Below are 55,129 nucleotides of genomic sequence, written 5' to 3' on the forward strand. Positions count from 1 at the left end.
CTCTGCCTGCGGGTAGAGGTGGGAGGCGAGCTCGGCGGTGGTGGGGTCCAGCTCGACGCCGGTCATGCGGGCGCCGGCGGGGGCGAGGCCGATGAAGGTGCCCATGCCAGAACCGGGCTCGAGGACGCGTCCGTCGGTGAATCCGAGGTTCTCGAGGGCGTGCCACATGGGGGCGGCGATCGCTGGGTCGGTGAAGTGGGCGTTGATGGTGGTGAGGCGTGCTGCCTCGTAGCCGGTCTCGCCCAGGGCCTCGCGTAGTTCGATGCGGTGCTCGTGCCAGTCGTGGCGGCGGTTGTCGAACACCTCGGGGACCGCCCCCCAGGACCCGTAGCGGGCGATCACGGCCTGCTGGGCGGCGGTGGCCGGCTCGCCACTCTCGCGGAGGTCGGCGAGGGTGCGCAGGGCGGCCATGTTCGCGGCGAACCGGGCGTGGGCTCCGGAGGGGGCGAGGTCGTCCTGCGTGTTGGGGTGGAACGAGGGGGCGCTCAGTCCTCCCAGGCTGCTGGGTCGTTCCCCGCTCCCAGGCCGATCATCCTGCTGGTCCGGCGTGCTTCGAGGTCGGTCAGCATCTCCTGCTGATGCTCCCCCGCCGGGACGTTCGCCCTGATCCAGGTCTCCTGGTCGTCGTGGCTCATCTCGTCCCAGTCCTCCGGCTCGTCCGGCTCCGGACTGTCGCTCGGGGGCTGGTACTGCGCCAGGACGGTCTCCTCGGCGGTCGCTCGGGCTGCCTGCAGGCGTGCGACCTTCTGCAGGTACGTCTCCCCCGCGGGGTCCGTCCCCTCCATCGTCGGAAGCAACTCGAGCACTTCCGCTTCGACCTGTGCTCCCATCGTCGAGAAGTGCTCCGTCGGATCGCTCAGGCTCTCGACCAGCTGTGGGCTCGCGATCTCCCACTGGCGCCGCAACATCTGCCCGTACTTGTTCATCGGTGTCCTCCTCGAGACGGCTGGACTCGGGTTCGGCCCAGAGGGCGTCGAAGTCGAGCGCGAGCTGGTTGTCGCTCGGCTGGCGAGTGCGGCGTGCCACGTGGATCCCCCTGGCCGGTTACAGAGACGCTCGTCACTGTACCGAGGTGCTCGGAGCGGCCGCGTGCTCGTGGGGCGACGTGGGATGCGTGCGTGACGGTCCATGAGACTCCTCCTCGAGATTGCCAGCGTGCTGGCGTGCTGGCGAGCTGTCAACGCGAGATGCCAACCCCTCCCCTGCCGGTGCCGGCACGGGGCGGGGGCGATCCTTCGCTCGGAGGCTGGCACGCTGGCGTGCCAGCATGTTGGGGAGCTGGGTTGCCTACTTGCGGGCGAGCTTCTGGGTGATGGCGTCCTGGATCCAGTCCTGGACGCTCACGTCGTCGCGGAGGGCGGCGGCCTTGACGTCCTTGTGCATGGACTTCAGGAGGCGGATGGTCAGCTTGCTCATCTCGTCGGCTGGGGCCGGCTCGATGAAGGCGTCCTTCGCGCTGCCGGTCGAGGGGGTGTTGGGTCGGGGGCGCGGCGCGTAGCGCTCGGAGGGCTTGGTGGCCATGGTCAGAGCACCTCCAGGAGCTCGGTCGTGACGTTGTCGTAGCCCCACTTGTGGGGCTTGGGGACGGTTCCGCGGATGCGGCCGATGGGGAGGCTGGCGGGGATGATCGTCTCGAAGCGGGCGACTCCGCGGGCGTCGAGCTGGCTAATGAAGTTCTCGGCGTCCTTGCTGCGCCTGTCGAAGCGGGCGAGGAGGACGTAGGTGGGGACGAGTGATGCCGTCACGTTGATCGTGTCCCAGGTGCGGTCGATGTCCATGTCGCCGGGAGGGGCGGGGATGACGACGACGTCGGCGACCTTCACCGCCACGTCGACGGCGCCCGGGTCGGTGGGGGGCGTGTCGATGAGTGTGAAGTCGGTGCCCTCCTTGTAGCTGCGGAGGGTGACGTGGTTGGCGGGTCGGACCTCGAAGGGGAGCGGCGTGCCGTCCTCCTCGGCGATTCGGGCCCAGTCGCTCGCGGATCCCTGGCTATCCATGTCCAGGAGCGTCACGGTGTGGCCCAGCAAGGTCAGTTGCGTGGCGATGAGCATGGAGGCGGTCGTCTTGCCGGCGCCGCCCTTGAGGTTCACTACGGCGATAGTGGTCATGTCGGCCAGCATACGGGCATGCTGGCGTGCTGGCAAAGTGTCACGCTGGCGCGCTGGCATTCTGTATTGCTGGGTCGCGGGCTTGCTGTGGTCCCGCATCGATGACAGGTGATGTGGGTTTCCTGCCAGTGAGCCCGGCGTCCATCGTGATTGTCGTCGACTCTGGGGGGTGAACTAGCTGCGACTGCCTAGCAACGTGGCCGTGTCGGCTTCACGCGCCGTAGTGCTCCCGGATCTGCGCCGCGGCTTCATCGGCGGTGATCTCACCGCGAGCGACCTTCGCGTTCAGGGCACGAACGGCGGGATCGGTGACCTCGTGGCCGGCTGCGCCGAGGGCTCCGTCGGCGAAGGCAATGAACTCGTCGGGAGTGTGTGGGGGATTCCGAGGCTGGTTGGGGCTGGCCATGGTGGCACCTCCTTCGGTCTCCATTTTACGAGGCGAAAGCCGGTTCTCGCATGCCAGCATGTCGGCATGCGGGCATGCTGGGGGGTTAGGTGTCGGTTGCTGTTGCGGATGGCGCTGGTCGAGGTCGTCGAGGCTCATCTGCGCTTCGTGGCTTCGAGGTCGGGGGCGGCGGCCGCGATCTGTCGCGGGGTGCTCTGTCCCGCTACGGTGGCGGCATCATCTGTGACGACGATGGAGTGATGGTGGAGAGTGCAGAGTTGCGGGAGTTGTTCAGGGTGGCGGCCGCGACGGGGCGGTTCGAGCGCCATCAGTTGAGGAACACCTTGGACTACTCCGATGCGGGGGTACATCCGCAGTTCGACCTTATGGAGGTCTGTCCGGGGGCAGATGATTACGACCCTGGCTACACCGAGAACCCATACCGCGGGGAGCACCTCACGATTCCGTGTGTCGCGGAGGACGGTGAGCTGTTCACGATCGAAGTGTCGTTTCACAAGGGGACGACCTTCGTGGACCTGGTGCGAGTGGTTGGTGCGCAGCCTGGAGCTGTGGCAGCCGTAGGAGACGCGCTCTGGCCGAGGGAGGAGAGCGAGACGGCTCCCGACGAGGGCCTCGAACTCGAGGCCGTGGAGCCGTCTCCGCCTCGGATCGAGAAGAGCATGGGGGTCGAGGACCACGTCGCGGTGGACCCTGCCCTGTGGCCGGAGGAGCAGTCGGTCGATGAGGTCCTCGAGCTCGCCGCGAAGCTGCAGCGCTATGCCGGGGCCGTTCGGAGCTCGCTCGGCGGGGTGCGTCCACGGCTGCAGTTGAGCAGCATGTATCACGACCTGCGGAGGATCGAGGATGGGCTGGGGGAAATCGTTGGACAGCTCGGTGTGGTCGCTGATCTGATCGCGCACGACCCGCCGCTGGCTGCGTCGTTCCCTGACGGACGGCCGGCGGACGGGGTGCTGAGCCCGAAGCAGCTCGCATATCTCGAGTCCCTGGCCCCCGTGGCGGAGCGGACTGTCCGTTACTCGGAGCTGCTTGCGGCGACGTCAGAGTTGCCGAAGCAGGAGCAGTACGTTCTGGATCATCGCGCGCTCGAGGATTCCGTGGCGCAGGCGATGCAGTCGACGTGTCCTCGCTGTGGGAGTGGCCCGGGGGAGTTCTGCCGGACGCTCGGGGGGAAGAACCCTGGGCGTGAGACCTCGATGCATTCCGCCCGGGGCGCGTAGTCATCTGCTGGAGCGGCGGCTCGGTCTAGGCGGCTGTCTGGGGCCGTGAGCGAACGGGGTTGTGCTCGATCACGTGGAGGCGCCCCTGCGTGCTCTGTTGGCGATGTTCCAGGAGCTGCTTGCGGGCTCGGCGGTAGTCGGCGCGGCCGTCAGCTCGCCGGGGGTGGGCGCCGTAGCTCGTGGTCTCGCTGCTGGGGATGAGTGCGAGCTGGCCGTGGCCGGCTCGACGTTGCGCGGGAGTGCGCCGGGGGGCACGCATCCAGGCTTCCTCGGCGCACCACCAGGTCCACAGGTCGCGCTCGAGGCTATACGTGCGTGCGCGTTCTGCGAGGCGGCCGCGCGTCCCGTGGCGGGTGGCCGCGGGGGGTCGGTGGTCGCGGGAGGGGCGGCGCCAGCCGTCGCGAGTGGCGAGAAGGATGCCTTCCTCTGTCAGACGGTCGAGGGTGCGGAGGGTGCGCGTGGCGGACCCTCCGGTGCGGGCGGCGAGCTCGAGGAGCCCGTGGGTGTGCTGGCTGGTGCGGGCGTAGACGTTGCCTGCGTGGTGTCCGAGGGCTCCGGGGGTGAAGGCATCGTGGGCAGCGTCCGTGAGGCGGGTGCGAAGGGTGGCGAGCAGGGTGGTCCGGTGGGCGGCGCCGGTGGGCGGCTGGGGGGCGCGTGTATCCACTTGTGACCGGGTATCGGGAGGATCAATGTGGATGGCGGTGGTGGGCGCAATCGTCCAGCTCGCGGCGCGCACGCCCTCGGCGGGGGAATGCTGAGTGATCCATCCGTCCTGTGCGAGGCGCAGGAGGCCCGTGCGCGCGGTTTCGCGGCCGATGCCGGCCAGGAGGCCCAAGCGTCGGATATCGGCCTCCACAGAGGGCGTGAGGGCCTGGAGAGCGAGCAGACAGAGGGCGTCGAGGACGCGGCGGTCCGTGGGGCCGGCGGGAGTGGTCCAGCGTCCGGCGGCGACGTCGGCGCGCTGCTGGACCTCGCGGACATGGGCGGCGATCGCGCCTGCACGCGGGTCGAAGGTCGGGTCGTCCTCGCCCTCGCGGCGGGGGTTCTCCGAGACCCACCGCACGGCACGGTTCCAGTGGTGAGTCAGTCGCTCCGTGGATTGCTCGGGCGTGCGGGGCACTCGGATGCCTCCCTGCCGCTCGGTGAGCACGTGAGCCATTCCGGGACGGTCGACGAGGACGGCGACGTCTTCGTAGCGCCACCGAGCAGAGGCGGCGCCGACGAGGATCCGCCAGAGCACGGCGGAGGCGTCGCCCATGGCGGCGTCTTCGTCGAGGGCGTCCGCGCTGGCTCGGGGAAGGGGCTGGCGTGGGCCGGGGAGGTAGCGGTGGCGGTGGGCGTCCACGGGCAGGGGACGGCGGGCGTCGGGCACGTGTGACGGCTCGGCGGTCTCGATCCGCTGCGCGACGTCCTCGAGCACGGCGCGGACCTGGGCGGTGGTGCCCGTGGGACGGATGAGGGCAGTGACGCTGCCGGCGATCACCTCGGAGGCCCCGCCGGCGCGGTGCGGGGCGCCGGGGGGGCGCACGCAACCGGCGGCGGCGTTGGTGAGGGGGGAGAGGTCGAGGGTGGGGCAGAGGTGCTTGGTGAGCCGGGCGAGCATGGCAACGGTCTCGGCGTCGACGGGCTCGGCCAGGGCGGCCCAGACATGGCGGCCGCCGCCGGGGCCGGACGCGCACACCACGGGCTCGAGGCCGGCGCGGGAGAGGAGCCCGGCGGTGACCTCGGCGTCACGGGCCGCGGCAGCGGCCGCACCCTCGGTCTTGGCGTCGTGGTCGAAGCAGAGGAAGCGGAAGCGCCGGTCGGGGCCGGTGAGGTTGATGGCCCACGGGGTCTCGGGAGGAGTGGGGCCAACGCGCTGCGTGCTCGAGTACTGGTTCAGGGTCTCGCCGTAGGCATCGACGCTGGCCACGCGCACGGTGGGGCGCGGGCTGATGGTCTGGGTGAGGAGCCACGGGTCCGGCTGCTGAGGGGTCGTCGGCGTGTGGGTAGACACGCCGGGCTCACCGCACTTGCTTGCGGCGAAGCGACCCCCGTATCCTGGGGGCAACAATCTACGGAACCTCCTCTCAAGGTTCGCCCTCGGGGCTAGCGCTAACTGGCTCCCGAAGACTCTTAAATCGCCCTCGACCTGCGCTAACAGGTCGGGGGCGAAGTCTTTTTATCCAGCCTTCGCGTCGGTTTCGACGTCCAGGCGGTTGTGTCCGAGCTGGACCGCTTCTGCGTCCAGCTCGTCGATGTGCCGGATGATCTGCGCGACGAGGACGTCGTTGTAGGACTGATCCGTGGCGTCGGCGTAAGCGATGACACGATCTGCGTACTCACGCGGGATGCGCACCGCGAAGGGATGGCGGTCCCCCTTGCCGGGGCGGCCGCCGCCTGTGCCTCGCTGACGTCTGGTCGACATGTGCCCTACCCTACAGGGGAGTGAAACAGAAACGAACGCTCCCGCGGCGTGTCGGGGGTTCATCGGCTTTCTCCGAGCGTGAGGCCGTGGGCGATGGCGGCGGTGGCTTCCTGGTAGGCGGCGCGGGTTGCAGGCTGGAGGGCCTCGAAGCTGATCTCGTCGCCGCTGTCGAGGGCGGGGTCGAAGGGGATCGGGATGATGGCGCGGACGCGCTGTTCGAACTTGGCGGCGATGCCGGTGGCGTTGCCGCGGCGGGTCGCCGAGTCGTTGAGGAGGACGACCGCGTTCTTCACGAGGTCGTGGTAGCCGAGGCTCTCGAAGGTGTCGAGCATGGTCTCGGCCGCGTGCGCCCCATCGGCGCCCGCGCTGACGGGGATCACGAGCTGGTCGGCTGCGGCGAGGGCCGCACGGAAGTGGGAAACGCGGTGGTTGTTGCCGGTGTCCACGAGGATCAGGGAGTAGAAGCGTCCGAGGATCTCGTTGACCTTCTCGAATGCGTCGGCGTCGACGAGGTCCTGGTTCTCAGGGTTCTCGTCGGAAGCGAGGACGGAGAAGAGGTTGTCGCCCTGCGAGCGGGTGAACTTGGCGAGGGTGGACCGCTTGGAGCCCTCCACGGTGGTGAAGTCCTCGACGGCGTCCTCGAGGAGGTCGACGACGCTGCGGGATGTCGTGGCCTTGCGGGAGCGGAAGCCCAAATTCCCCCGGGTCTCGTTGGCGTCCCACGCGATCACGTCGCCTCCCCGGATTCGGCCGGCGGTCGCGGCGATGCAGTAGGTGCCGCTGGTCTTCCCCTGGCCGCCCTTGTCGTTCGCGATCAGGACGTGCTTGGGCTCCTCGAGCGGCGTCTGGATGATCATCCGCTCGGCTCGGTCCTTCTCCGCGGCCTCACGTTCGCGGGCGGCGCGGCGGGTCTCCTGCGCCGCTTCTTCCTGGGCGCGCTGCTCGTCGACGATGCGGGCCTGCTCTTCGCGGGCGATCTCCTGGCGAAGGGCCTCGCGACGCTCGGCGAGCTCGTCGTCGGCGGGGGAGAGCTTGAGACCCATTCCGTTGAGCGTGCCGCGGAATCCCTGCGTGGCGGGCTGCTGGGAGATGTCGGCCCATCGTGGGTCGTTCTCGATGGGGTCGGGCGTGCTCGCCATGGGTGCGGCCGAGACCGGCTCCGGGGTGGGCTGACTCACGGGCGCCGAGGTCGCCTCGGAGGGGGCGGTCGGCGCCGGCTGCGGGGTCCACGTCGGCTCGGCGTGCGAGGGGGCACCCTTGGGCGCGGGTGCCAGCGTGCTGTCGTGTTGGCGGGGACTGGAGTCTTCGATGACGGGAGCCTGGGTGGCAGGGACCTCGGTGATGGTCGGCTCGGTGGAGGGCTGCTCCCACGCGGCGGGCTCGGGCGCGGGCTGGGTGGTGATGGTCCCGTCGGGCTGGATCGCGAGGTGGAACGTGCCGGTGGGGTCGTTGGCGGTGACGTTGACGGCGCGCCCGGTCGTGCGCGCGTGAGTCTTCGCGCGGCCCATGGCTTGGTCACGGGTGGCGGCGACGGTCGACGCCTGCAGGGCGTGGGGAGTGCCGTCGATGGTGATGCTGCCGGTGGCGTCGTTCTGGACGGTGATGATGATGTCGCTCATGGGTGTTCCCCCTCGTCGTGGCTACTTCTTCGTGGTCTCGTTGGACAGGCCAGGCACCCTGCGCACGCCGACGAATCCCTTGCCGTCTTCGATCTTGGCGTCGATCTCCTGGACGCCCGGCTCGGGGCCGCCGTTGTAGCGCGTGGACTCGATCATCCTTCCTTCGCCCGCGTACATGGCGACGTGGGAGATCGCGTTGGGACTGCCGACCTTGCCTGTGCGCCCCTTCGCATAGAAGATCAGGTCGCCTGGTTGGATCTGAGCGGGGTCGACGTCCTGTCCGGAGAGGGCGTCGAACTGCTGTTGGGCGGTGCGGGGAAGGTTCGCGTCCGGGAGCATGTACTGGATGAACCCGGAGCAGTCGATGCCGGTGCGTCCGGGGCCGGCGGTGCCTCCACCGCCGAACTCATAGAGGGTGCCTAGGAGGCCGCGGCCGCGTTCGATAGCGGCCTTGGCGTCGCCGCTCGCTGCGACGTCGGACCCCGTTCCGGTGCAGTTGGCGCTGCTGGTGTCGATGTTGACGTCGGTTCCGGACAGAGCGCTCATGAGGCGCTGGGCGTCCTCGACGTGGTTGGCGTAGGCGTCGGGCTCGCCGGAGCGCTGCACGGCCTGGGCTGCGTCTCCGGGTTCCATGTCCTCCCAGTCTTCGATGTCGATGAGGCCGGGGATGTGCCCGTACCCCGCTCCGCCACCTGCAGAACCGTAGTCACCGGGATACTTCGCGGTGACGCCTTGGAAGAACGCCTGCGCGGCGTACTCGACGTTCATCACAGAGTCCATCGACCCGTACCAGCCTTCGACGGTCCGCTGCTGGAACGTGCCGGCGTCGCCCACGCCGGTGGGCTGGGTGTTAAGGCCCAGGGTGGATTCTTGCTGGGCGGTGATGAGGCCGATGAGCTGGGCTTTGGAGTCGAGGCCGTCGGTTTCGGCGGTCTTCATGATCAGGGCGGCGACGGTGACCTGCTCGGGGGTGTAGCCGTCGACCATGGGCAGGTCCCCGTCGACGACGGTGACGGCCTGGCCGTTGTTGGGGCCTGTGCAACTGCTTTGGTCCTCGTCGGCGCCGGCGATGAGGGCCACGCCGACGGGGGCGATACCCAGGGGAAGCACGATGGCGCAGGCGATGCCGATGATGAGGCCCTTGCCGCCGCCTCCGGTGGGGGACTCGCTCACTGGTCAGCTCCTTCCTGGAGGTCGGTCGTGAGGTTGCTGGTCTTCCAGGTTCCGTCGTCGGTGCGGACCACGGTGACTTCGTAGGTGGTGTAGTCCGTGGTCACGTGGAGGACGGCGGTCGCGGCATTCGCGCGGATGATGGTGGGGTTGCCCACGACCTCGCGGTCCTTGATGGTGTAGCCCCAGCGGCGTTGAGCGACGTCTTGCCCGTTGGGGGTGAGGGTCGCGTTGAGCTTCTTGCGCCAGGACTGTTCGTCGAGTGAGGAACCCTGCACCCAGATCTGCATGGTCGCCAGCGCGGCCTCGCGTGCAGCGTCCTCGGTGTCCTCGTTGGCGGTCGTGGGCATGGGCTCGTCCTCGCCACCGCCGTCGGACTGGATCGGCACCCCGTCAAGAGCTGTCGGTGAGGGCGGGGTGGGTGTCGTGCTGCTCGAGGCTGGGTCGGGCTGCGTGGAGCCATCTGTGCAGGAAGCCAGCGTGATCGCAGGTGCGAGGAGTAGGAGGGCGCGGCGGCTGACAGGGGTCATGACGCTGTGCTCCTGATGACGTAGGCGGTGGTCGTGTCGAGCTTCTCGGTGACGATCACGGCGTGCTCGTCCTCGGCGATCGACGGTGCGATCGTGTCGTCTGGCAGGGGAGTTGCCTCCCCGGTGCTGGCGTGAATGAGCACGGGACCGTCCTGACCGTCGGCGTACACACCGAGGGACGTGACGGCGTTGATCCTGGCGTCGTCCAGGGCGTGCAGGGAGTCGTGTGTGGCGACCAGCCCGTCTAGTGCCCAGGTCGTGCGGTCCGGCGCGCTCAGGAGTGCGTCGGGCTGGGGCATGCTGCCGCTCGCGGCGTCGTCGACGGTCACTAGAGCGTTGGAGCCGTCCGTGGCGTAGAGACCCCAGGTGTTCTTGTCCGGCCCGGTGATGCGCACGAGCAGGCGGTCCTCGCCGAGCATGAATCCTCCCTCGATCGTGTGCTTCTTCGAGGGCAGCAGTAACTCAGTCGGGTTCTTCACGCTCTTCTGGCCGGGCTCGAGGAACGCCCAATCGCGAGCACCGAGGATGACGGCCCTACCGTCCGCGGTGCCACTGATCGCCTGATAGCCGACGGGTACGTCGAGTTCGACGCCGTCGGGACCGTTGAAGATGTAGGCGGTCTGGGTGGGCAGGGAGACGGCGGGGCCAGGCCCGCTGGTGTAGAGCAGACCGTCGCGCGCCGGGAGTGGGAGGGCGCTCGCGGCGATCGTCGTCTCCTGATCCAAGGGCCAGAGCTTCAGGCCCGCGCTGGCATCCAGTGCAAGCAAGAAGGGCCGGCTGTCGAGGGTGACCTCGTGGACCTTCAGCGAGCTCGTGTTGCCTGTGCCGGTCCATTCCACGGTGCCCGTGGTGGCGTTGTGGAGCCGCAGGTTGTTGCTGTCGCTGGCGATGGTGAGGATGCGTCCGTCTGTCGTCCCGTGCGCCCGGGTGTTGCGTGCGACAACCGTGGTCCATTGGGCCGTGGGCTCGTAGCCGTCCGGCACTGCCACGGGCACTAGGTCGCCGTTCCCGGGAGGGGGCGGGGGCGCGCTCGGGGTGGGGTCTTCGTTGCCGCGCAAGAACAGGGCCGTGGCGATGCCGCCGCCGCCAAGGATCGCGGCGCCGGCGAGAACGCCACCGGCGATGAAAGCGCGTCGCGAGAGTGGCGACTGCTTGGTCTCGTGCTGCGGGGCATCCTGGACGTCCTCGATCTCGACGACGTCCCCGTCAGCGGTCACGCCCATCGGCCACGTGGTGGCACTGGCCTCCTCGGTGGCGATCACGCGGATGATGGGCTGGTCGCCGCCTCGCTGGCGAGCGTGCTGCGCGCAGGCCAACAGCGCGGCGATGCGCGGATCCGAGCCCTCCTCGATCTTCAGGGGCGTGTCGTCCAGCGTGATCGTTCCGTCGGCGCGCCAGATCAGCCGCAGGACGGGAAACCGCGGAATCTCAGCGGCAGAGATGTCGGTACGGATGTCACCAGTCATGGTGACCCCCGCGCATCAGTCCTCGGTGTCCTCGAGGGTTGAGGGGGTGAGGAGGTATTCCCGCAGGTCGTCCCGCGCAACCCGCCACTGACGAGAGAGCCTCACCGCGGGGAGTGCACCGGTATCCACGAGACGCCGAATCGTGGGTGTCGAGGACGACAGCAGCTCGCTCACCTGGGCGAGGTTCAGCATGCGGGGCTGGCCCTCTAGCAGTGCGTCGACGGCACTCTCCGACGGCGGCAGTGCGACGCGTCGGCGCACAGGACGATCGTCTGAATCCGTAGGGGCCATTGAGCCATCGTAGTGGCCACTCCACGGTAATTAGGCGCATGCACGCACGATAGCGAGCACCGAAGATCATGACCGCTCCTCGGTCGAGTTGGAGCGGGCTGTCAGGTAGTAGAGCAGGTCATCACGGAAGACGCGCCACTCCCTTCCGACCTTGACCCCCTGCAGATCAGTCGACACCAGCAGTCGGCGCACGACGTGCTCGGAGACCGCGAGGGTCTCGGCCACCTGACGCACCGTCATCGAGGCAGGAGCATCGGCGAGCAGCGCCTCCAGATGTGTGCTGAGAGGAGAGGGTGACGTCATGGCGCACAACCGTACACGTGACGCGCAAAGAACGCCAGAAGGCACAGTAGACACGTTACGCCCACTACGTGCTACCGTGAGGTTCATCGACACCGCTCACACACAGATAGTCTGCGTGTGATGGCAGACACTCGGAGGGGGATCCGACCGTGACAGAGAGCCCGCGCAATCCGTTCCTGCCGCCTCCCTCGGCGCCGGAGGTGGTCGAGGCCCTGGAGGCCGATGCGGTGCTCGGCAACGAGGTCGAGGTGCGGGGCCCGTCCTCGCCCGTGCATGCTCCCCGGCCCGACGCCGAGATGCCAGAAGCGGCGCGGGAGACTGTGCACGCCGTGCGAACGGGTGCAGTAGCCCTCGTGGGTCTGCACGGAGGGGCGGGCGTCACCACACTCGTGGGCCTGATCGGTGAGGGAGTGACTGACGGCGGCGTGGGCGTGCCCGCGGCGAACCCATACCTCCCGACACCGCACGTGATCCTGGTGGCGCGCACACATGCGCACGGACTTCGGATGGCCGAGGAGATCACGACGGCGTGGTCCCACCACGAGCTGGACGGCGTGGACGTGACCGGTCTGGTTCTCGTCGACGACGCACCGAAGCTGTCCAGCCAGACCCGGCAGAGCGCTTCGCGACTGCTGCGCATGACTCCCCGCGGGTGGCACATCCCGTGGGTGGAAGCGTGGAGGACGACGACCTCCCCTTCCCTCTCCGGTGTGCGGCTCCCGCGCACCATCAAGTCGATCCGGCGGGCAGTGGGTGCGCCGGACTCCTCGAAAGGAATCCCCTCATGATCGAGTCCCTTCTCGGCCTGACCACCATGGCTCCCCACCTGGCGGGGGGCCTGACGCACGGAGCGACGCTCCTCGCTGATGGCATCCCGCAGCCGACGCCGGAGGCCCCGCCGGGGTCCGATGGCTTCCTGCGGGTGCTGAACTGGATCTTCTGGATCGTGCTCCTGGCGGCGGTCGCCGGGTTCTTGATCCAGATCGGCATGCTGATCTACAACGCGATCCGCGGCAACGCGATCCAGGGGTTCGTGGGAATTCTGATCTGCATCGTCGCCGCGATCCTCGCCGGGTCCGCCGTCGCGATCCTCAACATGTTCGTCTGACCATCCCCATCCCCGCCTGAGAGGTGCACACCATGATCCGCTCAACCAGTCGACTGACCGCCCTGCTGGCTGTCGGAGTGCTCGCTCTGGCGGGCTGCACGGGGGGTGGCGACGATCCGTCGCCGTCCCCCACGGACCAGGCCGCGAATCAGCCCGCCTCCGACGGTGGGGCGGGCTCGACGTACCCGACCTCCGGATCGGACGCCGGCGGCTCCGAGATCGAGCCGGAGGACTGCAAGATCGACAACAGCGACCAGTCCATCCCGAAGGAGGCACCGGAAGCCGACGCATGGCCGAACGTGAACGGCATCGGTGTTCCGGTGTCCGACAAGTACGGGCCAACGCAGCGGGACGGCGAGGTGTGGTCTTGCTTTGCTCACAATCCCACCGGTGCCCTGTTCGCTGCGGCTTACCTGCAGGCAGGCATCACGAGCGCCGCGGTCCGAGAGGCCTACATCACGGATGATCCCGGAGTCGAGGACGGCGACGGAGAGGCGTCGACGGACACGGTGATGAGGGGCTACCGCATCACCTCGTACGACGACGATGAGGTGACCGTTGACCTCGTCTACGACACCTCGAGCAACGGGCAGTCTGGTCTGGTCGCGATGCCCGTCACGCTCCACTGGACCGACGGCGAGTGGACGTCGACGCAGAGCGATTTCGCTGCCGCGTCACCCCACTCGATCACGGGTCTTACGGGCTACACGCAGTGGAGCGTCGGGTCATGACGGGCGTACTGCTCGCAGAGGGCTGTGAAGACATAGCCTGGAATGCTGGCGTGGGCGAGCGTGCCGGGTGCGCGGTGTCCGGGGCTGCGCAGAGCACCCTGGAGACACTGTTCAACTGGCTCGTGGGGGGTTCGACGTGGGCGGTGAAGTGGACGGGGACGGCGTGGCTGTCATTCCCGGAGCCGACGATCGGAACAGCTGATGGCACGCCGTCGGAGAACATCGCGCAGCTCTGGTCGCTGGGCTCCTTCTACATCATGGGCATCGCGATCATTGGGTTTCTGATCGGGGTGGCACGCCTGGTGTTCAGCCCGACGATGCAGACAGGTGCTGCGTTCGTGCGTGGAATCGTGGCGATCATCGCTGTGCAGACCGTGGGAGTCGGTGCGTCGGTGCTCCTCCTCGATGCGGGCGACCAGTTCTCGACCTGGGTGGTGGAGGAAGCCTCCGGCAAGGACTTCTCGACAGCGTTGGCGGACTTCTCAGGTCTCGGCGGCGTCACGAAGTCGCTCATGGCCGCGGAAGCGCTCAACTCCATCTCGTCGATCGCCGCGTTCGCCGTCCTCGGCTTCCTGCTTCTGCTGATTGCTGCGTTCGCTCAGGTGTGTCTGCTGATCGTGCGGTCGGCGCTGCTGGTGATCTTGTTGGCGTTCCTGCCGTTCCTTGCGGCAGCGTCGTTCACGGACGGGGGATACAAGGCGCTGAGCAGAGGCGTGGGCTGGATCTTCGCGCTGATCCTCTACAAGCCGGTCGCGGGCATCATCTATGCGGTCGGGGTGCTGACGCTGAAGAATGCGGCGGCGGATCCGAAGCCCGAGGAACAGATGTTGAACCTGCTGATCGGGGTGGTTATCGTCGCCGCGGCCGCTCTAGCGCTCCCCGCGCTCGTAAAGTTCGTAGCCCCCCAGGCGGCGGCGGGAGCGTCCATGGCGTTCAGCGGCGGCGCGGTAGCGGCAGGCGCGATCGGCACCGGTGCGGCGATCGTCGCGGTCGGTGCGACGGTGGGCACGGGGGGTGCCGCGGCGGCGCCGGCTGGGGCCGCCGCCGAAACAGGTACTGCTGGGGCAGGTACTGCTGGGGCAGAGACCGTAGGTGCCGATGAGGCCGCTGGGAGTTCGAAGGTTGCGGACGACGCGGCGGGCGGGGGAAGCACCGGTAGTGAGTCCTCGGGCTCGGGGTCGGGCTCGGATGGTTCGGGTACTGGCGAGTCCGGCTCGACCGTGGGTGGAACCACAGATGCCGGGGGCACGTCCGAGTCCGGCGCCTCCACGGAGGGTGTGACGGGGACAGACGGGAGCTCCGGGACGGGCACGGCAGGGACCACGTCGGCGGGATCCTCGACGACGACCGATGGGGAGCCGGCTCCCGCTGAGGGTGGCTCAGAGGGTTCCGAGAGCGCTTCTGCGGGTTCCGGGACGGGAACTGCTGACGGCAGCACGCCGAGTGGCTCCGGCTCGGGGACCTCCAACCACAGCTCGGAGCAGGGCGCGAGCCCGTCCGGCGATTCCTCGTCGGATGCAGACGAGACGAATGCTGATGGGGCGGAGAGCACCACCGGTGCACCGCCGGCCCAGCCGTCTGGTTCGAGTGGACGAGGGCCATCTGCTGAAAAGGTGGCCGGCGCGGTTCGCGACACCGCACGGAACACCAAGTCCGGCGCAGAGGACGTGGACTTCAACGAAGGCCAGGGACAGGGGAGTGTGTGATGGCTGAGGCCGAGCCGCAGAGCCAAGAGCGCACCTACGGAGGCTTCATGCCCGTGGGCCGACGCGGCCTGTTCGGGCTGAATCTGTGGGCGTTCTTCGGGCTCGTCCTGGCGATGCTGCCGGTGATCATCATCTGGATCACCCTGGGCGTGAAGTGGGGCATCGTCTCCCTGATCCTGTTGGTCCTGGTGGCGATCCCGATGCTCCTGCCGAAGCGGGACGGTCGCGGGGTCTACCAGCGGTGGTCGGCGGCCATCGAGAATCGCATCGCCAAGGCGATGGGGAGCCGGGATCTGGTGAACGGCCCCGCGGGCAATGCCCCCGACGGGTCGTTCCGACTGCCGGGTCTGGCCGCTGACTCCACCATCTCCACCCAGCACGACGAGTACGGCCACGAGTACGCGCTGATCTCCTACCCGCGACAGAACCATCACGTCGTGGTGTTCGAGTGCTACCCCACGGGCAACGCGTTGGTGGATCAGCCGAGCATCAACAAGGCCGTCGCTCACTGGGGCGCGTGGCTGGCCCACCTGGGCACGGAACGGCGCGTGGTCGGCGCACAGGTCAGCATCGAGACCACGACCGACACGGGCCTGCGCCTGCGTCGCGCGGTCACCTCGCGGATCGCGGACATCGCACCGGGGTTCGCCCGCGCCGTCGCGGCACAGATCCTGGACCGGTTCAACGCTGCCGCACCGGCGATCAACTCGAAGGTCAGTGTCACGCTCTCGGGGGCCGCCCGCAGCGCCGACGACGAGACGATCGACCAGGAGGAGGCCGTCGCCGAGCTCTCCACGATCGTGCCGACGCTCCGCGACGGGCTGAGGATGACCGGCGCGGGGGCGACCGTGCGCTCGTGCACGAAAGGCGACCTGGTGGACTACGTGCGCGTCGCCTACGACCCGACGTGCAGCCCCGACGTGGAGCAGCTGCGGACGATGGGCAAGGGGACCGGCCTGACCTGGGAAGAGGCGGGACCGAGCGTGCACCGGGTGGCCCCGGACTACTACATGCATGACGGGGTGGTCTCGGCGTCCTGGACGATGGCTCGAGGACCGAAGGAGATCATCTACGACACGTCACTGGCCAACCTCCTGCGGCCCGAGCCTCGTGTGCTGCGCAAGCGCGTGACGATCGTGTACCGGCCGGAGCCTACTGAGCAGACTGGCGCGATCGTCGACCAGGTCGAGGCGAACTCCCGCTTCGCGTCCTCGATGAACCAGAGCAAGGCCCGCAACAGCATGGCGCAGGCCCAGGCCCACCAGATGGCTCGCGAGGAAGCTCGGGGTGCCGGTCTCGTCCGCCAGGGCCTGATCGTGACGTGCACAGTGCCCTCGGTGCGGGATGTACGGGTCGCTCGCCAGATCGTTCAGACGCAGGCGGCGTCGACGAAGATGAAGATTCGCTCGGCTCGTGGCACCCAGGACACCGCGTTCCAGGCGGGCCTCCCGATCGGCATCTGCCTGCCCTACCACTCCATGATTCCGGTCGATGTGAAGGATGCGATGTGAGCACGAGGAGCATGCCCGACAGCATTGCGAAGCGAGCACTGCGCGAGCTCGAGCAGACGACGGAGACCGACGCCTACGGCGTCGAGTACGGCCTGCTGTCGAACGCGGAGCGCTCGGTGGTGCTCGTCTCGATCCGTCCCGTGGACGGTGCCGCCCCGACAACTCGCATGACCGCGGCGCTGGCCGCGTGGTCCAAGTGGGCGGAGACCCTGGGCCTGGATGATCGCGTGTGCGGGGCGACGATCAGCATCCAGACCTGGCAGGACGGTTCCTCGAATGCTGTCGTGGCTCTGTCCTTCAGCGGGAAGCCGCGGGTGACGGGGGAGCGGCGCGCTCTGAGGCGTCATGAGCTGGTCGAGCACATCTCGACGCACCTAGCCCGCGTGCTCGACGGCCTGCGGGTCGCAAGCGCGGGGCTGCGCGTGAACGTCTGCACAGCCCAAGACATCACCGATCTCCTGCGGGCGGCGTTCGACAGCAGCATCGCGGCGGACGTCAAGGCCGCACGTGCGCAGCCCGAGGGCACCGGCCTGACGTGGGCGGAGGCACCACCGCGTCCTGAGAGCACGGGGGAGATGTACTACAGCCACGACCGAGTCGTGTCGACCTCGTGGGCCATGGCCACGCGTGAGGACGAAGACCTGCCGCCGCTGGACTTCGCAACGGCCCTGGCTCCCGCGCCGAGCATCCTGTGCAAGCGCGCGACGTTGATCTTCCGGGTCGCGCCGCGCCTCGAGGCGACGCTGGCCCCCCGGGGCCTGGTGCTCACCGCTGACGTCGGGTCGATGGAGGATCTGGCAACCGCACGGGAGCTCCCCGCCCGGCAGTCTCTGCGGACGCGGCTGCGTCTGCGGGCGGCGGTGTCCACGCAAGACACCACGTTCCTCGCAGGACTTCCCCTGGACCTGGCGACACCCCACATGGTGATGGTGCCGCGTGAAATCAAGGAGGCTTCCTGATGGGACGCACACGCAAGCAGCTGCGATCGGTTCTGCCGGGGGTGACGCGCGCGGACTCGCCGAGCGCCAAGCCGGAGAGCGGCTCCTCGCTCGTGGTGAGCGCGGCGGAGGCGCGGACGCTCGGCACCCCTGGAACGGAGGCGCGCTTCGGTCACGAGCGCCGCAGGTGGCTCGAGAGGACGAGGCGGCGCCTGCGTCCCGGGGCACGGGGCTGGATGGCTCCCCACGCCGGCCGCGCCGCGCGCGTCGAGCCCAGCGTGGAGATGCGGGCGACGACGGCCCAGGCCTGCGGCTACTGGCCGTTCGCCGCGGGATCGCCACTGCCGACGATCGGCGTGCCGCTCGGACCTCATCTGCTGTCCGGGGCGACGGTCTGCGCCGACCCGATGTCCTACTTCCTGGCGGGCCTGGTCAATCAGCCCTCGATGTTCGTCCTGGGGCGGCCCGGCCTGGGCAAGTCCACGCTCGTGCGCCGCATCCTCGCGGTCCTCGCCGCATGGGGATTCACCCCGATGGTCCTGGGCGACCTCAAGCCCGACTACGTGGCCCTGATCCGAGCGATGGACGGCATCGTGATCGAGGTCGGCCGCGGGCGCGATCGCATCAACCCGCTGGACTGGGGTCCCCTGTGGGACGAGCTGCAGAACCTCCCGGAGAAGCGTCGCAAGCAGGCAATCGAGGAACTGCGCGGGCGCCGCCAGTCACTGATGAAGGGCCTGGCCTCCCAGGGGGCGAACCGCGAGCTCACGGCGGTCGAGAACAATCTGTTGGCACGGGCGCTGCGGATCACCGACGAGCGCGTGGGTGCGCAGACGCCGATCATCAGCGACGTCCTCGCGATCATCGACTCTGCACCGGAGGAACTGCGCCGCGTCGCCCAGTCGGGGGACGACGACAAGAAGTACACCGAGCGCGTGCAGGAGTTGGTCGACGCGCTGCGTATGTATGAGGCGGGCGGACCCTACGGCGACCTGTTCGACGGGCCGACCACCTCGCCGATCCGACTCGACATCCCCCTGTGCTTCGACCTGTCCTCGCTCGAGAGCGACGAGGCCGGCGGGACTGGCCTCGAGGCCGCGGTTCAGCTGGTCTGCTGGTCTGCTGGCTCGTCGGCGGTCTCTGCGGCGAAGCACCTGTCCGAAGCCGGGCTCGCTCCCCAGCGCCACTACTTCCTGGTGATGGATGAGCTGTGGCGCATCCTGCGTGCCGGTGGCTTCATGATCGAGTTCATCGACGCCCTGACCCGACTGAACCGTCAGCGAGGACTGGGGCAGGCAATGGCCACCCACACCATGTCCGACCTGGACATGGGCGATGAGAAGCTCACCAAGCGCGCCTGGGGGTTCGTCGAGCGCTCTGCCCAGGTCTTCCTCGGCGGTCTGGCGACAGGCGAGATGGGCAACCTCCAGACCGTGTTCGAGCTTGCCGAGAAGGAGATCGCTCTGATCACCGACTGGGCCTCCGAGGCTGAGGTCGATCCCGATACCGGGAAGACGGCCGCACCCCCCGGGCGAGGGAAGTTCCTGCTCAAGATCGGGAAGCGGCCCGGGACCCCGTTCCGTGTCAACCTGACCGACGTCGAGCTCGACGTCAACGACACCAACCGGGCATGGGCAGATATGTCGGCGCGACTGGATGAGCAGATCGCCTCGACGCAGTGGACGCCCGCCGAAGAAGCACAGCAGCTCGCGGCCAACGCAGGCTGACAGACAGGAGGGGATGAATCATGAGTCGACTGCAGTCGAACCGTCGGGGCGAGGGCCCGGGCGCTGCCGCATGGGTCGCGATCGGTGCCCTGTGCGTCGTCGGGCTGGTCGGAGCGATCGCCCTGGGGGCGTGGCGCATCGGCGTGAACACCTCCGGTGGGCAGGCCCAGGGGTGGACCACGACGGCCACCGTGATCCTCATCCTCGGCACGCTGGTGGTGTTGGCGCTGGGCGCCCTGGTGGCGTGGGCGGTCGCCAAGGGTGGGAAGAACCGCACTCGTGTGGACGCGGCCGCGAGGTACCTGGGCAACCGGTACCCCAGCGACCTCGCGCCCTTCACCCGTGAGGCCGCCGCCGCACAGGCCGAGCGGCTGCACGCGACGGCAGCCGGCCCGGGTGTTCCGCTCGGAGAGCCGGTGAGCCCGCGATGAGCACTCCCTCTCCGCTCTACTCGACCTGGGAACAGGTGCGACTGTCGATCATGGGTCCGCGCGCGGGTAAGACCTCGAGCCTGGCTGTGCGCGAGCTCGTCGAGTCCAAAGGGCCGGCGATCGCGACCAGCAACAAGCGCGACCTCGTGGACCTCACGCGGGGGCCGCGCTCGGAGATCGGGCAGGTCCGCGTCCACGACCTGCAGGGCCTGATCGGTGAGCAGCCCACGTGGTGGTGGGACCCTCTGACCTACGCGACCAGCGTGGACCGTGCCGACGAGCTGGCCGACGTGTTCATCGCGGCGGTCACCGATGCCGGAGCCAAGCAGGATGCCTACTTCTCCGGCGCCGCGAAGAAGACACTATCGGCGATGCTCCTGGCCGCCCAGTGCGGCGGTGATCGCATCTCGATCATTCTGGACTGGCTGTCGAATCCCGACCGCCCCGGCCCCGTCGAACGGCTCGCAGCCGAGGGCTTCATGGAGGTCGCCCGGACTCTGCGCGGGCAGATCTCCCTGACGCCCAAGCAGCGCGACGGCATCTTCGGCACGGCCTTGGAATGGGTCGGCTTCCTGCGCAACCCCGACGTACTGCGCTGGGCGGAGAAGCAGGGCGACATCGACCCGCGCCCGCACTTCGACCCCGACGCATTCGCGGCCTCCACCGACACCCTCTACCTCATCTCGAAGGAAGGCGCGGGCAGTGCCCGCGCGCTCACCGGAGCCCTGACCATGGCCGTGCTCGACGCGGCGGACAAGCTCGGCTCCCGGTCGAAGGACATGCGTCTTCCGGTGCCCATGATGGCCACGCTGGATGAGGCGGCGAACGTGACGCGGCTGCGCCAGCTCCCCGACCTCTACAGCTACTACGGATCGCGGGGGATCATCCTGAGCGTGTTCCTGCAGTCCTGGTCGCAGGGTGTGGAGGCCTGGGGTGAGAACGGCATGAAGAAGATGTGGTCGGCGGCGAACATCCGCATGGTCGGCGCCGGCGTGGCCGAGCCCGGCTTCCTGCGCGACCTCGACACCCTCGTCGGCGCCAAGGAGATCACCCGCAGATCGACTTCGACCGGGCGGGGGCAGCGTTCTCATTCCACGAGTGTCCAGCGCGAGCGGATCCTTGACGTCTCCGAGATCTCCGAGATGCCTGGGGGCCGCGCACTGCTGTTCGCGTCGGGCTCCCGAGCGATTCTCCTGCGACTGAAGCCGTGGTGGGAGATGCCCTACGCCGACGCCGTGAGACAGTCCAAGGACTACTACGAGGGTCTGGCGGTGAAAGCGGCATGAGCGACGTCGGCGGCGAGATCCATCCCGGCGCTGAGGAGGTCAAGCTCTGGTACCCCAACGTCGACCGGTTCCTCCACGAGTTCATGCTCCCCTCGTGGAGGCACACGGGCGGGCGGTGGTGCCGGAAATGGTTCCTGCACGCGGAGGCCGTCTCGCGTTTAGATGCCCTGTGGCGCTCCTACGAGGCGATGCGCGTGGGTGACCCCACGGGCATGGCGGTGTGGTGGAGGGACTTCGCGGATCCCCTCATGAGCAGCCTCACCAGCGAATCAGGGACGTTCGCCGGCTGTGACGCGGAGATGGGCGAGCATCAGCCTGTTGACGTGTGGCCGGCGGCGCACGCACCGGAGATCACGGTGCCCGACGAGGGTCTGCTGCGTCCTCTAGCGTTCGCCGACTACGTGGATCCGCTCTGATCGCAACGGCCCCAAACGTGCAAGTGCCCCTCACCGCCAGCAGGGCGGGGAGGGGCACTCTGCGTCGGGCTCAGCGTCCCCGCTCGTTGCCGCGCTCGCGCTGATCCTGATTCCCTCGCAGACGGCGACTCTGCCGGGGCTCCCGGTGACGGCCCTCCCTCTGCTTACGCTGGTTGGCAATCTGGGTGCGCACGGGCTCCTCCCGGCCCCCCTGCGCCGTCCGCGCCGCTTCCGCCGCTTCCTTCTGCTCCGCGCTGGAGAGGCGAGACTCCTGCGCCTTGGCGGGGTCGTGCTGGTGAATCTCCCCGTGACCGCTGCGCTCGAGATCTGCTTCGTGCTCGTCGCTCGCAGCCTGTGCTTCGTGATCCTCAGCGTCGGCGAGATGCTCGTCCTTCTCCGGCCCCTCGACCTCGGCGGCCTCGGCACGCTCGTCGGAAGCCTCGCCCCGCTCCCGCGTCGCCGAATCCTCGAGCCGGCGCCCTTCCAGGCGCGCCTTCTCAGCCTCGTCGAGGTTCGACGCGAGCCACCGGCTGGCTTCCTTCTCCCCAGAGACCTCGACCACGTTGGCCCACTTCTGCGCCGTCTCCTCCCGCGCGGCCACGAGCCGCGCCTGTGTGGGCGACAGCTCCGCTCCCGGCGGGACCGGCACACGCTCGATGTCCTCGGCAGACAGCTGCGAGTCGACGAACGCCGAGACGTCACCGTGGCGGGACTCCAGACGCTGGGCCAGGGAGTCGCGGGTGTGACGGGCGAGGTCGTCGTGATCCGCGTACGCCTCGGCGTACGCGTAGGCGATGGCCACGTCGCGATCGCTCGCGCGATCGAGCCACTGTCCATCGCGGGCCGGGGAGACGATCGCGCGCATCGACTCGTGCTGTGCCCGCTGGCGCTCTGCGAGCGCCTGCGCCGCCTCCCGGTGCCCGTCAGCTTCACGGCGAGAGCGCTCCTCGCGACTTCGCTGCATCTGCTCCAGCAGACGCATCACGACTGTGCTGGTGGCCCGTGCAACCCGCGCACTGTCCCCGAACAGATCATCCTCAACATCAGGTGCCATGACTGCCCTCCTACCTCTCGTGGCCCTCGCCGCGCTCGACGGGGTTGTGCCGTGCCCGGGCCGGGCGCGGCGTGTTCGTGGTGGTCCTCGGTCGGCCAGGCTCCTGTGGGGCGAGCGCCGCGACTGTCTCCGGATCCAGGATGGAAGTGTCCACGCCAGTGGGCCTGCGCGTCCCCGGCCCGCCCGTGATCCGTAGAACCTCCGCAGCCTCGGGGTCGCTGCGCTCGAGCTCTCGGAGCTGCTCCTGCGAGCGTCCGTAGCGGAGCATTCCGGTCTGGAGGTTCAGCGGCACCACGGCCTGCTCATACATCTCGCGGGCTCGGCGCGCTTCCTTCTGCGCGGCCGCGGCGCGAGCGGTGGCCTCGGCGAGCTTCATCAGCTGCATGATCACCGCGATCTGCGCGGCAGTGTCGTTCTTGGATGCGGCGGCGACGACCGCGCCGATGGTCACTGCCGCTTCGACGCCGGCCTCGACCCCTGAGCGTCGACGCGGCTGCGCCGCCTTCGACAGAGCATCCGATGCCTTGGCGAGCGGCCCACCGCGCCGGCCCTCCGCCTGCACCGACCAGGCCCCCAGGATCTTGGACGCCTCGGCCGCAGCCGGTCGCCAATGGATTTCCGTGTGCTCCTGCGTGAGCGTGACCCGGACCCGCTTGATCTCGTCCTCCACGGGCAGTCGCAGATGATCCGCGCCGTGCTTGCTCCGGGCGCTCTCGCGCCACACCGGGACAGCTGCCATCTGCGTGTCGAAGTCCCAGCCGTTGGCCTCGCGAAGAGCACGCAGCCCCAGGCTCTTGTCGAGCTTCGAGGGCGCGAACCAGATCGCCTTCTCGGTGTCGGCCAGTGCGACGCTGTAGCCCGTGATCTTCACCAGCCCACCCTGCTCGTAGCGCGGGCGGACCAGCAGACCGGACGCGCGAGCAGTGCGCACGAACTCCGCCTCACTGCCCGCCTGCCACGCCGCGCCCGCGAGTCGTCGCCGCACCAGCACACGGTCGGCGTCTCGCTTCTCGCGCATTGCTCGCTCGTACTCCGCGCGCGAGACGTTGCCGATGCCGGACGTCATCTCGGCCTCGAAGACGGAGTCCTTGCCCATGGCCCCGGCGACGCGGGCGCCGGCTTGCGCGGTGCGGCGCTTGGACTGGTGGATGTCGGCGCGACGCCCGTCCTCCCGCACCAGGTTCACGGCAATGTGCACGTGGTCGTTGCCGTCCTTCGACGAACCGTGGTGCACAGCCAGCCAGGCGCAGTCGGCGAGCCCGTTCTTGTCGTCGATGAATCCCATCTCCACGACGAACATGCGCGCCGCCTTCGCCCACTCTGCGTCGGTGAACGACCCTTCGTGGGTCCCCAGCGAGAGCGTCGCGTGGTAGACGCGATCGCCTCGCGCGGCGCCACGAACCTTCTCACCCTCGGACACGTCGAGCGGCAGCCCGCGCTCCCGTCGCACCTGGCGCCACGCCCCGTCGAACTCGCGCGCAAGGGCCCCCTGGACCTCGCGGTCGTGAGCCACATCGAGCGGACCGAACGCCACCGTGAGCCGCTCCGAGCCAGCGACTAGGCGCTGGTTCTCGTGCTCGTTCGCGCGCCCGGGTCCGTACAGGTACGTGACAAGGCTGGCCGGCGTCGAGCCAATCGCGAGCTGCTTAGCGAGCACGGCGAACCACCTTCTCCCACCACGGCCGGTGCAGCTCCGCCTGAATCGAGGCGAGCTGAGATGACAGGGCTCCGAGACGCTCATCGAGCACCCCGCTGCATGCCGAACATGCGGTCGGCGCGGCGGCCGCATCACCCGAGACTGCGTGCTCGTTGGGAGTTGGAGGTTGACCAAGACGAAGCGACATGTCGCCCAGCAGCACCTCGGCGTACGAGAACACCAGGCCGATGAGCGCGGCGAGAGCGAAGACGCCGACGCCGACCCAACTAAGCCCCGTCCCGCACTGTTCGAGCGCTCCACACCCTCGAGCTTGGTACGAGTCAGCTAGCAACAGGCCCACGGTGCCCGCGCCAATCATCGAGACGAGCTTCGCAAACGCACGCCCGAATGATCGGGCCAGGAGACCGACACCGGGAGCGATCATCTCCACTGCACCGCGGCCAGCGATCGTCATGTGTACTGGCGCGGTGTCGGCTGCGCCTCGATAGATGATCACGACCCCCTGTCGGAGCGTCGAGACTGTCTCCAGGACCAAACGAAGGACTCCGAGGCATATTTGCCAGGTCGTCACCGCAACGGCCGCAGCGGTGAAGTACATGAGGCGGAGCGCGGCGGCAATCATCGCTGTCCCCCCTCGGCAACCTCTTGGACTCGCGCGATCACTGCACGCACGTCGCGCACTGCCGCGAGGACATCCTCCTTATGAACCGGCGTGCCGCCACCCAGCGCGAACGCATTCGCCTGATGTGCCAACTGGTTGATGTTGTTCGCAACGTTAGCCAGCAGCAAACGGGTTGACGCCAACTCCTCACGTAGCCGCTCATAGCGCGCCGCAGCATCCGTACCACCCGTCAGAACAGCACGCATCAGCACCGCCTGACGCGACACACCCTGCGCGCGAGAGAGCGACTCGAGGAGCTCGTTCTCGCTCTTCGTCACCTTCAGCTGGATCGCGATGTCCCTCGCTTCGTCGGCATTCGCGCGCCGCCGGCCACGGCGCGCAATCGCAAACGCATCACCCGCCACAGCGGCACCTCCTTGCCTAGTGCAACGACCACACCACGTGTGGACACCCACCAGTGTGGGCCACCGGCGGCGCGAAGCGCAACGGGCAAGATCGACTTAGCGTAGCTAAGTCTCCATCTTGCTCCGGCTTTCAATGCCCGTCGGGGGGTTGAGTGGCGAACCGCGCGCGGTTACCGTGGAGGCATGAGCGATGCAACTCACACGACAGGGCAGGGTGAGCACCCGATCGATCAGAAGGTGCTCTCGCTGATGGATCAGCGCCTCAGCAGCGCGCGCGAGCTCGCGGATCGTGCGAGCGATCTACAGGAGGCTCGCGCGCGCTTCGAGGAGGCACAGCGCTCCTACGCCGCAGCATTCAAGGACGCCGAGAAGGCTGGCTGGGATCGCAAGGAGCTCACCGGGCAGCTGGCGTTCGAGGAGCCTGGGCGAGCGCCACGCCGGCGCTCGCCCGCGCGATCGAAGAGCAGCGCGGAGAAGGGCTCTGCGGAGCGGGAGGACGTCGAGGGGGGTACGGCGGCTCCGTGAGGGGTTCGCCGTCTTCCTGATGCTCAAGTGTCTGCGCCCCTCAACTCCCGTCAAGGGCGCTTCGCGTCGCTACGCGATGGCGCTTCGCGCCACCCCTGACGGGAGTTGAGGGGCGCAGGGGTCGCATGTATCCGGAAGAAGGCCGCAGAGAAAGCGGCACTGAGAGAAGGGGAACCATCATGACCGAGTCGACCAGCAGCACTGGCGGGGAGCGCGAACGGATCGAGGCCGCGCTCGACGACGCGGTGAACCAGGCGTCGCACGTGGAGCGCTCTGTCCGGCTTCAGTTCGCGCAGGGATGGCAGAGCCAGCCCGCATTGGACGCGCTCCCTCTCGAAGCGTCCTACCACGCGCCGGGCTGGGTCACGTTCACGCCAGATGAGAAGAACGCGGCGGCGACGGGTCCAGTGCGCCTGTCATACAAGAGGGACGCGCGCAGCGGGGAGGAGGCGGTGACCCTCTTCATGTCGGATCGAGTGGGCAACACTCCGATCACGGCGGTCGCCGCCGCGGCCCGTCTCGGCGTGGACATCGAGGTGATGGAGGCAGCGGCCAACGGGGCGACCAACCTCATCTTCTCGGACTACGCGTTGCATCAGTCGATCAGGGAGCTGCACGAGACGCAGATTCCGCAGCTCGAGCACGACCTCGAGGTCCTAGATGCTGCGCACACAGAGCCCGAGTGGGCGACCAATTCCCTCGGTGATCCTTACACGCCGGAGCGGGTCACGGCGGACTGGGTGCAGTCCACCACCATGGTGAAGACGTACCTGGAGTGCGATCGACCGGACAAGGTCCGCGAGTGGATCGAGACGCTCGATGAGAACCTCGCGGACTTCGCGGCGGGAGGCTACCCTCCCGAGAGCGACGAGCTCGAGTCGGTCTACCACGACGCTGTCGCCCGCGCGGCGATCCCCTACGGGGAGGCTCCGATCAGCGCCGAGGAGGTCCGCCGGCAGCTCGGGAACATCAGCCGCCCCGTGCCCGAGTTCGATCCCGAGCGAGTCCGATCAGTTGCGGGAATCGACCCGCTGCACCGCGAGAGTCTCACCCGCCGGCTGGATGCGGAGCCGTCCCTCCCGACCGGGGTCGCGGACGTGGCGGCCGCGCGGCAGAGCGTGCGTCGCGCGATCGCGGACATCAGCGAGAACACCGAGCAGGCGCAGGCGTACCTCGGCAGCGCGAACGAGAGGCTGACCCACGCCCTCCAGAGCATGGCGCCGAGCCAGGGTCGGGAGAACGTCACCGCCGCGCAGGAAACGCTGCAACAGGCGAGCGAGAAGGTCGCCGCCGTCGCGGAGACCGCAGCGAAGGTAGAGGCGGAGGTGACCGTCTACACCACGGACGGTTGCCCGGGATGCTTCGCCACGAAGCGCGCCCTCGACAAGGCCGGTGTGGAGTACGACGAGATCCCCTTAAAGGAGCACCCGGAACTGCTCGCCCAGTTCAAGCGACAGCTGGGCAAGGAAGGGCAGAAGATCACCGCGCCGGTCGTGCAGACGAAGGACGGCGACCTCTGGGCGGGGTACCAGCCCGACAAGCTCAAGGAACACGGACTGGACCACCGCACGCGACAGCAGCGCTCGGGCGAGACCAATAGAGAATCGGGGCACGGCCTATAAACATCGACCAGCCCCTGCTCCTCGACATGCCGATCGGCGACACCGGGCTCACGATGCGGCACGCGAAGTCACAGGTAGCGCCTGAAGCGATTCAGGCGTTGGCGGATGCTGCCAGGATCAAGCCATGACGAAAAGTCCCCAGACACGCACACGCATCCCTGACGGCTGGCCGCCCGTGACCGAGGAGGTCATCGCTCACGCGAAGAGCCGCGCGCTCGAGGCGGTGACCGACGAGGGACCGTGGCCCGTCGGGGAGCGGCTCGCCAGCTACTACGACGTTGCGGGCAACTACGTCGGCGCCTCCTTCGCAGACCTTGCGCCGAACGAGTGGAACGACATCACCCCCGCCGACCTTCACGCCATCTCCCTCATGAGCGTGACGATCGAGCCGCGCTCCACCAGGCGCCTGCTTTCCGGACCTGAGCGTAAGGAGGTGCTGCACGAACTCAAGCAGTTGCCCGACGTCGACCTGCTCGTCGCCGATGACGCAGCTCTGGAAGCGATGTACCGACTCCACCTGGTGGTCAAGCGCGTTTTGGGGCTCTTCGGACATCCGGTGGGGGGTCATGGGGTGAGGCCACCGGCGGCGAGGAGCATTCGGAGGCGGTAGTTGTCGGGGTTGCGGAATCCTCGGGCGAGGCGCCGGTGGAGTTCGATGATGCCGTTGACGGCCTCGGTGCCGCCGTTGTTCGCGCGACCAGTGGTGAAGTACGCCAGGAACGCGTCACGCCACCGGCGTAGGGTGCGGCCCAGCCGTGCGATCTCGGGGATCGGGCACGTGTGGAACGTGTCGATGACCTGCTCGGCGATTACCCGCCCGGTGGTCAGGTCCGCCTGCCGGTAGGCGTTCCGCAACTGCTGGGCGCACTGCCACGCCACTTCCACCTCGACGTGCTCGTCCCGGGTGAACGCTGCTTCCAAGCGGGCGTGCTGCTTGTCGGTGAGGTTCTCCCTCCCGGCTCGCAGCAGGCGCTGGATGCCGTAGAGCGGGTCGCCCTTGCGTCCCCGATGCCCGAGGGTGGTCTGCTGCACGCGGCGGCGGACCTCATCAACGGCGGCGGTGCCGAGCTTGACGACATGGAACGCGTCCAGCACGGCGACGGCGTCTTCGAGCTCATCATCGATAGCGTTCTTGTAACCGGCGAACGGATCCAACGCCGCGATTCGCACCCGGCGGCGGAATGCGTCGCCGCGCTGTTGGAGCCAGCTCGCGTACGCCTTCCCCGACCTGCCGGGCACCAGATCCAGCAGCCTGGCACGCACCCGGCCGTGCTCGTCGCGGGTGAGGTCGACCATCCCGGTCAACTCCTTCGGCCCCCGCCGGCGCGGGTCGACGTGATGCCACACGTGCTCATCAACACCGAGCGTGGTGACCCCCTCGAAGCGTGCCGGATCATCGGCGAGGCGCTCCACTTCGGGCTTGACCGCCCGCCAGACCGTCTTCCACGACGTGCCCAACTGACGGGCAAGACCCTGGATCGTCGCGTGCTCGCGACGCAACTGCCCGACCGCCCACGCGACCGCCCGCCGGGTGATCGACCCGCGGACGGCGACGAGGGTGGGGACTTGCTCTACGAACGTCTTCTTCGTGCAGTCCGCGTCGGCGCACCGCCAGACTCGTTGCCGCCACAGCACCCGAACCCGGGCGACGCCGGGCACGTCATGCAGCACTCTCCGACGGCGACCCCGGCCCGTCGCGATGACACCGCACGTCGGGCACCCGACCGGTTGCGGGGGCGTCGAGACCGTCACCACCATCACCTCGTCGTGGCGTTCGACACGCTCAACATGCACGTTCTCGAGGCCAAGCAGCAGGTCGCAGCGGGAACACGGGTCGGTGGCAGGGCGCGCTTCAGCGCACCCCGAAGTATGTTGAAACACGTCGAGGTCCTCGTATCGATCAGACAGTTAGCGCTTCTGATCCTCGGGGACCTCGACCCCTACCCACCCGACCTCACCCGGCGAGCCTCACCCCCACCGGATGTCCGAAGAGCCAACAATCCGAACGAGCGTCTCAACCGGGAGATCCGTCGCCGCACCGACGTCGTCGGGATCTTCCCGAATCGCGACGCGATCATCCGGCTCGTCGGCGCCGTCCTCGCCGAGCAGCACGACGAGTGGGCCGAGCAACGCCGCTACCTCGGCCTCGACGCCCTCGCGGCCGCACGCCGCGTCGGCGAACCCGACACCGAGGAGGTGATCGAACCCGACCTCCGGGCCCTCACGGCCTGACCACGACACGAAGGATCACACGATCACCGATACACCACGTCCCAGGGCTTGACCGATTGACGGTGGGAACGCGGGCGGTTCGACCGATAGCCCCGGTCCGGCGGGGGCGTCGAGTGCCGCGCGAGCATGTAGGCGAACGATCGCCGAGAACGATACGAGGACCACCCGCAATCGTCCGAATGCAGGCGGTCCTCGTCGCGATGTCAGGCTGCTGGGGTCGCCGCTGTCAGCGAGCCGGCCGCCACCGCGGACTCGACCCAGGTGAGATCGGGACGGCGGCGCGGGCTCGCGATTCGCTCCCATTCGGCGGCCAGCGCCACCAGGGACCGTTCGTCGAGATGTCCTGCCAGCAGCTCCATCCCCACTGGCACTCCGTCGGCGGTGAAGCCCGCCGGAACCGACATTGCGGGCAGCACGGCCTGCGAACCGATGATCGTGTTGGTCGGGAAGGCCGCGACGTCGACGACTGCCTCCATCTCGTCGAACCGCGGCGGAAGCACGCGGGTGGTCGGATACAAGAGCACGTCGACCCCGTGGCGCGCCATAATCGCGAGTACTTCCTGGCGGAACCGGGTCTGCTCGGCAAGCCCGCGCAGGTAGGCGGGATCCTCAAGCGGATCGTCCGCACCGCCCGCGATGTCGACGAAAGTGCTCAATGCGGGGTTGTGCGCCTCCGCTGCGAGGAACGCCTCGTAGTCGGCGAACCGCTCGCCGTGTGAGGCGAAGAAGCTCTGTAGCACCGACCTCGAGACGGTGCCGTAGAGCGAGGTGCGGGCGTTCCACCCGTCGAGGTCGGGCAGTTCGATTCCGTCGACGATGTCGAAACCCTCCTCGCGTAGACGCGCGATCGCGGAGCGCACGATGGACGAGATCTCTGTCCCTTCGCCTGAACCTGCGGGGAACACATTCGAGAGCACGCCGATACGAGGCCGCTTCAGCGTGCCGCTCGTCGCGGCTGCTGTCGCGAAGGCCAGACGGTCGCGCACTTGCGCGGCCGTGACGGTGAGCGGGTCGGCATCGTCGAAGCCCTCGAGCACGTCGAGCAGGACGGCGAGGTCGCCGACCGAGCGGGTCATCGGTCCGGGAGTGTCCTGGTTGGGGACGAGTCCCTGCAGCCCCGTCCGGCTGATGAGTCCCGCGGTTACCCGGAGGCCGAAGAGGTTGTTGAATGACGACGGCACGCGGATGGACCCTCCGGTGTCCTCGCCGATGCCGACCAGCCCCAGGTTTGCCGCTACCGCGGCCCCGGTTCCCGAGCTCGAGCCGCCCGTGTCCCGTGCGGGGTCGTAGGGGTTGCGTGTCGTGCCGACCATCGTGCAGTGGGAGCTGTACCCGCAGGCAAGGTCGTTCATGGCGGTCTTGGCCAGTACGAAGCCGCCCGCGTCTTTGACGCGACGAACGATGGTGCTGTCGCGGTCGGGAACGAAGTCGGCGAACGATGTGGAGCCGAACGTCGTGCGCAACCCGGCCGTCTCGGCCTGATCCTTGACCAGGACCGGAACGCCGTGCAGCGGGCCCGACAGCTGCCCGGTGGCGGCGAAGAACTCGTCCGCGGCTCGCGCGGCGGCGATCGCGTCCGGATTTACCGTGATGATCGAGCGCAAGGAGCCGTCGACCGCGGCGATGCGCGCGAGATACCACTCGGTGAGCTCGACGCTCGTGACGGCGCCTCGCCGCACAGCGGCGTGGAACTCCTCAATCGTGTACTCCTCGAACCTGGTGTCGAGCGTGTTCATGTGGTTCCTTTCGATCACGGCGGACATCAGGCGCGGGTCAGCTCGGTGTCGCGAGTCACCTTGGCCAGCACGACGTAGGCGGCGGTTGCGACGACCAGGCCGACGACCACGTTGGACATCCATGGCATCTGGAAGTTGGCGAGCAGGGCGCATCCCGAGCCGATGGCCCACGCGGCGAACGGCTGCCAGCGCACCTTCTTGACCGTGGCGGCGCGTCGCCGCAGGAGGAGCTGGTCGGCGATGATGATGGCGCCGATCGGCGGCACGATGATGCCGAGCAGGTTCAGCCAGTCGACGAAGTAGGCCCACACACCGAGCCCCGCGACGACCGTGCCTACGAGGCCGAGCACGAGGGTCAGCATCCGCATGCGCATCTTGAGGATCGATGACCAGCCGACGGCGGCGTTGTAGAGGCAGTGGGTGCACACGGACGCGAGATTGACGATGAGCAGGACGATCGCGATGACCGGGAAGATGCCGCCGACGCTGACCGTGGTCGAGAAGATCGTCGCGCCGAGCGCGCCGGTGGCCGCGGCGACCAGACCGCCGAAAACCATGGTGACGAAGTGCCCGAGCGGGAACGCCGTGCTCGTGGCGATGACGGCGTCGCGCGGGCTCTTGGCCCAGCGCGTGAAGTCGGCGGTCATGGTGCCCGAGTCGGCGAAGAGCGCGAATACGAGGGTGACGGCGGCGCCGAAGCCGATGATCGACTCCGGCCCGGCTCCCGCGTAGCCGAAGATGTCGCCGCCTTCGCTGAGTGCGATTGTGACCGCGATGACTCCGAAGAGCAGGAAGAGCGGGCCGGAGATCATGCCGATGATCGACAATGCCCGGATTCCGAGCATGGTGAGGCCGGTGAACAGGAGGCCGGCGAGGATGGAGATGAGCGGGACATTGACATCGAACGATTCACTGATCGACGAGCCGACGAGCGCCGACTGCACGGCGAACCATCCGAGCACGAGGGTCGACAGGAGTGCGGAGCTGACCACGTATCCGGTGCGTCCGAACGTAGCGGAGGCCTGGAGGGAAAAGTTCTCGCCTCGGCGGGCAGCCAGCGCGCTGAGCGCGCCTACGTAGACGAACAGCAGAAGGCAGCCGGTGAGGATTGCAAGCACGCCCATTCCGAAGCCGAGTCCGTGCACGATGGTCGCGCCGCTGATCGAGCTGGTGATCACGAGCGGGAAGCCTGCCCAAATGCTCGTCACCGAGAGCAGCGACCGACGACGTTCGATAGGAACGGGCTCGTTTTCGTATTCCGAGTGGGCGTCGTCTGTGCGAGCGTTCTCAGCGGTCAGTGTTGTCGACATTCGTTCTTCTTCCGGGTCGGGTGGGGCTCATCGGATCGGTCAGGTCGGGTTGCTCGCCGCGTCGTCGAGTTGAGCGAGAACGCGGGCGAGAGTGCCGTCGAGGTGTTCCTCGGTGAGGTTCAGCAGTGAATCAAGGTCGCGTGCCTTGATGGCGTCGTAGATCGCGTGGTGCTCGACGCTCGAGTGGGTGAAGTCGTCGAAGGCCGAGGCGTAGATGGCCATGTAGGGCTCGAGACTCGCCCAGATCCTCCCGATGAACTCGGAGAGATGCGCGCTGTCGGCGCAGTCGTAGAAGCGACGATGGAAGTCTTGATTCAACATCCGCCAGCGGTCCTGGTCGTACGACGCCTCGTCGAGCCTCTCGAGGATGTCTTCGATGTCGGCCAGGTCGTCGTCGGTCACGCGGCTGATGGCGCGCTCCGCTGCGAGTTGCTCGAGCCGCAGCCGGATCTCGAACAGTTCGGCGACCTCTTCGGGGCTGAGCGCGGCCACTGTAATCGCCCTGCGGTCGTACTTGACCATGCCGTCGGCCTGCAGCATGCGCAGCGCCTCACGGATCGGCGTCGTGCTGACACCCAGTTGCGCGCCCACCGAGCGGAGGGTGATGACCTGGCCGGGCTTAAGCGTGCCGCGAAAGATCATTGTCCGCAGCCCGTTGTAGACCGCGGTGCTGGCGTTGGTCAGTTCGATGGGACCGTCATGGCTCATGGGGGCCTCCGGGGTAGTGTGATCACAGATTACAGATCACGACGTTACATCGAGTCGCTTGGAGTGTTTCATGTCTGTTACATCGGAAGCCCGTGGGCCCCAGCAAGCCCGGATCATCCGCCAGTGGGCCGAGACGGTACGCGCCGTGGGGGAGGGCATTCTCTCCTGCGAACAGGTGACGATGGATGCTGTCGACGCGGCACGCTCCTCCGCTTCGACGGTCAACGCCTTCTGCGACATTGATGCGGAGGGGGCGATAGAGGCGGCGCGGGCAGCTGACGCGCGACGCGAGAGAGGCCTCGCGCGCAGTGATGCTGACGGCCTCCCCGTCGGCGTGAAAGACAACTTGTTCGTCGCCGGCCGGCCGGCGACTTGGGGGAGCGAGCTGTGGCGTTCGCACATCCCTGCGGAAGACGACATCCCGGTCGAACGGGTGCGCCAGGCGGGGGCTGTGGTGCTCGGCAAGACGAACACCGCGGAACTCGCGATGGGCTTCGTCACCGACAATCGTGTCGGCGGACTGACGCGCAATCCACGAGATCTGCGTCTGTCGCCGGGCGGGTCGAGCGGCGGCTCGGCGGCCGCGGTCGCCGCAGGAATCGTGCCGCTCGCGATCTCGACCGACGGCGGTGGGTCCTCCCGTGTGCCGGCAGCCTTCACCGGGCTGTACGGGCTCAAGCCGAGCACGGGCGCGATCGCCCGTGGCGCGGGCTTTCCCGCCCTGGCAGCCGACTTCCAAGTCGTGGGCGCGATCGCGGGCGACCTCGAGTTTCTGCAGCTGGCGTTCGGGATCCTTCGCGGACACGACCGGCGCGACCCGTCGTCGTCGCTCGTTCCTGCCGCAGCGTCTCCGGCGACCATCCGTTTCGGATGGTGCGCGGAGGAGCCGGGTGTGACCACCGATCCTGTCGCGGCGCAGCGCGTGGGCGAGGTCGTGGCTGCGCTCGACGCTGAGAACGGCTTCGAGCTCGTGGGCTCGCGGCGGGTCGCAGACGCGCGCCGCGTGCACGGTACTTGGTGGGCTCTCGCCTCCGTGGGCGTCCATGCCGTTGTCGCGCGGCGCCGCGCCGGTGGGGGCTCAGGCGATCTGACCGAACACGTCCAGGCCATCGAGCAGGCGGGCGCTCGAGTATCGGCGACCCAGCAGTTCGAGGCGTGGGAAGAGCTGGGGCGCATACGCTCGGATGCGGCCCGCGCGTGGGGTGACCTGGACCTACTCATTACTCCCACGACTCCGCAGCTCGCCCCCGCGGCCGACGCCGTGTCGGCCGGTGAGCTTCCCGGCGCGTATGCGACTTGGGTCAACGCAACCGGGCAGCCGGCGATGAGCGTCCCCGTTGCCGCGCACCCCGACGGTCGTCAGATCGGGGTGCAGCTAGTTGCCGGCCGCGGTCAGGACGATCTGCTCTTCCGGGTCGCGCGACGACTTCGCGGCCTCGGCATCGCGATGCGCTAGGAGTAGGGGCTGACCGACGTCGTTGCCGCCGCCCGAGCTCAGCAGGCGGAGGCATATTCGGGCGTGGGGCTACCTGACGAGAGAGGGGTATTCGGCCGCTCGCGGGGGCCGAGCCGATCAGCGAGCGGGAGCGCGACCAACTCCAGGAACTCCGCGAGGTTTACGTCCGCCGGTTCGGGACCGAACCCGATGGGCGTCCGGTCGGCAAACGAGTGTCGGCCCCCTGACGAAAACAAGAAGGCCGCTCCCAACGGAGCGGCCTTTCTTGCTGCATAGGGTGAGCCCCGCCGGCGAGCACAAACCCCGACCCCCGAAAGGGAGCCGGGGCACGAGCCGATCAGGCGGCTTGTGGGGTGTGTTCGTGGTCGTATGCCCTGTACCAGGTGTGGTGGTTGGAGTCGAGGCGTGCGCCGAACGAGCGGATTCCCTCTGCCAGGTCGATGAGTTCATCGGTGGCGGCGTATCCGATTTCGTCAAGGGTGAGCGCGAGGGGGAACACGCTGTAACCGTTGCTGAAATAGACGTCGACGGTTTCGGTTTCGTGGTTGAACCGGTCTCCCACGCCTTCGCGGTTGACGACCGCGCCGACTCCGCGATCAACGGCGATCAGCATGTGTGGGGTCGGGCCGTGTTCGAGGTTGGCGGGGTTGGCGTTGGGGTATTCCTCGACGTAGTGCTTGCGTCCGGCTTCCAGCAGAGCGTTGGCGCTCAGGACTCGGGCGATTGCTCCGGTGGGGCGGCTTGCGTTTCCCATGATGGGGACTGATGCACGATCAGGTGTCAGCTTGGTTTAGGCCGCCAGGGTGACGGTCGGGTTCATGATGGTCTCGTATTCGATGGGGGTCAATCGGCCCAGGCGGGCCTGACGCCGGCGGCGGTGGTAGGTCCGTTCGATCCAGGTAATGATCGCGATCCGGAGTTCCTCACGGGTGCGCCAACGGCGCCGGTCCAGGACGTTCTTCTGGAGTAGCGCGAAGAAGGATTCCATCGCCGCGTTATCACCGGCAGCACCGACTTGGCCCATGGATCCGATGAGGTGATGCTGGTTCAGGGCGTGGACGAACTTCCGGGATCGAAACTGCGACCCGCGGTCTGAGTGAACAATGCAGCCAGCAACGTCGCCGCGCCGGGTTGCCGCGTTGGCCAGGGCGTTCACCGCCAAGCGGGCCTTCATCCGGTCACTCATGGAGTAGCCGACGATCCGGCCGGAGAAGGCGTCCTTGATCGCGCAGAGGTAGAGCTTGCCCTCATCAGTCCAGTGCTCGGTAATGTCGGTCAGCCACAGCTCGTTGACGTCATCGGCAGTGAAGTCCCTCTGGACGAGGTCATCGTGGACAGGCGGTCCCGGACGTTTCCCGTTCTTGGCGCGCTTCTTCCCGAAAACGGACCACCACTGGTTGTCGTGGCAGATCCGCCACGCGGTCCGCTCGCACATGACCTCACCAGCCTCAGCGGCTTCGCCGGCGAGGAATCGGTACCCGAACTCCGGGTCGTCGCGGTGAGCGTCCAATAGCGCGTTGGCTCGATAGGCCTCGACCAGCTCGGCCTCGGTGACCTGCTGTTTGCGCCAGCGGTAGTAGGGCTGGCGGGAGAGCTTCAGGACCCGCAAGGACACCGCAACGGGGATCCCGTCGGCGGCGAGCTCGCTCACGAGCGGGTAGAGGATTTTCCCGGCAGATTCGCCTGGGACAGGTATGCAGCAGCACGGCGGAGCACCTCGTTCTCCTGCTCCAGCAGCCGGTTCCGGCGTCGGAGCTCGCGCAGCTCGGTGGAATCCTCACGGGTCTTCCCAGGCCGGTTGCCGTCCTCGACGTCCGCTTGGCGCATCCAGTTCGTCAGGCAGGACTCGGAGATCCCGAAGTCCTTCGCGATCACGGAGAGCTTCTGGCCAGGTTCGCGGTTCCTCGCGACGCGGACGACGTCGTCACGGAACTCCTGGGGGTAAGGGGCGGGCATGGTGCACATCCTTCCCTGCAACGCTCCTCAGCGCCACAGATCATGTGACACCTGATGGCGCATCAGTCCCATCCTCGACCGCGACGGACTGAGCACGCGTGAGGACCGCCGTGAAGTGACCAGGTTCGTCGGCGAAAGAGCGACAGACCTGCCTCATTGCCCCGACTGCACGTCGGCCGCGTGAGCCAGATACGCCTTCCACCCGCCGTACTCGGTGATATCGGTCCCGGCGACCGCCGCTTCCAATGCGCAGGAGAACCCCGTCACCGTGCGACCGTCGGCCAGCTCCACGGCGCCGAGCGCCATCGGGTAGGGGAGTTCAGCGAGAAGCGTGGCCAGGTGCGAGGCAGAGAGCTCGTAGAGCTCCCCGGCGATCGGTGCGCCCGCGCCGTCTCCATGCCGGACCAGCCCGGGCTTGAGCGGCACGGTGTCCAGGACGACGAGACGATACGCATCTGACGTCGTCACCTCGCCGACGTACCGCGCCCCGCGACGGGTGAGCTGCTCGTAAAGTGGTTCGCCGCGCAGGTGCGCCCCGACAACGAACAGTTCGTGGCCGCTGATGATGCCCGACGAGCTGGGCGCCCCGCAGATCCGCCCGGCGATCTCGAGTGCGACCTCGTCATGGAACGCCACCGTGACGACCATCACGCCGAACGGATGGCCCGTGGCGGTGGGTTGGCCGGGAACCGCCACCGCTGCCATGTCCAACAGGTTGCAGAAGTTGGTGAAGGTGCCCATCCGGCGGTTGATGTCCACCGGCTCGGCTTGCACCGCGGCGATGGTCGGGTGCTCTGTCGTCGTGGGGAGCAGGAGTGCGTCGAAGGACGCCATGAGGCGACGGGCGTACGACTTCGCTTCGGCGAGGGCGTCCAGGTCATCGACGTACGCGTGCGCTGACGGCTTCCGAGCGGCAAGCACGATACCGGCCACGGTGGGGTCGGCCCCGGCCGGCCGTGTCTCGAGGAACTCGCCGACGGCGGCATAGCGCTGGGCGACGATGGCCCCGTCGTACAGCAGGGTCGCGGCATTGAGCAGCGGGGATATGTCCACCGCTTCGAGCGAGAGGCCGGAATCGACGAGGCCAGCTACCGTCCTGGCGAAGGCCTCGGCGTATTCGGGTGCGAGTTGCGCGAGGTCCTCATCTCGCGGAATCGCAAGTCGAGGGGCCAGCCCGGCGGAAAGTGGGACGTCCGACGGGGCCACTCGGCTTCGAGGGTCCTCTTCCGAGCCGCCTGCCATGATCGCGACGGCCCGCGCTGCCAGCTCGAGGTCGTGACCGAAGACGGTGACCGCGTCATAGTCGACGCACGCCGGCACGACGCCCGCCGCGGGAATCAGCCCGAGCGTGGGCTTGATGCCCACCAGCCCGTTGAGTGCGGCCGGAACGCGACCCGAACCGGCGGTGTCCGTACCCAGTGCGATGTCCGCTATCCCGAGCGCCACAGCGGTCGCCGAACCGGAACTCGACCCTCCGGACACCCGCTCCGAGTCCCACGCGCAGCGGACGGCGCCATACGGACTCCGCGTGCCGACGAGTCCCGTGGCGAACTGGTCGAGGTTGGTCTTCCCCAGGATGATCGCGCCCGCCGCCGTCAGCCGTTGTACCGCCACCGCGGAACGCTCAGCCACGCGCGCATACTCCGGGCAGCCGGCGGTGGTGGGCAGGCCGGCGACGTCGATGTTGTCCTTGACGGCCACCAACACGCCTCGCAGGGGCAGTTGCTCGCCCGCCTCGTACCGCCTGTCGATCTCGAGTGCGTCGGCGAGGGCATCCTGCTGCGTTCGGAGAGTGATCCACACCTCGGGTCTGTCGACATCCGCGATGCGCTCGTATGCGCGACGGATGCGCTCTGTCAGCGGAAGGGCCGCGTCGATTGGAGTGGGCGGGGTGAAGCTCATGATGGGGAGAAGTCCTCAGCTGATCATTGGGATGGTTGGTGGGAGAGAGGTTCCGAGGCCGACCCGGTCAGCCGTTCGATCGCGGCGGGGGTGAGCGCGTTGTCCAGGTGGGCGGCGTGACCCGTGCCGTCGAGCACGCTCCACCGGGCCCCGAGGAACGCCGCGAGCGCTTGCGTCGATGCGAACCTGGAGGGGGGTGACGCCGACCCGACCGTGATCGAGATGGATTGGGGCGCAACCGACAGCGGTGCGGGCTCGAAGGCGCCGAACATCGCGAACTCCCGACGCACGGTCGCTTCGGTCGCGCGCGTGAAAGACGTGTTCCACCCGTCGCCGTAGAGCGCTTTGCCGAAGCCGCGCACCCCGTCTCGTTCGAGTCCTTCGGCCACATGGCTCAGGAGCCCGGGCGCCAACGAGCCGGCGGCCGGCTCGTGAAGCAGCGCTCCGCGGAGCCGGATTCCGCGGGCGGCGACCTCCAGCCCGAGCGTGGCGCCTCCGCTGACGCCGACGACCATCGCATCCACGCACATCGGAGCAAGGAACGCCACTTCGGTGTCCAGGTCGCCGGACTGCGGTCGGTCGGGGGCCAGCACGTCGTTTCCCGCGGCTCGCAGCGCACGAGCGGGCTCATCCCAGACGCGCGAGTCGGTGGCGGCGCCGTGGATCAGGACAAACTTCATTCGGTGCGCGCTCGAGGCCCGGCCGCCGCGGGCACTGTCGTGCCCAAAGCGGCGAGGAGGTCGTCCGAGTGGGCGGTGGCGCCGAAGACCCCTCCCTGCATGGTGACCATGCTGAGCGCGGCCTCGTGGTGTTTCCGATCGGTGGCGCCCGTGCAGTCCGAAAGGATCAGGCATTCGTATCCGCGGTCGTTCGCCTCACGCATCGTGGTGTGCACGCAGACGTCGGTGGTGATACCCGTGAGGATCAGATGAGTAATCCCCCGCGTCCGCAGCAACAGGTCGAGGTCCGTGGCGTAGAACGCGCCTTTGCCCGGCTTGTCAATGATCGGCTCACCCTCGCGAGGCGCCACTTCCGGAACGATCTCCCATCCCGGCTCACCTCGCACCAGGATTCGTCCGCATGGTCCGACGCTGCCGATCTCCGCCCCGGCGCTGGCGGATCGCCAGCGCTTGTTAGGCGGGAGGTCGGCGAGGTCGGGTCGGTGGCCCTCCCTGGTGTGGATGACGGTCATGCCGGTGTCTCTTGCCGCAGCCAGCACGCGCGCGGTCGGCTCCAGCCCTGAGCGCGTGAGGCTGAGGTCGTAACCCATGCTGTCGACGTAGCCGCCAGGGCCGCAAAAGTCGATCTGCCAGTCGATAAGGATTAGAGCAGTGTGGGCGGGGTCGATGCTGCCGTCGTAGGGCCACGCGTAGGGGTTCGCGTTCACGGTCGAGTAGATCATCGGGATGCTTCTCCTGTGGCGTTTGCTGTAGCGGGGACGTCGTAGATGACGGTCACGCTGCCGCCTCCGGAGGGGCCTTGATGTTCGGCGCCGCCGGAGACGTACACGGCACCGTTTCCATGGAGGGCCGCGATGAGGCCGCCCACGGCCGCGCGGGCATGCCGCGTGGCGTTGACGTCGGAGTCGGTGAGCATCGTGTGCCGGTACCCCCGGATCGCGCCCGACGGGTCGGCTTCGGCCTTCGCGAAGATCTGCCGGACGGTGCCGCCCTCGGCGGCGATCCGATCGAAGACCTCGGTGAGGGCTTGAATGTCGAGCGCGTCACGCATCGCCGTGTGCGCTGCCCGCAGCGGGTTAGCGGCGGCGTCGCTTTCGGCTACGACGAGGATGTGACAATCGTCGAGTTCTGCCCCTGAGCTCGCCGACGCGCGAGCGGACCACACGTCGTCGCGTCCCTCCAGTGCGAGGAGGGCGCGGTCCCGGTCGCATTCCTTCAGCGCCATGGCTATCCCCAGTGCACTCGCCGCCCGGGAACGGCTCATGGACTCATATGTGTCGGTGGTGACCGGTCGCAGGCCCCGACGGTGCACCCCCGCAATCGCATCGGAGGACAGCAACGGACACTTAATCAACACCAGATGCACGTCGTCCGGTCCCACGCCCAGCTCGGTGAGCAGGGCTACCACGGTCTCATGGACCGCGTCCACCTGCGCCGGCCGCCCGATCTCCTCAGGGCCGATGACGCGCGTACGCCCGACCGCAGTGACCAGACCGCGCGGGTGCCCGCTGTACTGACGCTCGTCGCGGACGAAAATATTCACATGCGGGCTAATGACGCCCTCGGCGCCGCCTGAGAAGACCGTGATGGCGGAGTCTTCGAGCAGCGGATGCCAGACGGCGGCGGAGAGAGTGCGACTGAAGTCGTTGACGCAGCCGTTCCCCTCGGTCTTGCCAATCACGGCGAGGATGTCGGACGCGGAGTGCCCGTCCAAGGCCTTCAGTGCTGCGACATCGTCAGGGCCTGCGGTGGGCACGGTATAAAGTGCGGTGCTGCTCACGCGGGAGTCTTCGCTTTCTTCTGGGGGCGGCGAACATGATTGAACACCAGGTTCAAGGTGAACGCAACGATGACGGTGCTGCTGATCGCGCCGCCGAAGATGATTCGGACCTCCGCAGGGAAATCCGCGTAGACCTGGGGCGCCACGACAGGGATCATGCCGATCCCGAGCGCGATCGAAGTGATGAGGAAGTTGCTGAGGTCGCCGAAGTCCACCTTCGCGAGGGTGCTGATGCCGACGCCCGCGACGGTCGCGAACATCACCAGGCTCACCGCCCCGATGGCAACGCCGGGCAGACTCGCCACGAGTTCACCCATCTTCGGCACCAGGCCGAGAGCGATCAGGATCCCTCCCGCGATGGCCACGACATTGCGGGAGGTGATGCCGGTCATCCGCACGAGGCCGACGTTCTGAGCGAAGACGGTGTCCGGAAAGGAGGTAAACAACCCGGCGAGGACGGCGGACACGCCGTCGGCCGCGAGTCCGCGGGAGAGCTGACCCTGGGTCGGGGGCTTCCCGATGGTCTCCCCGATGGAGAGGAGATAGGCCGTGGTCTCGGTGAAGATCACCAGCATGACGATGCACATCGAGATGATTCCCGCGATCGGGAAGGTGGGCGCGCCGAACAGGAACGGCTGGGGGAGTCCGAACCACGCCGCGTCCCCGACGGCGGAGAAGTCCGTGAGCTGCAACGCCATGGCGGCAAGGGTGCCCGCGACGAGCGCGATGAGCACCGCGGCCTGCGACAAGAACCCGCGTCCGTAGCGCATCAGGGCGAGGATAACCAGGATGATGCCGCCGGCCAGGGCGAGCTGCTGCCCGTCGGCAGGGCCGTCGTCGAAGATCATCGAGACGGCCTTGCCGATAAGTGAGAGGCCAATCATGGTGACGGCCGCTCCTCGGACAACGGGCGGGAAGAAGCGCAGCAGCCGTGAGAACGGGACAGCGACGAGCACCCCGAAGACGCCCGCTGCGATCATGGCTCCGTACACCGCGGAGAGCCCGTACTGCTCCCCAATCAGGATCATGGGAGTGACGGCGGTGAAGGACGCACCCGCGACGACGGGCAGACGCGCCCCGAGAATCTTCTTGATCCCGAGCGCCTGGATGATCGTGATGACCCCGGCGACGAGCAGGTCGGCGTTGACCAGGATGCCGATTGTTCTCTGATCCAGTCCCATCGCTGCTCCGAAGACCAGGGGAACCGCGACGCAGCCGGTGTACATCACGATCACGTGCTGCAGACCGAACAGCATCGCTCTCCACCAGGGCAGGCGGGTTCGGGGCGGGGGGACGTCGGTCGTGGGCACGTTCGTAGACATGGCTCGTCTCCAGGTGGGATGTGGGAGGCCCCCCGTCCGGGAGGCACGCGACGTGACGTCGCGGTCATTTTGTATACGACCTGCGTGACAGCGACGTTTCGTGCACGTATCAACCGTGTTAGAGCCGAGAGAAACCACCTTCGGCGCGCTCGATCGTATACAACTAGCCTGCGTGAAGTTCTCGAATGAGGAGTTCGTCCTTCGCAATGTGTTCGCTCATGAGGTAGCCGGCCTGCACGGGGGAGCCGTTAAGGATCGCGTGCGCGATGGCGGCGTGGTCGTCCCATTCGGCGTCCGCACGCGCCTCGAGGTGGCGATCGAACACCCACGACACCCGGCGCAGGGCGCGATCCAGCATCTCCGCCAGTTGGCGGTTCCCGGATGCTGTCGCGACGAGCTCGTGAAATTCGAAGACCAGCGGTGGAACGGCATTCATAGCATCCGTGCTGCGGGCCTGCCGGGCGCGATCGACGATCGCGGAGAGCGCGTCGGCGACGTCGCCCCCATGACGCTGCGCCGCAAGCTGGGCGCTTAGCACTTCGAGCCCGCATCGAACCTGCATCAGTTCCAGTGCGTCTGCGCGGGAGGCGCCGGAGACAGTGGCGCCTCGGTAGCGAACCAGCTCAACGAAGCCCTCGCTCTGGAGTTGCGACAGTGCTTCGCGCACTGGAACGCGGGAGACACCGAATCGCTCGGCGATGTTCGCCTCGATGAGGCGATGGCCGGGCTCCATCTGCCCGCTGAGGATGTCGTCGCGAAGTGAACGCGAGATCAGGTCCCGCGGAGAGGCGAGGTCGTCGGGAATCACATCGCGAGCCTAGGCCGTGTTGATCAAGAGGTTTCGCTCCCGGCTGGGTGAGTCTTAAGCGGTGACGCTGGGCTGACCCCGTTTCGTAGGTCCGGTGGTTCTGAGAGTCGTCCTGTCGCCCGGAGTCGCGGGCAGGGAGACTGGTCAGATCATGTCGAACAGCAGGAAGCGTCACACCCCGGAGCAGGTCGTCCGCAAGCTCGGGCAGGCTGACAGGATGCTCGCCGACGGGCAGGATGTCGCCGCGGTGTGTCGGGAGCTCGGCGTGTCCGAGCAGACGTACTACCGGTGGCGGAACCAGTTCGGCGGGCTCAAGGCCGACGACGCGAAGCGCCTGAAGGAGCTGGAGAAGCAGAACGCCACCCTCAAGCGGCTACTCGCCGAAGCGGAGCTGGAGAAGGCGGCGCTGAAGGAGTTGGCTGAGGGAAACTTCTAGGCCCGGGCAGACGTCGCGCCGCCGTCTCGCACCTGCTCAGGACACTGCAGGTGAGCGAACGGATGGCGTGCCGCCTGGCCGGGCTCTCACGCTCCGCATACCGGCGCCCGCTCAAGGGCGAAACCACCGACGATGGGACTGATGCGCGGGTAGGTGTCACATGATCTGTGGCGCTGAGCAGCGTCGCAGGGAAGGATGTGCATCATGCCCGCTCCTTACCCCCGGGAGTTCCGCGACGACGTCGTCCGTGTCGCGAGGAACCGTGAACCTGGCCAGAAGCTCTCCCAGATCGCGAAGGACTTCGGGATCTCGGAGTCGTGCTTGACGAACTGGATGCGTCAAGCAGATGTCGAGGACGGTGCCCGGCCCGGCACGACCCGGGAGGAGTCCTCCGAGCTGCGGGATCTGCGTCGCCGGAATCGGCTGCTGGAGCAGGAGAACGAGGTCCTGCGTCGCGCGGCTGCCTATCTCTCGCAGGCGAACCTGCCGGGAAAAGGCTTTACCCGCTCGTGAGCGAGCTCGCCGCTGACGGGATCCCTGTCGCGGTGTCCCTGCGGGTCCTGAAGCTCTCCCGCCAGCCCTACTACCGCTGGCGGAAACAGCAGGTCACCGAGTCCGAGCTTACCGAGGCCCACCGGGCGAACGCCCTGTTCGACGCCCACCGTGACGACCCCGAGTTCGGTTACCGGTTCCTCGCCGGCGAAGCGGAAGCGGCTGGCCAGCGCATGTGTGAGCGGACCGCGTGGCGGATCTGCCGAGATAACCAGTGGTGGTCAGCCTTCGGCAAGAAGCGGGGGACGAACGGGAAACGACCCGGACCGCCGGTCCATGACGATCTCGTGCAGCGCGACTTCACCGCCGATGATGTCAACGAACTATGGCTGACCGACATTACGGAGCATTGGACCGACGAGGGGAAGCTCTACCTCTGCGCGATCAAGGACGTGTTCTCCGGGCGGATCGTCGGCTACTCGATCAGCGACCGGATGAAGGCGCGCCTCGCGGTGAACGCCCTGGACAACGCCGTGATCCGGCGTCGTGACGTGGCCGGCTGCATCGTGCACTCGGACCGAGGATCCCAATTCCGAGCACGCTCGTTCGTGCACGCCCTGAACCGTCACCACCTCATCGGATCGATGGGGAAAGTCGGCGCCGCCGGCGACAACGCCGCCATGGAATCCTTCTTCGCACTCCTCCAGAAGAACGTCCTGGATCGCAAGCGCTGGAGGACCCGAGAAGAGCTCCGCATCGCGATCATCACCTGGATCGAGCGGACCTACCACCGACGCCGTCGCCAGGCCCGCCTGGGCCGATTGACCCCCATCGAATACGAGACCATCATGAACCCGACCGTCAGCCTGGCGGCCTAACCCCAGCTGACACCTGATCGCGCATCAGTCCCGGGCGGACTCGTTCGGCAAGGTCCTTGCGTTCGGCATCGAGGGCACCGGTTCCTATGGTGCGACGTTGACATCGTTCCTGCGCCGCCACGGACACAAGGTCGTCGAAGCAGGACGCCCTGATCGCCGCCAGCGGCGCCTGAACGGGAAATCCGACACCCTCGACGCGGAGAACGCCGCCCGCTCCGTGCTCGCGGGGTTCGCGACGGTCATTCCGAAGACCGCGGACAGCAGCGTCGAGATGATCAGGCAGCTCAAGATCGCGCACGATTCAGCCGTGACCGACCGCTCCGCCGCGATGATCTCGATGAAGGCGATGCTCGTCCACGCCGACGACACGCTGCGCCGGGAGACGAACCGGATGACGCCGATCAAGCTCGCCCGACACCTCGCAGCGCTGCGCCCTCGCAACCTCGAGACGCCCGCAGACTCTCTCCGCCATGCGCTGCGGTCACTGGCCCGCAGATGGCAGCACCTGGACAGCGAAGCCAAGGAACTAAGGGCGTCGATCGAGGCGCTCGTCATTCGCACCGCACCCCAGCTGCTGGAGCAGTTCGGCATCGGCGTCGATACCGCAGCCGAGATCCTGATCGTCGCTGGCGACAACCCCGAGCGGATCCACTCCGAAGCCGCATTCGCGAAGCTCGCCGGTATCAGCCCAGTCCCGACCGGTTCCGGGATGACCAGCGGTCGACATCGCATCAACCACGGCGGCCATCGGCAGCTGAACGCCGCGATCTACCGCACCGTGATCGTCCGGATGAGGTTCCATGAGCCGACCATCGCCTACGTCGCCCGTCGGACCGCCGAAGGCAAGAGCAAGCGCGACATCATCCGCTGCCTGAAGCGCTACGTCATCCGCGAGGTCTACCAACTCATCAAGGTCAACCCCCGCACCGGCGAAATCGCGGGTTGACAACTATAGGAGCGTCAATGCCCTGGCCGAGGCCTTCAACTCGCTGTTCAAGGCTGAACTGGTCCGCAACCGCGGGCCCTGGAAGAACATCGACGACCTCGAGATCGCGACCGCGGAATACACCGACTGGTTCAATCACCGGCGACTTCACGGCGAGATCGGCATGATCCCGCCCGTCGAGCTCGAGGACACCTACCATCACAACCACCCCGCACCGGCACCCGCCGACGCGGCACTTGCGAGCCTCTAACAAACCCGGGGCGATTCACGAGCCCCAGCGACCATCGACCACGGCGACGTGCCGCCACAGAGCGTCTGAGAAACGCCGCCATCTAGCGGACAAAGTCACACCTATGACCGACCGTCACCCGGGGAAGCGATCGAGCGTGCCGGATCATCGCGGGGTGAACCAGGTCCAGCGCTCGGGGTGCAGTCGACGTGCAGCATCAACGACGAAGGTTGGGTAGAGAGGCCCCTTTCCCATGAGTGCACTCATAGCGCCCACCTCCCTCTCTCCGAGCTGGTGGATTGCAGCGCTCACTTGATCGGAACCGAATACTTCTCCACACTCGGCGCACACGAGCTTCGAAGGGAAGAAGTAAAAGAGTCGACGCCGCTCCACGGGGTGCCCCGTATCCAGTTGTGGGATCGCATCGAAGAAGGCCGCCGCGAGCTGCTCGTCGGTGTCTGCAACGAACTGGCCGTTTTCCCGGAGCTTCCGGCCGTCATACCAGGGACGGATGATAGCTAGCCACTCCGGAGGAACTCCGCGCTTGGCCATGTTTTTTGACATCTGAAGATGCCCATCGTCGTCATACACGGGTCCGTCATCGAGTGCCCAATGGAAATGTCGCGCATCGAAGCGCCACTTCTCTTCTTCGGTTAGCGGGCTCTTCGGACATTCGGTGGGGGTCATGGGGTGAGGGCATGTACCTGATGCCCGAGCCGACAGCCAACCGGACAGCTGTGTTGGTCTAACGCGGTGCCGTGCGATCGGTTCAATGCGAGTGCCCGCGCCTCCACAACAGTGGGCGGCGGCTTCAACTCAGAAGCGCGACCCCGAGCCCAGTCGCAGGCCCGCGCCATTGCGATGGGTGCGGCTCGTCAGTTGGCGCCGGGGAGTCCTCGGGCTAGCGGGGACTGCAGCGGTGTGAGATGCGGGATCGGGATCGGCTTCGAACGCGTCGAGGCGACCTTCCCGCTCCGCTGCGCCATGGCAGTCAGTCGAACGTCTTCGCGCGTCGCGTGATGGCTGGCTCGCAGACCCGGCCGCATCCAGATCGCCTCGTACCCGCCGCTCGCCGCGCGCTCCACGTAGGCGATCAAGCGCTCGGCGCTTGCTTCGTCGATGCCGGCGTCGCACAGCCGCCAGGCGCCCTGGCCGAGCGGCTCGAACACCAGCCTTTGTTGATCTGCGGTGATCATCAGTACCTCCAGATCAACAATGCGCTGACAGCCGTCGTCTGCATCCCCCCTTGACAACGACCCTGGCTAACGCACGTCCGGGCGCGCGACGAGGGAAGCCTGCACGTCGAATACGACGACGACGGTGCTCCGGAGCACGAGTACGCCGTACATGAGGTGACGCTAGTCCCGGTCCTTCTGCAGTGCTCCGTATATGAGTTGGTTCTCGACGGCGCATCCGATGAGCTCGCCGGACTCCCGAACGTTGAAGAGCGGGTCGGCGATTCGATCTACACCGACGCAGAGGACTACTACGTGACGGGACTGTGGGGCGACGATTGACTCGTGCGAGCGCGCGGTAGAAGCTTGGTCGGTCGTACGCGGCGCCAGCTTCGGCCAGCCATGGGAAGTCAACGAGTAGGGGCACGCTTGACGACGCCCGGAAGATCGCCCGCGACCTCCCGCTTGCGTTCGTCGCCCGCAAGGGGATCGGTGCAAGACGTCGCTGCTTTGGGTGGCTTGGTCAGTTCAGCCGTAGGGACGGTGCCTCACTTGAGTCCTGATCGCACGAAGGCGTCGACGACGTATCGCTGGAGGAACACGTAGATGAGCAGCACGGGCACGCAGGCGAGCCCGGCGGCGGCCATCGTCGCGCCCCAGTTGTTTCCCTCGGCGCTCAAGAAGCTGCGCACGCCGACCTGGATGAGTGCATCGCCCTGGCGCATGATGAGCGTCGGCCAGAGGTATTCGTTCCACGCCGAGATGAACGCCATGATCCCGAGCGCGGCGAGCGCCGGCTTCATGTTGGGCACGACGACGGTCCAGAGCGTGGCCCAGCTCGAGCGCCCGTCGAGGTGTGCGGCTTCGATCAGCTCGCGGGGGAAGGCGCGCATGTGCTGCACCATGAGCAGCACGGCGAAGGCTCCGGCGAGCTGGGGGATCACGACGCCCCCGACGGTGCCGAGCAGGCCCATCTGCGACACGAGCACATAGTTGGGGATCATCGTGACCTGGAACGGCACGAGCCACGACCCGATGAAGAGGAACATGAGCAGCTTGCGCCCGCGGAAGTCCCACATGGCGAACCCGTAGGCGGCGAGCACGGCGATGAGCAGCTGCGCCACGGCGAGCATGATCGACATCGCGAAGGTGTTCCACAGCATGTTGCCGATGGGGATGGTGTTCCACACGTAGGCGAAGTTCTCGAGGCTGAGCGGCCAGGGCAGCAGCGTCTGGTCGAGCGCGTTCTCGGGGGCGCGGAAGGCGGTGGCGAACATCCAGTACACGGGGAAGACACTGAACAGCGCGAGCATGATCAGCACGACGTGGCCGGCGATGGTGCCGAGGCGGGTGCGGGATGCCACGGCGACATCTTCCGCCGAAGCGGAAGCCGCCCGCACGCGAGCGCCCTTGTGCAGCACGGTGTCGGCGGCGAGCGCCGGCCCGGTGACGGTGACGAATGACATGGGTGGTCCTAGTTGTCGTAGAAGCTGAGCCGCTCCTGCAGCTCGAGGAAGATGAGTGCGATCACGCCGAACCCGACGAAGAAGATCACCCCGGCCGCCGACGAGATGCCCACGTCGAAGTTCTGGAACCCGAACTGGTACAGCAGGTAGTAGATGTTCGTGGTTGAGTTGGTGGGCCCGCCCTGGGTGAGCAGGTCGATGATCGGGTAGGTCCACTGCGCGGCGAGGAGGATCGTCATGAGCGACAGGAAGACCAGGGTCGGTGAGAGCAGCGGCAAGGTGATGCGTCCGAAGATGCGGCCGGCGCCGGCACCGTCGAGTGCGGCGGCTTGACCGTATTCGGGGCTGATGCCGGCGAAGCCGGCGGCGATCACGAGCACGCCGAAGCCCAGCATCTGCCACCCGACGATGACGATGACGGCCCAGATGGCGAGGTCGGGGTCGCGGAAGACGTTCGGCATGTCGACGCCGAAGTGCGCGAGCACGGTGGCGAATGCCCCCTGCTCGGCGAACAGCCACCGCCACACGGCGCTGGTGGCGACGGGGGTGATGAGGAACGGCACGAAGATCAGCGCCTGATAGAAGGTGCGCATTCGCCCCCGCACCTGCCGTGACATGACGGCGATCGCGATCGGCAGCACGAGCGAGAAGACGAAGAACGCGGCGATGTAGACGACGGTGTTCAGCAGCGCGGTGTGCAGCTCGGGCAGCGCCAGCACCTCGGCGTAGTTCGACCCGCCGACGAACGTCTTGGGGCTTGTGGGCAGCAGGTTCCAGTCGTAGAACGACAGGCCGAACGTCTGGGCGAGGGGACTGTAGGTCCAGAGGATGAGGAACGCGGTGCCCGGCAGCACATACAGGTAGGGCAGCAGGCTCTGGGGCCGAAAGCGCGAGCGGCGCACGACGGGCGCGGATGCCTCGGCCGGAGCCGCGCCCGCTCCCTCGGCCGGCGCAGCGGCGGCCGAGGGAGCGGAGACGGTGACGAACATGGGCTGACTACTCTCCCGCCGACGCGTTGACGGCGGCGAGCTGCTCGTCGGGGGTCATGTTCATGAACGCCTCGAGCATCTCGGGAGTCATCTTCCAGACGGTCGGGAACTGCCCGATCGGCACGACGGAGTGCAGCACCCGGTCGCCGTAGACGTGCACGAGGTTGTAGGACTGGCCGCCGTCCTGGCCGCGGGCACCGGGGTAGGCGACGGCGAGGTCCTGCGTGTAGCAGGTCGCCGACGCGACCGACACGGGCACGCCCGCGAACGTGCTGGTGGTCGAGTAGTGCAGGTGACCGCCCAGGATGCCGCGCACGTCGGTGCCCCGGATGACCTCGGCGAGGCGCTCCTGGTCGCGCAGCTCGATCAGGGCGACGAGCCCGATCGGGCTCGGCACGGGCGGGTGGTGCAGCGCGATGAGGGTGCCGTCGGGCGCGGGGACTTCGAGCTCGCGGCGCAGCCACGCCAACTGCTCGTCGCTGATCTCGCCGTGGTGCTGCCCGGGCACCGTCGAGTCGAGCGCGATGATGCGCAGACCGTTGACGTCGTAGACGCGGTCGACGGGCTCGGACTGGTCGGCCTCCTCGTCGAGCAGGCCGCGGCGGAACGCGACGCGCTCGTCGTGATTGCCCATCACCCAGATCACCTGGGCACCGAGCTTCTCGGCGGCGGGCTCGACGATGGCCCGCAGGCGCTCGTAGGCGTCGGGGCGGCCGGTGTCGGCGAGGTCGCCGGTGAACACGATCGCTTCGGGGCGGGCGTTGGCCTTGGTGAAGCCGTCGAACAGCTCTGCGAGGTTCTTGTCACTGTCGATGCGCTCGTGCAGCAGGTCGCCGTCGCCCACGAAGTGGGTGTCAGAGACATGCAGGATGAAGTGCTCGGGAGCGGGATGCTGGCTCGCGATGTGCGACATGGTGTGTGTTCCTTCCGATCAGACCGCGGTGGCGGCGGGGTCGATGATCACGGCGGTGAGACGCTCGAGCTCGGTGGGGGTGAGTCCGTGGGCGAGGAGGTAGGCGCTGATCGACCCGTGCTCGCGGTCGATGCGCTCGAGCAGCGCCTCGAGCACCTCGGCGGGGCTCTCGGTGATGAGTTCGACCATTCCCGCGGTCAGTTCGATGCCGCGCTGTTCGAAGACGGCGGTCATCGCGTCTGACCACTCGCCGCGCAGGTTCTCGGCGGTGGCGGCGTAGTCGGCCACGACGTCGTCGCGGTCGACCCCGAGCGCACCCTCAAGGGAGCGGCGCGGGCTGCGCAGGCTGAGGAAATGTTCCGCGACTGATCATTTGATAGTTCAACAACACGGCCCGGGCCCTCCTGGAGGAGAGAGGACCCGGGCCGTAGCTTTTGGTTCGAATTATGCCCAGGCCGTCGGCTTGTCCAGCGCGTTCAGTTCAATCTCGGCGAGGACTCCGTAGTGGTCGCTTGCCGTCGGATACTCGTTGAACACAACCTTGCTCGAGTTGATGACACTCTCGACCGTGAGGTGGTTTACCGTCGAGCCGGCGAGTACATAATCGATGCGGCGGTGGTGGGGTTCCTGCACCACGTAGTTCGGAACAATTCCCTGACCGTCGGTCACGCTTCGGGCGACCCACGGGCTATCGGTGGTCCAGGTGTAGCCGGGGCCACCGTCTCCGGCAATTGCCCAGGTGTCGCGGAAGGCGGCGCTGCGGCCGTTGATGGCTGATTTGCCGGTGTAGAACCGCATGCAGTCCTGGTCGGGAGCGGCGTCAAAGTCGCCCGCAATAATCGTGGGGGCCTCTTGACGGCGCTTTTCTTCAAGTTCAGTGACGAACAGCGCCTGCTCCACACGAGCGGCCTCGTCGGTGAAATTGAAGCTCGGGCGCGGGCCGAGGAAGAGCATGTCCACGCCGATGGGCAGTGACAGCACGGCTTCCCATACATAGGGTCCGTCGGCTGCGGGAAGCTTGTGGGTGGTAATGCTCTTGGGTTCCCAGCGCGTACCAACGGCGGTTCCCCAGAGGGGCCACTCGAAGTCAGCGAAGTCGGATGCGTGGGCAGCGAAGTCGGATGCGTGGTGCCAGTGGAGGCTCGAGTTTTCCTTTACGAGCTGGAAGGCATCGCGCTCCGGGGTGCGGAGGACTTCCTGCAGGAAGACAATGTCGGCGTCGTGCTCTTCGAGGCCTTTAAGTAGGAGCGCGTCGCGCTTTTGCTGATCGCGGGGGGCGAGCCAAATGTTCAGTGTCAGTACCCGTAGGTTCATTTTTTTGTTCATGCGGGAAAGCTATGCCGCCAAAGTGAACAAGGTTCCAAAAAAGAGTTAACTTGCGGAGGCTGTCGCGTGAATGTGTGGCGGGGTGGTGTGGTCAGTGGGGCGTCGGTCCCGACGCTCGAGCGGGCGGCGGTCTCGAGGGGCCGATGAGCGTCGTGCGCGCTGGTTGAGGACGCGTGTTGGACGCGGTCAGCTCGTTGGCTCCGCCGCGTTGGCCGGTCAGATCGCAGTGATCGGGGCGGCGGCTGTGGCGAGCAGGTGGCGGTGGAGCTTGCGGAGGTTGTGGGTCGCGGCGATGAGCTTCCACTCGGCTGCCGCGGCGTCGAAGCCGCGGCGGGTGAAAGAGCGGATTCCTCTGCCGGTCTTGATCTGACCGAAGACAGGCTCGATGATCCACTTGCGTTTGTCGTAGTGGACCCGTCCGGCCTTGCGGGACACCTTCCGGTCCATCTTGTCCATCAGCGTCGCGCCCGCGGGCAGGCGTCCGCGGGATCCGACGCGGGGCTTCCCGTGACGCATGTTGCGTGCGGCGAGGTAGTAGTCCGGCCCGTCGTCGGGCAGGCCGGCGAGGACGGCTTCGGTGCAGTATCCGGCGTCGCCGAGCACGACCCCGATGGGCTCGGTGACACCGGCTGCGTCTAGCTCTCGGTTAGCGGCGGCGATCATCGGGGTGAGCTGGGCGGTGTCGCCGGTGTCCTGGGTGACATCGCACGCGATGATGATCTGCGACTCGGTCGCGACCGCTTGCGCGTTGTAGCCCTGCACCCACCCGTTCCGGATCGGCATCATCCGTGACTCTGGGTCGGTCGTGTTCACTTTCGGCGGGTTCGTCTTCGGTGCCTTCTCCGCCGGGTGCTTGGGTTTGCGTCCCCGCAGCTTCTTCCCCGCCGCCTGCTCCTTCGCCGCGCGCTCGGCGAGGTGTGCGTCGTACTCGGCTTGGCGGGCCGCGTCGACCGCGTCAAGTCGCGCTTTCGCTGCCGCGAGCCGGGCGCGGCGGCTGGTGCGGTCGCGGAGATCGGCGGGGACCTCGTCACCGCGCACCCCCGCCCCGAACACCTCATCCTCGCCGGCGTCGGCAGCCTCGGCGGCGGCGATCAGTTCCTCGACCTGCTTCATGATCGCCTCACGCGTCCTGTTCGCATCCAGCGACGCGGACACGGAGATCTTCGTCCCATCGACCGCGATCGTGCCGACCTTGACCAGCCCCGCCTCGGCGCACATCGCCAGCACCTGCGTGAACAGACCCGCCAACGCATCCGCATGGGTCGCGCGGAACCTCGCGATCGTGGTGTGATCGGGGACCAAGTTGCCAGCGATGACACGGAACGCGACATCGACCTGGCAGGCAGCCTCGATCTTGCGGGACGACACCACCCCGGTGCAGTACGCATACAGCAGCAGCCCGGCCATCATCGACGGGTCATGTGCCGCGCCGCCGCGACCATCCGCCCGATACGCCTTCACGAACTCCGACAGATCCAGCTCCGCAACCGCGTCCAGCACGAACCACGCCAGATGATCCGGTGGCAGCCAGTCCGTCAGCGACGGCGGCAACAAGAACGGCTGATCACGATCAACACCAACGAAGTTGTACCCCACAACCCCGATTATCCCAGGTCAAGACACGAAACTGAGGCACCCAATCGTGCGACACGCCCCGGATTCATGCAACAGCCTCTTGCGGAACTAATTTTTCCCGTCGAGTCGTCAGCGCTTGGGGAAGGCGTCGAAATCAATGTCGAGTTCGACCTGGTCGGCGCGGAAGCGGGTGTTTGAATACTGCAGTGGCCGGCCGTCGGTGAGGGAGTTCAGTGAGCGAACCACCAGCACGATTGAGCCGGCTGGGATGTTGAGGTCTTGCGCTTCTTCGGTGGTTGCGGTTCGAGCGCTGACAGCGCTCCAGGTGCGGACATAGTCATCGATGCCGATTGCTTGCAGGGCCTTGGTGATTGACCGCGTGTGGCGTAAGTGGTCGTCAAGCTCCGGGGTCAGGTCGGCGTTGAACCAGGCCGTTGATCGAGCAACGGCCGAGCCGTCAGTGTGGCCAATCGTTTCGATTTTGAGTGCGGGGCGTCCTTGTAATTGCAGCCGATCGTGCGCTTCGGCGGGGGTGTCGGTCACGAGTTCCGCGGAGAGTGGCCGATTGAATGTCGTTGTTGTATCCCGTGCGCTTTCACTCAACCGGGTGCGAAGGCCTATGCGGTGTAGCAGGAGGGTGTGAGGAAGCACGTAGGTGCCGCTTCCCTGGCGTCGCTCCACCAGTCCTTCAGAAACGAGGGCGGCGACTGCTTGGCGCACGGTGTTGCGGTGCACCTGAAAGCGCTCGGCAAGTTCGGCTTCGGTGGGCAGCTTTGCGCCCGTTTGCAGGTAGCCGTCAATGATTTCACTGCGCACCTCGTCGGCAATGAGTCGCCAGGTTGAGTAACCGCTTGTGGCTCGAGGCGTGGTTTTTGTCACGTGGTCTCTCTTTGGGGCTGCAGGGGCAATTGTTCACCCTAAGTTTCACTGGTATTTGTCTAGTTTACTAGATGAATCGCGCGGTCTCGATTACGGTCGAGTTGTCTTGATGAATAGATGACTTGGAAGGATTGGTGCGATGAGTTCGACGGACGCAATCGCTGAACGGCAGCAGTGGATGGCGGTTCTTGCGCTCGCGGAGGTGTCGGAACTGAGCGCTGCGTGGGAAGCCTGGGAAGAGAAGCCCCAGGTAGAACGCATTCGTGGCCCGGAATCTGGCATCGTGATGGTGCGCGGCCGAATTGGGTCCGGTGGTGACCGATTCAACCTGGGTGAGGCCACCGTGGTGCGCGCCTCCGTTCGCCTGAGCGGCGGGCCGCTGAATGAGGATGCATTCGGGCACTCCTACGTGTTGGGGAGCAACCCCGACCACGCCTGGTATTCCGCAGTGTTCGACGGCATGCTCGCGACCACCCAGCTGCGCGAGAAGGTGCAGCAGGCCGTGATTCGCCCATTGCAGCATGCGCATGAACTTCGCGAAGCAGCAGCACTTGCGGATGCGCAAAGCACCAAGGTCGATTTTCTTACGTTTGCGAGGGAGAACTGATGAGTGACGCAGTGTTTCAGGCGGCGACCATTCCCCAGCCCGGCTTTTCGGACCCATCGAGCGATTCACAAGC

At 67.4% G+C, this 55,129-nt stretch carries 58 protein-coding genes and 2 pseudogenes (2 of these 60 running past the window's edge); 22 read left to right on the plus strand and 38 right to left on the minus strand.

Annotated elements, in window-relative coordinates:
• The 5 genes from ACYVAP_RS15840 to ACYVAP_RS15860 form a co-directional block, all read right to left on the minus strand.
• A protein-coding gene (locus tag ACYVAP_RS15840) for a helicase-like domain-containing protein (RefSeq protein ID WP_498861462.1) crosses the window boundary here: on the minus strand, positions 1-411 show its start. It extends 4,632 nt beyond the left edge of the window; the window shows 411 of its 5,043 coding nt (coding positions 1-411); its start codon is at positions 409-411; its stop codon lies off the left edge, out of view.
• A gap of 74 nt (positions 412-485) precedes the next feature.
• Positions 486-926, minus strand: coding sequence for a TnpV protein (locus ACYVAP_RS15845; RefSeq protein WP_498861463.1), 441 nt, complete (start codon positions 924-926; stop codon positions 486-488).
• A 361-nt stretch (positions 927-1,287) separates the two neighbouring features.
• Complete coding sequence (locus ACYVAP_RS15850; RefSeq protein WP_498861464.1) at positions 1,288-1,521, minus strand: toxin-antitoxin system HicB family antitoxin; 234 nt, start codon at positions 1,519-1,521, stop codon at positions 1,288-1,290.
• A 2-nt stretch (positions 1,522-1,523) separates the two neighbouring features.
• The gene (locus ACYVAP_RS15855) at positions 1,524-2,108 is read right to left on the minus strand and encodes an AAA family ATPase (protein ID WP_498861465.1); all 585 of its coding nucleotides are present in this window, start codon (positions 2,106-2,108) and stop codon (positions 1,524-1,526) included.
• 211 nt (positions 2,109-2,319) lie between these two features.
• A complete protein-coding gene (locus tag ACYVAP_RS15860) occupies positions 2,320-2,652 on the minus strand; it encodes an antitoxin VbhA family protein (RefSeq protein ID WP_498861466.1) in 333 nt (110 codons plus the stop codon).
• A gap of 101 nt (positions 2,653-2,753) precedes the next feature.
• Here ACYVAP_RS15860 and ACYVAP_RS15865 point away from each other — a divergent pair, with 101 nt between their 5' ends.
• The gene (locus ACYVAP_RS15865; protein WP_498861467.1) at positions 2,754-3,731 is read left to right on the plus strand and encodes a hypothetical protein; all 978 of its coding nucleotides are present in this window, start codon (positions 2,754-2,756) and stop codon (positions 3,729-3,731) included.
• Positions 3,732-3,756: 25 nt separating this feature from the next.
• Here the strand turns inward: ACYVAP_RS15865 and ACYVAP_RS15870 are convergent, their stop codons facing one another.
• The 8 genes from ACYVAP_RS15870 to ACYVAP_RS15905 all read right to left on the minus strand — a co-directional run bounded on the left by ACYVAP_RS15870 (position 3,757) and on the right by ACYVAP_RS15905 (position 11,517).
• On the minus strand, positions 3,757-5,727 hold the full coding sequence (locus ACYVAP_RS15870) for a hypothetical protein (protein ID WP_498861468.1): 1,971 nt from the start codon (positions 5,725-5,727) through the stop codon (positions 3,757-3,759).
• 165 nt (positions 5,728-5,892) lie between these two features.
• Complete coding sequence (locus ACYVAP_RS15875) at positions 5,893-6,138, minus strand: hypothetical protein (RefSeq protein ID WP_498861469.1); 246 nt, start codon at positions 6,136-6,138, stop codon at positions 5,893-5,895.
• Positions 6,139-6,197: 59 nt separating this feature from the next.
• Positions 6,198-7,757, minus strand: coding sequence for a MinD/ParA family ATP-binding protein (locus ACYVAP_RS15880; RefSeq protein ID WP_498861470.1), 1,560 nt, complete (start codon positions 7,755-7,757; stop codon positions 6,198-6,200).
• Between the two features lie 21 nt (positions 7,758-7,778).
• A complete protein-coding gene (locus ACYVAP_RS15885) occupies positions 7,779-8,930 on the minus strand; it encodes a C40 family peptidase (protein ID WP_498861471.1) in 1,152 nt (383 codons plus the stop codon).
• Positions 8,927-9,277, minus strand: a complete 351-nt coding sequence (locus ACYVAP_RS15890; protein WP_498861472.1) for a hypothetical protein — start codon at positions 9,275-9,277, stop codon at positions 8,927-8,929. Before ACYVAP_RS15890 ends, ACYVAP_RS15885 begins: the two co-directional genes overlap by 4 nt.
• Positions 9,278-9,453: 176 nt before the next feature.
• Positions 9,454-10,923 (minus strand): hypothetical protein, encoded by a 1,470-nt coding sequence (locus tag ACYVAP_RS15895; RefSeq protein WP_498861473.1) that lies wholly within the window; start codon positions 10,921-10,923, stop codon positions 9,454-9,456.
• Between the two features lie 15 nt (positions 10,924-10,938).
• Positions 10,939-11,214 carry a helix-turn-helix domain-containing protein gene (locus tag ACYVAP_RS15900; protein ID WP_498861474.1) on the minus strand — a complete coding sequence of 92 codons (276 nt, stop codon included), beginning with the start codon at positions 11,212-11,214 and terminating at the stop codon, positions 10,939-10,941.
• A 66-nt stretch (positions 11,215-11,280) separates the two neighbouring features.
• Positions 11,281-11,517 carry a helix-turn-helix domain-containing protein gene (locus ACYVAP_RS15905; RefSeq protein ID WP_498861475.1) on the minus strand — a complete coding sequence of 79 codons (237 nt, stop codon included), beginning with the start codon at positions 11,515-11,517 and terminating at the stop codon, positions 11,281-11,283.
• Between the two features lie 149 nt (positions 11,518-11,666).
• On the opposite strand from ACYVAP_RS15905, the gene ACYVAP_RS15910 reads away from it, so the two are divergent.
• Genes ACYVAP_RS15910 through ACYVAP_RS15955 form a run of 10 tightly spaced genes read left to right on the plus strand, consistent with a single transcriptional unit; the run spans position 11,667 to position 21,371 of the window.
• A complete protein-coding gene (locus tag ACYVAP_RS15910; protein WP_498861476.1) occupies positions 11,667-12,305 on the plus strand; it encodes a DUF6668 family protein in 639 nt (212 codons plus the stop codon).
• Positions 12,302-12,625, plus strand: a complete 324-nt coding sequence (locus tag ACYVAP_RS15915; RefSeq protein WP_498861477.1) for a hypothetical protein — start codon at positions 12,302-12,304, stop codon at positions 12,623-12,625. The genes ACYVAP_RS15910 and ACYVAP_RS15915 overlap by 4 nt, the downstream gene beginning before the upstream one ends.
• A 32-nt stretch (positions 12,626-12,657) precedes the next feature.
• On the plus strand, positions 12,658-13,356 hold the full coding sequence (locus ACYVAP_RS15920) for a DUF8175 domain-containg protein (RefSeq protein ID WP_498861478.1): 699 nt from the start codon (positions 12,658-12,660) through the stop codon (positions 13,354-13,356).
• A 50-nt stretch (positions 13,357-13,406) separates the two neighbouring features.
• Entirely contained in the window at positions 13,407-15,062 is a 1,656-nt protein-coding gene (locus ACYVAP_RS15925; RefSeq protein WP_498861479.1) for a hypothetical protein, read from the plus strand.
• Positions 15,062-16,573 carry an SCO6880 family protein gene (locus ACYVAP_RS15930; protein WP_498861480.1) on the plus strand — a complete coding sequence of 504 codons (1,512 nt, stop codon included), beginning with the start codon at positions 15,062-15,064 and terminating at the stop codon, positions 16,571-16,573. The genes ACYVAP_RS15925 and ACYVAP_RS15930 overlap by 1 nt, the downstream gene beginning before the upstream one ends.
• An 11-nt stretch (positions 16,574-16,584) precedes the next feature.
• Positions 16,585-17,532 carry an SCO6880 family protein gene (locus ACYVAP_RS15935; RefSeq protein ID WP_498861481.1) on the plus strand — a complete coding sequence of 316 codons (948 nt, stop codon included), beginning with the start codon at positions 16,585-16,587 and terminating at the stop codon, positions 17,530-17,532.
• On the plus strand, positions 17,532-19,238 hold the full coding sequence (locus ACYVAP_RS15940; protein WP_498861482.1) for a putative type IV secretion/conjugal transfer ATPase: 1,707 nt from the start codon (positions 17,532-17,534) through the stop codon (positions 19,236-19,238). The genes ACYVAP_RS15935 and ACYVAP_RS15940 overlap by 1 nt, the downstream gene beginning before the upstream one ends.
• A gap of 20 nt (positions 19,239-19,258) precedes the next feature.
• Positions 19,259-19,669, plus strand: a complete 411-nt coding sequence (locus ACYVAP_RS15945) for a hypothetical protein (RefSeq protein WP_498861483.1) — start codon at positions 19,259-19,261, stop codon at positions 19,667-19,669.
• A 50-nt stretch (positions 19,670-19,719) separates the two neighbouring features.
• Positions 19,720-20,955 carry a type IV secretory system conjugative DNA transfer family protein gene (locus tag ACYVAP_RS15950; RefSeq protein ID WP_498861512.1) on the plus strand — a complete coding sequence of 412 codons (1,236 nt, stop codon included), beginning with the start codon at positions 19,720-19,722 and terminating at the stop codon, positions 20,953-20,955.
• The gene (locus ACYVAP_RS15955; RefSeq protein ID WP_498861484.1) at positions 20,952-21,371 is read left to right on the plus strand and encodes a DUF4913 domain-containing protein; all 420 of its coding nucleotides are present in this window, start codon (positions 20,952-20,954) and stop codon (positions 21,369-21,371) included. The genes ACYVAP_RS15950 and ACYVAP_RS15955 overlap by 4 nt, the downstream gene beginning before the upstream one ends.
• 70 nt (positions 21,372-21,441) lie before the next feature.
• On the opposite strand, the gene ACYVAP_RS15960 is transcribed toward ACYVAP_RS15955, so the two are convergent.
• Genes ACYVAP_RS15960 through mobC form a run of 4 tightly spaced genes read right to left on the minus strand, consistent with a single transcriptional unit; the run spans position 21,442 to position 25,108 of the window.
• Complete coding sequence (locus ACYVAP_RS15960) at positions 21,442-22,425, minus strand: hypothetical protein (RefSeq protein WP_498861485.1); 984 nt, start codon at positions 22,423-22,425, stop codon at positions 21,442-21,444.
• A 10-nt stretch (positions 22,426-22,435) separates the two neighbouring features.
• A complete protein-coding gene (locus ACYVAP_RS15965; protein WP_498861486.1) occupies positions 22,436-24,082 on the minus strand; it encodes a relaxase family protein in 1,647 nt (548 codons plus the stop codon).
• Complete coding sequence (locus ACYVAP_RS15970) at positions 24,072-24,704, minus strand: hypothetical protein (RefSeq protein WP_498861487.1); 633 nt, start codon at positions 24,702-24,704, stop codon at positions 24,072-24,074. The genes ACYVAP_RS15965 and ACYVAP_RS15970 overlap by 11 nt, the downstream gene beginning before the upstream one ends.
• Positions 24,701-25,108 carry a plasmid mobilization relaxosome protein MobC gene (gene mobC, locus ACYVAP_RS15975; protein ID WP_498861488.1) on the minus strand — a complete coding sequence of 136 codons (408 nt, stop codon included), beginning with the start codon at positions 25,106-25,108 and terminating at the stop codon, positions 24,701-24,703. The genes ACYVAP_RS15970 and mobC overlap by 4 nt, the downstream gene beginning before the upstream one ends.
• Positions 25,109-25,291: 183 nt before the next feature.
• Here mobC and ACYVAP_RS15980 point away from each other — a divergent pair, with 183 nt between their 5' ends.
• The 3 genes from ACYVAP_RS15980 (at position 25,292) to ACYVAP_RS15990 (ending at position 27,865) form a co-directional block, all read left to right on the plus strand.
• Complete coding sequence (locus ACYVAP_RS15980; RefSeq protein WP_498861489.1) at positions 25,292-25,633, plus strand: hypothetical protein; 342 nt, start codon at positions 25,292-25,294, stop codon at positions 25,631-25,633.
• A gap of 179 nt (positions 25,634-25,812) precedes the next feature.
• Entirely contained in the window at positions 25,813-27,255 is a 1,443-nt protein-coding gene (locus tag ACYVAP_RS15985; RefSeq protein ID WP_498861490.1) for a glutaredoxin domain-containing protein, read from the plus strand.
• A 175-nt stretch (positions 27,256-27,430) separates the two neighbouring features.
• Entirely contained in the window at positions 27,431-27,865 is a 435-nt protein-coding gene (locus ACYVAP_RS15990) for a DUF6308 family protein (RefSeq protein ID WP_498861491.1), read from the plus strand.
• Here ACYVAP_RS15990 and ACYVAP_RS15995 read toward each other — a convergent pair.
• Positions 27,820-29,136, minus strand: coding sequence for an ISL3 family transposase (locus ACYVAP_RS15995; protein WP_498861492.1), 1,317 nt, complete (start codon positions 29,134-29,136; stop codon positions 27,820-27,822). The two genes, ACYVAP_RS15990 and ACYVAP_RS15995, sit on opposite strands and share 46 nt — an antisense overlap.
• Positions 29,137-29,247: 111 nt before the next feature.
• Here ACYVAP_RS15995 and ACYVAP_RS16000 point away from each other — a divergent pair.
• Positions 29,248-29,487 (plus strand): annotated as a pseudogene (locus ACYVAP_RS16000) (transposase); the annotation flags it as partial.
• 203 nt (positions 29,488-29,690) lie between these two features.
• On the opposite strand, the gene ACYVAP_RS16005 reads toward ACYVAP_RS16000, so the two are convergent.
• From ACYVAP_RS16005 to ACYVAP_RS16015, 3 genes are read right to left on the minus strand one after another with little or no spacing between them, the layout of a single operon-like run.
• Positions 29,691-31,223 carry an amidase gene (locus ACYVAP_RS16005; protein WP_498861493.1) on the minus strand — a complete coding sequence of 511 codons (1,533 nt, stop codon included), beginning with the start codon at positions 31,221-31,223 and terminating at the stop codon, positions 29,691-29,693.
• Between the two features lie 26 nt (positions 31,224-31,249).
• Positions 31,250-32,533, minus strand: a complete 1,284-nt coding sequence (locus tag ACYVAP_RS16010; protein WP_498861494.1) for a purine-cytosine permease family protein — start codon at positions 32,531-32,533, stop codon at positions 31,250-31,252.
• Positions 32,534-32,572: 39 nt separating this feature from the next.
• On the minus strand, positions 32,573-33,241 hold the full coding sequence (locus ACYVAP_RS16015) for a GntR family transcriptional regulator (RefSeq protein ID WP_498861495.1): 669 nt from the start codon (positions 33,239-33,241) through the stop codon (positions 32,573-32,575).
• A 70-nt stretch (positions 33,242-33,311) separates the two neighbouring features.
• On the opposite strand from ACYVAP_RS16015, the gene ACYVAP_RS16020 reads away from it, so the two are divergent.
• On the plus strand, positions 33,312-34,697 hold the full coding sequence (locus ACYVAP_RS16020) for an amidase (RefSeq protein WP_498861496.1): 1,386 nt from the start codon (positions 33,312-33,314) through the stop codon (positions 34,695-34,697).
• A 337-nt stretch (positions 34,698-35,034) separates the two neighbouring features.
• Here ACYVAP_RS16020 and ACYVAP_RS16025 read toward each other — a convergent pair whose 3' ends face one another.
• From ACYVAP_RS16025 to ACYVAP_RS16060, 8 genes are all read right to left on the minus strand, one after another.
• Positions 35,035-35,451 carry a hypothetical protein gene (locus tag ACYVAP_RS16025; RefSeq protein WP_498861497.1) on the minus strand — a complete coding sequence of 139 codons (417 nt, stop codon included), beginning with the start codon at positions 35,449-35,451 and terminating at the stop codon, positions 35,035-35,037.
• Positions 35,452-35,487: 36 nt separating this feature from the next.
• A protein-coding gene (locus tag ACYVAP_RS16030) for an IS3 family transposase (RefSeq protein ID WP_498861498.1) occupies positions 35,488-36,653 on the minus strand; the annotation gives its coding sequence in 2 pieces (ribosomal slippage) (positions 35,488-36,366 and positions 36,369-36,653; 1,164 coding nt in all).
• 153 nt (positions 36,654-36,806) lie between these two features.
• Positions 36,807-38,555: an allophanate hydrolase gene (gene atzF, locus ACYVAP_RS16035; RefSeq protein WP_032495306.1), complete on the minus strand. Its 1,749-nt coding sequence runs from the start codon at positions 38,553-38,555 to the stop codon at positions 36,807-36,809.
• 23 nt (positions 38,556-38,578) lie between these two features.
• Entirely contained in the window at positions 38,579-39,235 is a 657-nt protein-coding gene (locus ACYVAP_RS16040) for an alpha/beta fold hydrolase (protein WP_032495307.1), read from the minus strand.
• The gene (biuH, locus tag ACYVAP_RS16045; protein ID WP_032495308.1) at positions 39,232-39,957 is read right to left on the minus strand and encodes a biuret amidohydrolase; all 726 of its coding nucleotides are present in this window, start codon (positions 39,955-39,957) and stop codon (positions 39,232-39,234) included. The genes ACYVAP_RS16040 and biuH overlap by 4 nt, the downstream gene beginning before the upstream one ends.
• Positions 39,954-41,015, minus strand: coding sequence for a cyanuric acid amidohydrolase (gene atzD / locus ACYVAP_RS16050; RefSeq protein ID WP_032495309.1), 1,062 nt, complete (start codon positions 41,013-41,015; stop codon positions 39,954-39,956). The genes biuH and atzD overlap by 4 nt, the downstream gene beginning before the upstream one ends.
• Positions 41,012-42,337 carry a uracil-xanthine permease family protein gene (locus ACYVAP_RS16055; RefSeq protein WP_498861499.1) on the minus strand — a complete coding sequence of 442 codons (1,326 nt, stop codon included), beginning with the start codon at positions 42,335-42,337 and terminating at the stop codon, positions 41,012-41,014. Before ACYVAP_RS16055 ends, atzD begins: the two co-directional genes overlap by 4 nt.
• Before the next feature lie 163 nt (positions 42,338-42,500).
• Complete coding sequence (locus ACYVAP_RS16060) at positions 42,501-43,145, minus strand: GntR family transcriptional regulator (RefSeq protein ID WP_498861500.1); 645 nt, start codon at positions 43,143-43,145, stop codon at positions 42,501-42,503.
• A gap of 151 nt (positions 43,146-43,296) precedes the next feature.
• Here ACYVAP_RS16060 and ACYVAP_RS16065 point away from each other — a divergent pair.
• The 4 genes and pseudogenes from ACYVAP_RS16065 to ACYVAP_RS16080 all read left to right on the plus strand — a co-directional run.
• Positions 43,297-43,715: pseudogene (locus tag ACYVAP_RS16065) on the plus strand (transposase); the annotation flags it as partial.
• Between the two features lie 70 nt (positions 43,716-43,785).
• Positions 43,786-44,951 (plus strand): IS3 family transposase gene (locus ACYVAP_RS16070; protein ID WP_498861513.1). Its coding sequence is split into 2 segments (ribosomal slippage): positions 43,786-44,070 and positions 44,073-44,951, totalling 1,164 coding nucleotides; the frame shifts between segments, so codons are not numbered across the junction.
• Positions 44,952-44,967: 16 nt separating this feature from the next.
• A complete protein-coding gene (locus ACYVAP_RS16075; protein ID WP_498861514.1) occupies positions 44,968-45,897 on the plus strand; it encodes an IS110 family transposase in 930 nt (309 codons plus the stop codon).
• A gap of 22 nt (positions 45,898-45,919) precedes the next feature.
• Entirely contained in the window at positions 45,920-46,147 is a 228-nt protein-coding gene (locus ACYVAP_RS16080; protein WP_498861515.1) for an integrase core domain-containing protein, read from the plus strand.
• A gap of 144 nt (positions 46,148-46,291) precedes the next feature.
• Here the strand turns inward: ACYVAP_RS16080 and ACYVAP_RS16085 are convergent, their stop codons facing one another.
• From ACYVAP_RS16085 to phnF, 9 genes are all read right to left on the minus strand, one after another.
• Positions 46,292-46,813, minus strand: a complete 522-nt coding sequence (locus ACYVAP_RS16085) for a hypothetical protein (protein WP_498861501.1) — start codon at positions 46,811-46,813, stop codon at positions 46,292-46,294.
• A gap of 188 nt (positions 46,814-47,001) precedes the next feature.
• The gene (locus ACYVAP_RS16090) at positions 47,002-47,322 is read right to left on the minus strand and encodes a hypothetical protein (RefSeq protein WP_090586853.1); all 321 of its coding nucleotides are present in this window, start codon (positions 47,320-47,322) and stop codon (positions 47,002-47,004) included.
• Between the two features lie 527 nt (positions 47,323-47,849).
• The gene (locus ACYVAP_RS16095; RefSeq protein ID WP_090586852.1) at positions 47,850-48,767 is read right to left on the minus strand and encodes a carbohydrate ABC transporter permease; all 918 of its coding nucleotides are present in this window, start codon (positions 48,765-48,767) and stop codon (positions 47,850-47,852) included.
• An 8-nt stretch (positions 48,768-48,775) separates the two neighbouring features.
• Positions 48,776-49,756, minus strand: coding sequence for a carbohydrate ABC transporter permease (locus tag ACYVAP_RS16100; protein WP_062637302.1), 981 nt, complete (start codon positions 49,754-49,756; stop codon positions 48,776-48,778).
• 7 nt (positions 49,757-49,763) lie between these two features.
• Positions 49,764-50,669: a phosphodiesterase gene (locus ACYVAP_RS16105; protein WP_487896006.1), complete on the minus strand. Its 906-nt coding sequence runs from the start codon at positions 50,667-50,669 to the stop codon at positions 49,764-49,766.
• An 18-nt stretch (positions 50,670-50,687) separates the two neighbouring features.
• The gene (locus ACYVAP_RS16110; RefSeq protein WP_416338507.1) at positions 50,688-51,014 is read right to left on the minus strand and encodes a tyrosine-protein phosphatase; all 327 of its coding nucleotides are present in this window, start codon (positions 51,012-51,014) and stop codon (positions 50,688-50,690) included.
• A gap of 99 nt (positions 51,015-51,113) precedes the next feature.
• On the minus strand, positions 51,114-51,995 hold the full coding sequence (locus ACYVAP_RS16115) for an endonuclease/exonuclease/phosphatase family protein (RefSeq protein WP_498861502.1): 882 nt from the start codon (positions 51,993-51,995) through the stop codon (positions 51,114-51,116).
• 216 nt (positions 51,996-52,211) lie between these two features.
• Positions 52,212-53,591, minus strand: a complete 1,380-nt coding sequence (locus ACYVAP_RS16120) for a transposase (protein ID WP_498861503.1) — start codon at positions 53,589-53,591, stop codon at positions 52,212-52,214.
• Positions 53,592-53,699: 108 nt separating this feature from the next.
• Positions 53,700-54,449: a phosphonate metabolism transcriptional regulator PhnF gene (gene phnF / locus ACYVAP_RS16125; RefSeq protein WP_085603651.1), complete on the minus strand. Its 750-nt coding sequence runs from the start codon at positions 54,447-54,449 to the stop codon at positions 53,700-53,702.
• Positions 54,450-54,588: 139 nt separating this feature from the next.
• Here phnF and phnG point away from each other — a divergent pair, with 139 nt between their 5' ends.
• Positions 54,589-55,056, plus strand: coding sequence for a phosphonate C-P lyase system protein PhnG (gene phnG, locus ACYVAP_RS16130; RefSeq protein ID WP_085603647.1), 468 nt, complete (start codon positions 54,589-54,591; stop codon positions 55,054-55,056).
• Positions 55,056-55,129: the beginning of a phosphonate C-P lyase system protein PhnH gene (gene phnH, locus ACYVAP_RS16135; RefSeq protein WP_085603644.1), read on the plus strand. The gene runs 559 nt beyond the window's last position; only the first 74 of its 633 coding nucleotides appear in the window; its start codon is at positions 55,056-55,058; the stop codon falls past the right edge of the window. Before phnG ends, phnH begins: the two co-directional genes overlap by 1 nt.

The organism is Brachybacterium horti (genome assembly GCF_054777615.1).

Excerpts from the sequence above, each read along its gene's own strand:
- ACYVAP_RS15915 (WP_498861477.1), top strand. The coding sequence starts at position 12,302 with ATGATCGAGTCCCTTCTCGGCCTGACCACCATGGCTCCCCACCTGGCG.
- ACYVAP_RS15880 (WP_498861470.1), bottom strand. The coding sequence starts at position 7,757 with ATGAGCGACATCATCATCACCGTCCAGAACGACGCCACCGGCAGCATC.
- biuH (WP_032495308.1), bottom strand. The coding sequence starts at position 39,957 with ATGATCTACTCGACCGTGAACGCGAACCCCTACGCGTGGCCCTACGAC.
- ACYVAP_RS16055 (WP_498861499.1), bottom strand. The coding sequence starts at position 42,337 with ATGTCTACGAACGTGCCCACGACCGACGTCCCCCCGCCCCGAACCCGC.
- phnG (WP_085603647.1), top strand. The coding sequence starts at position 54,589 with ATGAGTTCGACGGACGCAATCGCTGAACGGCAGCAGTGGATGGCGGTT.
- ACYVAP_RS16040 (WP_032495307.1), bottom strand. The coding sequence starts at position 39,235 with ATGAAGTTTGTCCTGATCCACGGCGCCGCCACCGACTCGCGCGTCTGG.
- ACYVAP_RS16095 (WP_090586852.1), bottom strand. The coding sequence starts at position 48,767 with ATGTCATTCGTCACCGTCACCGGGCCGGCGCTCGCCGCCGACACCGTG.
- ACYVAP_RS15955 (WP_498861484.1), top strand. The coding sequence starts at position 20,952 with ATGAGCGACGTCGGCGGCGAGATCCATCCCGGCGCTGAGGAGGTCAAG.
- ACYVAP_RS16025 (WP_498861497.1), bottom strand. The coding sequence starts at position 35,451 with ATGGGAAACGCAAGCCGCCCCACCGGAGCAATCGCCCGAGTCCTGAGC.
- ACYVAP_RS15940 (WP_498861482.1), top strand. The coding sequence starts at position 17,532 with ATGGGACGCACACGCAAGCAGCTGCGATCGGTTCTGCCGGGGGTGACG.
- ACYVAP_RS15900 (WP_498861474.1), bottom strand. The coding sequence starts at position 11,214 with ATGGCCCCTACGGATTCAGACGATCGTCCTGTGCGCCGACGCGTCGCA.
- atzF (WP_032495306.1), bottom strand. The coding sequence starts at position 38,555 with ATGAGCTTCACCCCGCCCACTCCAATCGACGCGGCCCTTCCGCTGACA.
- ACYVAP_RS16105 (WP_487896006.1), bottom strand. The coding sequence starts at position 50,669 with ATGTCGCACATCGCGAGCCAGCATCCCGCTCCCGAGCACTTCATCCTG.
- ACYVAP_RS16020 (WP_498861496.1), top strand. The coding sequence starts at position 33,312 with ATGTCTGTTACATCGGAAGCCCGTGGGCCCCAGCAAGCCCGGATCATC.
- ACYVAP_RS15970 (WP_498861487.1), bottom strand. The coding sequence starts at position 24,704 with ATGATTGCCGCCGCGCTCCGCCTCATGTACTTCACCGCTGCGGCCGTT.
- ACYVAP_RS16090 (WP_090586853.1), bottom strand. The coding sequence starts at position 47,322 with ATGATCACCGCAGATCAACAAAGGCTGGTGTTCGAGCCGCTCGGCCAG.
- ACYVAP_RS15855 (WP_498861465.1), bottom strand. The coding sequence starts at position 2,108 with ATGACCACTATCGCCGTAGTGAACCTCAAGGGCGGCGCCGGCAAGACG.
- ACYVAP_RS15950 (WP_498861512.1), top strand. The coding sequence starts at position 19,720 with ATGGGTCCGCGCGCGGGTAAGACCTCGAGCCTGGCTGTGCGCGAGCTC.
- ACYVAP_RS15920 (WP_498861478.1), top strand. The coding sequence starts at position 12,658 with ATGATCCGCTCAACCAGTCGACTGACCGCCCTGCTGGCTGTCGGAGTG.
- ACYVAP_RS15850 (WP_498861464.1), bottom strand. The coding sequence starts at position 1,521 with ATGGCCACCAAGCCCTCCGAGCGCTACGCGCCGCGCCCCCGACCCAAC.
- ACYVAP_RS16015 (WP_498861495.1), bottom strand. The coding sequence starts at position 33,241 with ATGAGCCATGACGGTCCCATCGAACTGACCAACGCCAGCACCGCGGTC.
- ACYVAP_RS16100 (WP_062637302.1), bottom strand. The coding sequence starts at position 49,756 with ATGTTCGTCACCGTCTCCGCTCCCTCGGCCGCCGCTGCGCCGGCCGAG.
- ACYVAP_RS16005 (WP_498861493.1), bottom strand. The coding sequence starts at position 31,223 with ATGAACACGCTCGACACCAGGTTCGAGGAGTACACGATTGAGGAGTTC.
- ACYVAP_RS15935 (WP_498861481.1), top strand. The coding sequence starts at position 16,585 with ATGCCCGACAGCATTGCGAAGCGAGCACTGCGCGAGCTCGAGCAGACG.
- ACYVAP_RS15860 (WP_498861466.1), bottom strand. The coding sequence starts at position 2,652 with ATGAGCCTCGACGACCTCGACCAGCGCCATCCGCAACAGCAACCGACA.
- ACYVAP_RS15945 (WP_498861483.1), top strand. The coding sequence starts at position 19,259 with ATGAGTCGACTGCAGTCGAACCGTCGGGGCGAGGGCCCGGGCGCTGCC.
- ACYVAP_RS15980 (WP_498861489.1), top strand. The coding sequence starts at position 25,292 with ATGAGCGATGCAACTCACACGACAGGGCAGGGTGAGCACCCGATCGAT.
- ACYVAP_RS15895 (WP_498861473.1), bottom strand. The coding sequence starts at position 10,923 with ATGACTGGTGACATCCGTACCGACATCTCTGCCGCTGAGATTCCGCGG.
- ACYVAP_RS15865 (WP_498861467.1), top strand. The coding sequence starts at position 2,754 with ATGGTGGAGAGTGCAGAGTTGCGGGAGTTGTTCAGGGTGGCGGCCGCG.
- ACYVAP_RS15890 (WP_498861472.1), bottom strand. The coding sequence starts at position 9,277 with ATGCCCACGACCGCCAACGAGGACACCGAGGACGCTGCACGCGAGGCC.
- ACYVAP_RS16010 (WP_498861494.1), bottom strand. The coding sequence starts at position 32,533 with ATGTCGACAACACTGACCGCTGAGAACGCTCGCACAGACGACGCCCAC.
- ACYVAP_RS15985 (WP_498861490.1), top strand. The coding sequence starts at position 25,813 with ATGACCGAGTCGACCAGCAGCACTGGCGGGGAGCGCGAACGGATCGAG.
- ACYVAP_RS15905 (WP_498861475.1), bottom strand. The coding sequence starts at position 11,517 with ATGACGTCACCCTCTCCTCTCAGCACACATCTGGAGGCGCTGCTCGCC.
- ACYVAP_RS16115 (WP_498861502.1), bottom strand. The coding sequence starts at position 51,995 with ATGAACAAAAAAATGAACCTACGGGTACTGACACTGAACATTTGGCTC.
- ACYVAP_RS16085 (WP_498861501.1), bottom strand. The coding sequence starts at position 46,813 with ATGACCCCCACCGAATGTCCGAAGAGCCCGCTAACCGAAGAAGAGAAG.
- ACYVAP_RS15960 (WP_498861485.1), bottom strand. The coding sequence starts at position 22,425 with ATGGCACCTGATGTTGAGGATGATCTGTTCGGGGACAGTGCGCGGGTT.
- ACYVAP_RS15875 (WP_498861469.1), bottom strand. The coding sequence starts at position 6,138 with ATGTCGACCAGACGTCAGCGAGGCACAGGCGGCGGCCGCCCCGGCAAG.
- ACYVAP_RS15930 (WP_498861480.1), top strand. The coding sequence starts at position 15,062 with ATGGCTGAGGCCGAGCCGCAGAGCCAAGAGCGCACCTACGGAGGCTTC.
- ACYVAP_RS15845 (WP_498861463.1), bottom strand. The coding sequence starts at position 926 with ATGAACAAGTACGGGCAGATGTTGCGGCGCCAGTGGGAGATCGCGAGC.